Origin of the sequence: Streptomyces sp. NPDC088810, assembly GCF_044750305.1 — a bacterium.
Lineage (GTDB): Bacteria > Actinomycetota > Actinomycetes > Streptomycetales > Streptomycetaceae > Streptomyces.
The window spans coordinates 285,647-341,188 of the sequence record NZ_JBIVJQ010000008.1 but is presented as its reverse complement, the minus strand read 5'-3'; the positions used below and the strand labels follow the sequence as shown (position 1 = coordinate 341,188).

The 55,542-nt window shown below is 72.4% G+C and carries 54 protein-coding genes and 1 riboswitch (2 of these 55 only partly in view); of the genes, 11 read left to right on the top strand and 43 right to left on the bottom strand.

Translation table 11 applies throughout. The annotated features are described in order from the left end of the window. Positions 1-226, bottom strand: the 5' portion of a protein-coding gene (locus ACIP4Y_RS25900) for an amidohydrolase (protein ID WP_401397774.1). Its footprint begins 1,382 nt before the window's first position; 226 of the gene's 1,608 nt are visible here — the first part of the coding sequence; the start codon lies at positions 224-226; the stop codon falls past the left edge of the window. Positions 227-303: 77 nt separating this feature from the next. Next, entirely contained in the window at positions 304-744 is a 441-nt protein-coding gene (locus ACIP4Y_RS25895) for an Lrp/AsnC family transcriptional regulator (protein WP_014671472.1), read from the bottom strand. 234 nt (positions 745-978) lie between these two features. Between ACIP4Y_RS25895 and ACIP4Y_RS25890 the strand changes: the two genes are divergently transcribed. Continuing rightward, positions 979-1,413, top strand: a complete 435-nt coding sequence (locus ACIP4Y_RS25890) for a hypothetical protein (protein WP_358646524.1) — start codon at positions 979-981, stop codon at positions 1,411-1,413. A gap of 6 nt (positions 1,414-1,419) precedes the next feature. On the opposite strand, the gene ACIP4Y_RS25885 is transcribed toward ACIP4Y_RS25890, so the two are convergent. The 3 genes from ACIP4Y_RS25885 to ACIP4Y_RS25875 form a co-directional block, all read right to left on the bottom strand. Continuing rightward, positions 1,420-2,517, bottom strand: a complete 1,098-nt coding sequence (locus ACIP4Y_RS25885) for a phosphotransferase family protein (RefSeq protein WP_401397770.1) — start codon at positions 2,515-2,517, stop codon at positions 1,420-1,422. Positions 2,518-2,530: 13 nt separating this feature from the next. Then, positions 2,531-3,631, bottom strand: a complete 1,101-nt coding sequence (locus ACIP4Y_RS25880; RefSeq protein ID WP_401397767.1) for a hypothetical protein — start codon at positions 3,629-3,631, stop codon at positions 2,531-2,533. A gap of 343 nt (positions 3,632-3,974) precedes the next feature. Continuing rightward, a complete protein-coding gene (locus ACIP4Y_RS25875) occupies positions 3,975-5,147 on the bottom strand; it encodes an acyl-CoA dehydrogenase family protein (protein ID WP_401397764.1) in 1,173 nt (390 codons plus the stop codon). Between the two features lie 330 nt (positions 5,148-5,477). Here ACIP4Y_RS25875 and ACIP4Y_RS25870 point away from each other — a divergent pair, with 330 nt between their 5' ends. Next, positions 5,478-6,710 (top strand): glycoside hydrolase family 18 protein, encoded by a 1,233-nt coding sequence (locus ACIP4Y_RS25870; protein WP_401397761.1) that lies wholly within the window; start codon positions 5,478-5,480, stop codon positions 6,708-6,710. Between the two features lie 19 nt (positions 6,711-6,729). Here ACIP4Y_RS25870 and ACIP4Y_RS25865 read toward each other — a convergent pair whose 3' ends face one another. The 5 genes from ACIP4Y_RS25865 to ACIP4Y_RS25845 all read right to left on the bottom strand — a co-directional run bounded on the left by ACIP4Y_RS25865 (position 6,730) and on the right by ACIP4Y_RS25845 (position 11,845). After that, positions 6,730-7,377, bottom strand: coding sequence for a TetR/AcrR family transcriptional regulator (locus ACIP4Y_RS25865; RefSeq protein WP_401397758.1), 648 nt, complete (start codon positions 7,375-7,377; stop codon positions 6,730-6,732). 78 nt (positions 7,378-7,455) lie between these two features. Then, positions 7,456-7,596: an SCO1431 family membrane protein gene (locus ACIP4Y_RS25860; RefSeq protein ID WP_401397755.1), complete on the bottom strand. Its 141-nt coding sequence runs from the start codon at positions 7,594-7,596 to the stop codon at positions 7,456-7,458. Positions 7,597-7,715: 119 nt separating this feature from the next. Beyond that, a complete protein-coding gene (locus ACIP4Y_RS25855; protein ID WP_401397752.1) occupies positions 7,716-9,086 on the bottom strand; it encodes a peptidase C39 family protein in 1,371 nt (456 codons plus the stop codon). A 223-nt stretch (positions 9,087-9,309) separates the two neighbouring features. Next, positions 9,310-10,836 (bottom strand): amino acid permease, encoded by a 1,527-nt coding sequence (locus ACIP4Y_RS25850; RefSeq protein WP_401397749.1) that lies wholly within the window; start codon positions 10,834-10,836, stop codon positions 9,310-9,312. Positions 10,837-10,888: 52 nt separating this feature from the next. Then, positions 10,889-11,845 (bottom strand): hypothetical protein, encoded by a 957-nt coding sequence (locus ACIP4Y_RS25845; protein ID WP_401397746.1) that lies wholly within the window; start codon positions 11,843-11,845, stop codon positions 10,889-10,891. A gap of 282 nt (positions 11,846-12,127) precedes the next feature. On the opposite strand from ACIP4Y_RS25845, the gene ACIP4Y_RS25840 reads away from it, so the two are divergent. Beyond that, entirely contained in the window at positions 12,128-12,748 is a 621-nt protein-coding gene (locus ACIP4Y_RS25840) for a uridine kinase (protein ID WP_401397880.1), read from the top strand. 429 nt (positions 12,749-13,177) lie between these two features. After that, complete coding sequence (locus ACIP4Y_RS25835) at positions 13,178-15,052, top strand: AAA family ATPase (protein WP_401397743.1); 1,875 nt, start codon at positions 13,178-13,180, stop codon at positions 15,050-15,052. Here the strand turns inward: ACIP4Y_RS25835 and ACIP4Y_RS25830 are convergent. From ACIP4Y_RS25830 to ACIP4Y_RS25790, 9 genes are all read right to left on the bottom strand, one after another. Beyond that, the gene (locus tag ACIP4Y_RS25830) at positions 15,049-16,140 is read right to left on the bottom strand and encodes a hemolysin family protein (protein WP_401397740.1); all 1,092 of its coding nucleotides are present in this window, start codon (positions 16,138-16,140) and stop codon (positions 15,049-15,051) included. The two genes, ACIP4Y_RS25835 and ACIP4Y_RS25830, sit on opposite strands and share 4 nt — an antisense overlap. Further along, entirely contained in the window at positions 16,137-17,471 is a 1,335-nt protein-coding gene (locus ACIP4Y_RS25825) for a hemolysin family protein (RefSeq protein WP_358646547.1), read from the bottom strand. Before ACIP4Y_RS25825 ends, ACIP4Y_RS25830 begins: the two co-directional genes overlap by 4 nt. Before the next feature lie 164 nt (positions 17,472-17,635). After that, positions 17,636-18,106: a PH domain-containing protein gene (locus tag ACIP4Y_RS25820; protein ID WP_358646549.1), complete on the bottom strand. Its 471-nt coding sequence runs from the start codon at positions 18,104-18,106 to the stop codon at positions 17,636-17,638. 15 nt (positions 18,107-18,121) lie between these two features. Continuing rightward, entirely contained in the window at positions 18,122-18,970 is an 849-nt protein-coding gene (hisG, locus tag ACIP4Y_RS25815; RefSeq protein WP_401397735.1) for an ATP phosphoribosyltransferase, read from the bottom strand. Between the two features lie 50 nt (positions 18,971-19,020). Next, a complete protein-coding gene (locus tag ACIP4Y_RS25810; RefSeq protein WP_007491392.1) occupies positions 19,021-19,293 on the bottom strand; it encodes a phosphoribosyl-ATP diphosphatase in 273 nt (90 codons plus the stop codon). 34 nt (positions 19,294-19,327) lie between these two features. After that, positions 19,328-19,813: a 6,7-dimethyl-8-ribityllumazine synthase gene (ribH, locus tag ACIP4Y_RS25805; protein WP_358646555.1), complete on the bottom strand. Its 486-nt coding sequence runs from the start codon at positions 19,811-19,813 to the stop codon at positions 19,328-19,330. 23 nt (positions 19,814-19,836) lie between these two features. Then, a complete protein-coding gene (locus ACIP4Y_RS25800) occupies positions 19,837-21,126 on the bottom strand; it encodes a bifunctional 3,4-dihydroxy-2-butanone-4-phosphate synthase/GTP cyclohydrolase II (protein WP_401397730.1) in 1,290 nt (429 codons plus the stop codon). Then, on the bottom strand, positions 21,123-21,764 hold the full coding sequence (locus tag ACIP4Y_RS25795; RefSeq protein WP_358646559.1) for a nicotinamide mononucleotide transporter family protein: 642 nt from the start codon (positions 21,762-21,764) through the stop codon (positions 21,123-21,125). The genes ACIP4Y_RS25800 and ACIP4Y_RS25795 overlap by 4 nt, the downstream gene beginning before the upstream one ends. Continuing rightward, positions 21,761-22,369, bottom strand: coding sequence for a riboflavin synthase (locus tag ACIP4Y_RS25790; RefSeq protein WP_401397727.1), 609 nt, complete (start codon positions 22,367-22,369; stop codon positions 21,761-21,763). The genes ACIP4Y_RS25795 and ACIP4Y_RS25790 overlap by 4 nt, the downstream gene beginning before the upstream one ends. 162 nt (positions 22,370-22,531) lie before the next feature. After that, positions 22,532-22,662: riboswitch (FMN riboswitch) on the bottom strand. Positions 22,663-23,006: 344 nt separating this feature from the next. Here ACIP4Y_RS25790 and ACIP4Y_RS25785 point away from each other — a divergent pair. Both ACIP4Y_RS25785 and ACIP4Y_RS25780 read left to right on the top strand, forming a co-directional pair. Further along, positions 23,007-23,771 carry an SDR family oxidoreductase gene (locus tag ACIP4Y_RS25785; protein WP_401397724.1) on the top strand — a complete coding sequence of 255 codons (765 nt, stop codon included), beginning with the start codon at positions 23,007-23,009 and terminating at the stop codon, positions 23,769-23,771. Further along, positions 23,768-24,139, top strand: a complete 372-nt coding sequence (locus ACIP4Y_RS25780; RefSeq protein WP_401397721.1) for a hypothetical protein — start codon at positions 23,768-23,770, stop codon at positions 24,137-24,139. Before ACIP4Y_RS25785 ends, ACIP4Y_RS25780 begins: the two co-directional genes overlap by 4 nt. A 180-nt stretch (positions 24,140-24,319) precedes the next feature. On the opposite strand, the gene ACIP4Y_RS25775 is transcribed toward ACIP4Y_RS25780, so the two are convergent. Continuing rightward, positions 24,320-25,756 carry an ROK family transcriptional regulator gene (locus tag ACIP4Y_RS25775; RefSeq protein ID WP_401397718.1) on the bottom strand — a complete coding sequence of 479 codons (1,437 nt, stop codon included), beginning with the start codon at positions 25,754-25,756 and terminating at the stop codon, positions 24,320-24,322. Positions 25,757-25,875: 119 nt separating this feature from the next. Here ACIP4Y_RS25775 and ACIP4Y_RS25770 point away from each other — a divergent pair, with 119 nt between their 5' ends. Beyond that, on the top strand, positions 25,876-27,090 hold the full coding sequence (locus ACIP4Y_RS25770; protein WP_401397715.1) for an MFS transporter: 1,215 nt from the start codon (positions 25,876-25,878) through the stop codon (positions 27,088-27,090). Here ACIP4Y_RS25770 and ACIP4Y_RS25765 read toward each other — a convergent pair. Next, entirely contained in the window at positions 27,050-27,508 is a 459-nt protein-coding gene (locus ACIP4Y_RS25765) for an acyl-CoA thioesterase (protein WP_401397712.1), read from the bottom strand. The two genes, ACIP4Y_RS25770 and ACIP4Y_RS25765, sit on opposite strands and share 41 nt — an antisense overlap. Positions 27,509-27,680: 172 nt before the next feature. On the opposite strand from ACIP4Y_RS25765, the gene ACIP4Y_RS25760 reads away from it, so the two are divergent. Further along, entirely contained in the window at positions 27,681-29,096 is a 1,416-nt protein-coding gene (locus ACIP4Y_RS25760) for a uracil-xanthine permease family protein (RefSeq protein WP_401397710.1), read from the top strand. A gap of 76 nt (positions 29,097-29,172) precedes the next feature. After that, positions 29,173-29,859, top strand: a complete 687-nt coding sequence (locus ACIP4Y_RS25755; protein ID WP_401397707.1) for a DUF5995 family protein — start codon at positions 29,173-29,175, stop codon at positions 29,857-29,859. 76 nt (positions 29,860-29,935) lie between these two features. Here the strand turns inward: ACIP4Y_RS25755 and ACIP4Y_RS25750 are convergent, their stop codons facing one another. From ACIP4Y_RS25750 to fmt, 14 genes are all read right to left on the bottom strand, one after another. Then, positions 29,936-31,633 carry a flavin monoamine oxidase family protein gene (locus tag ACIP4Y_RS25750; protein WP_401397704.1) on the bottom strand — a complete coding sequence of 566 codons (1,698 nt, stop codon included), beginning with the start codon at positions 31,631-31,633 and terminating at the stop codon, positions 29,936-29,938. A 60-nt stretch (positions 31,634-31,693) separates the two neighbouring features. Then, positions 31,694-32,482: a carbon-nitrogen hydrolase family protein gene (locus tag ACIP4Y_RS25745; protein ID WP_401397701.1), complete on the bottom strand. Its 789-nt coding sequence runs from the start codon at positions 32,480-32,482 to the stop codon at positions 31,694-31,696. 236 nt (positions 32,483-32,718) lie between these two features. Then, the gene (locus ACIP4Y_RS25740; RefSeq protein WP_401397698.1) at positions 32,719-33,099 is read right to left on the bottom strand and encodes a DUF742 domain-containing protein; all 381 of its coding nucleotides are present in this window, start codon (positions 33,097-33,099) and stop codon (positions 32,719-32,721) included. Between the two features lie 7 nt (positions 33,100-33,106). Further along, positions 33,107-33,535, bottom strand: coding sequence for a roadblock/LC7 domain-containing protein (locus ACIP4Y_RS25735; RefSeq protein ID WP_401397695.1), 429 nt, complete (start codon positions 33,533-33,535; stop codon positions 33,107-33,109). After that, positions 33,525-36,104, bottom strand: a complete 2,580-nt coding sequence (locus tag ACIP4Y_RS25730; protein ID WP_401397692.1) for a nitrate- and nitrite sensing domain-containing protein — start codon at positions 36,102-36,104, stop codon at positions 33,525-33,527. The genes ACIP4Y_RS25735 and ACIP4Y_RS25730 overlap by 11 nt, the downstream gene beginning before the upstream one ends. A gap of 136 nt (positions 36,105-36,240) precedes the next feature. After that, complete coding sequence (locus ACIP4Y_RS25725; RefSeq protein WP_030343799.1) at positions 36,241-36,693, bottom strand: Lrp/AsnC family transcriptional regulator; 453 nt, start codon at positions 36,691-36,693, stop codon at positions 36,241-36,243. Positions 36,694-36,721: 28 nt separating this feature from the next. Next, positions 36,722-38,209, bottom strand: a complete 1,488-nt coding sequence (locus ACIP4Y_RS25720) for an amino acid permease (protein ID WP_401397687.1) — start codon at positions 38,207-38,209, stop codon at positions 36,722-36,724. Between the two features lie 386 nt (positions 38,210-38,595). Further along, positions 38,596-40,038, bottom strand: a complete 1,443-nt coding sequence (locus tag ACIP4Y_RS25715) for a GuaB1 family IMP dehydrogenase-related protein (RefSeq protein ID WP_401397684.1) — start codon at positions 40,036-40,038, stop codon at positions 38,596-38,598. A gap of 132 nt (positions 40,039-40,170) precedes the next feature. Next, positions 40,171-40,500, bottom strand: coding sequence for a barstar family protein (locus ACIP4Y_RS25710; RefSeq protein ID WP_401397681.1), 330 nt, complete (start codon positions 40,498-40,500; stop codon positions 40,171-40,173). After that, on the bottom strand, positions 40,497-40,907 hold the full coding sequence (locus ACIP4Y_RS25705; protein WP_401397678.1) for a ribonuclease domain-containing protein: 411 nt from the start codon (positions 40,905-40,907) through the stop codon (positions 40,497-40,499). Before ACIP4Y_RS25705 ends, ACIP4Y_RS25710 begins: the two co-directional genes overlap by 4 nt. 40 nt (positions 40,908-40,947) lie before the next feature. Next, positions 40,948-41,991, bottom strand: coding sequence for a sugar-binding transcriptional regulator (locus tag ACIP4Y_RS25700; RefSeq protein ID WP_401397675.1), 1,044 nt, complete (start codon positions 41,989-41,991; stop codon positions 40,948-40,950). 90 nt (positions 41,992-42,081) lie between these two features. Beyond that, the gene (gene rpe, locus ACIP4Y_RS25695) at positions 42,082-42,768 is read right to left on the bottom strand and encodes a ribulose-phosphate 3-epimerase (protein ID WP_401397672.1); all 687 of its coding nucleotides are present in this window, start codon (positions 42,766-42,768) and stop codon (positions 42,082-42,084) included. A gap of 129 nt (positions 42,769-42,897) precedes the next feature. Further along, entirely contained in the window at positions 42,898-44,316 is a 1,419-nt protein-coding gene (locus tag ACIP4Y_RS25690; protein ID WP_401397669.1) for an RsmB/NOP family class I SAM-dependent RNA methyltransferase, read from the bottom strand. A 380-nt stretch (positions 44,317-44,696) separates the two neighbouring features. Further along, positions 44,697-45,629, bottom strand: coding sequence for a methionyl-tRNA formyltransferase (gene fmt / locus ACIP4Y_RS25685; RefSeq protein ID WP_401397667.1), 933 nt, complete (start codon positions 45,627-45,629; stop codon positions 44,697-44,699). A 216-nt stretch (positions 45,630-45,845) separates the two neighbouring features. Here fmt and ACIP4Y_RS25680 point away from each other — a divergent pair, with 216 nt between their 5' ends. Then, positions 45,846-46,376: a hypothetical protein gene (locus ACIP4Y_RS25680; protein ID WP_401397664.1), complete on the top strand. Its 531-nt coding sequence runs from the start codon at positions 45,846-45,848 to the stop codon at positions 46,374-46,376. Positions 46,377-46,455: 79 nt separating this feature from the next. Here the strand turns inward: ACIP4Y_RS25680 and ACIP4Y_RS25675 are convergent, their stop codons facing one another. Further along, positions 46,456-48,615: a primosomal protein N' gene (locus ACIP4Y_RS25675; protein WP_401397661.1), complete on the bottom strand. Its 2,160-nt coding sequence runs from the start codon at positions 48,613-48,615 to the stop codon at positions 46,456-46,458. A gap of 94 nt (positions 48,616-48,709) precedes the next feature. Between ACIP4Y_RS25675 and ACIP4Y_RS25670 the strand changes: the two genes are divergently transcribed. Further along, complete coding sequence (locus tag ACIP4Y_RS25670) at positions 48,710-49,447, top strand: S1 RNA-binding domain-containing protein (RefSeq protein WP_401397658.1); 738 nt, start codon at positions 48,710-48,712, stop codon at positions 49,445-49,447. Positions 49,448-49,513: 66 nt separating this feature from the next. On the opposite strand, the gene metK is transcribed toward ACIP4Y_RS25670, so the two are convergent. The 7 genes from metK to ACIP4Y_RS25635 form a co-directional block, all read right to left on the bottom strand. Next, positions 49,514-50,722, bottom strand: coding sequence for a methionine adenosyltransferase (metK, locus tag ACIP4Y_RS25665; RefSeq protein ID WP_358646192.1), 1,209 nt, complete (start codon positions 50,720-50,722; stop codon positions 49,514-49,516). Positions 50,723-50,972: 250 nt separating this feature from the next. Then, a complete protein-coding gene (gene coaBC, locus ACIP4Y_RS25660; RefSeq protein WP_401397654.1) occupies positions 50,973-52,175 on the bottom strand; it encodes a bifunctional phosphopantothenoylcysteine decarboxylase/phosphopantothenate--cysteine ligase CoaBC in 1,203 nt (400 codons plus the stop codon). A 128-nt stretch (positions 52,176-52,303) separates the two neighbouring features. Beyond that, positions 52,304-52,576 (bottom strand): DNA-directed RNA polymerase subunit omega, encoded by a 273-nt coding sequence (gene rpoZ / locus ACIP4Y_RS25655; protein WP_003982715.1) that lies wholly within the window; start codon positions 52,574-52,576, stop codon positions 52,304-52,306. 53 nt (positions 52,577-52,629) lie between these two features. Then, positions 52,630-53,187, bottom strand: a complete 558-nt coding sequence (gmk, locus tag ACIP4Y_RS25650) for a guanylate kinase (protein WP_401397651.1) — start codon at positions 53,185-53,187, stop codon at positions 52,630-52,632. 60 nt (positions 53,188-53,247) lie between these two features. Then, positions 53,248-53,571 carry an integration host factor gene (locus tag ACIP4Y_RS25645; protein ID WP_003977346.1) on the bottom strand — a complete coding sequence of 108 codons (324 nt, stop codon included), beginning with the start codon at positions 53,569-53,571 and terminating at the stop codon, positions 53,248-53,250. A gap of 267 nt (positions 53,572-53,838) precedes the next feature. Continuing rightward, entirely contained in the window at positions 53,839-54,684 is an 846-nt protein-coding gene (gene pyrF, locus ACIP4Y_RS25640; RefSeq protein WP_401397648.1) for an orotidine-5'-phosphate decarboxylase, read from the bottom strand. Continuing rightward, positions 54,681-55,542, bottom strand: the 3' portion of a protein-coding gene (locus ACIP4Y_RS25635) for a quinone-dependent dihydroorotate dehydrogenase (protein WP_401397645.1). 245 nt of this gene lie beyond the right edge of the window; the window shows 862 of its 1,107 coding nt (coding positions 246-1,107); its start codon lies beyond the right edge, outside the window; the stop codon is at positions 54,681-54,683. The genes pyrF and ACIP4Y_RS25635 overlap by 4 nt, the downstream gene beginning before the upstream one ends.

Genomic DNA, 55,542 nt, shown 5'->3' with positions numbered 1-55,542 from the left:
TGGTGTGCACATGGGCGTCGGTGAAGGCCGGGGTGACCAGGGCGCCGTCGAGGTCGACCACCTCGTCCACGCCGTCGGCGAAGGCGTCGGCGGCACCCTCGGAGCCGACCCAGGCGACCTGGCCGCGCTCCACCACCATCGCGGTGGCGAAGGGGTCCGCGGGGCTGTGCACCTCGCCGCGGCGGAGCAGGACGGTCTTGGGGGGCTCGGCGGTGCGGTTGCTCATGGCCGACAGTTTCTCTCGGCGCCGGGCAGGAGCTGCACCTGGGGCGCCTGAAAGGGCGCCGGGCGGCAGGCCGGCTGTCAGATCTTCGGCGGCCGGGCCTCGTACGGGGTCGAGAGGACCACCGTGGTCCGCGTCGAGACCCCCGCCAGCGAGCGCAGCCGGGCCAGCAGTTCCTCCAGTTCGTGCGGGGTGGAGACGCGCACCTTGAGGATGTAGTTCTCGTCGCCGGCCACGCTGTGGCAGGCCTCGATCTCGGGGACGCCGGCGAGGCGGTCCGCGATGTCGTCGGGGGCGCTGGGGTCGAACGGCTTCACCGAGATGAACGCGGTCAGCGGCAGCCCGACGGCCTCGGGGTCGACCACCGCGGCATAGCCGCGGATGACGCCACGCTGCTCCAGCCGGCGCACCCGCTGGTGCACGGCCGACGTGGACAGGCCCGTGGCCTTGCCCAGGTCTGTGTAGCTCATCCGCCCGTCCTTGACGAGCAGCTGCACGATCTGACGGTCCAGCTCCTCCATGCCGCCACAACCTACAGTGCGCATGATCTCCACGGATACCTCGGAGGCGCAGGTCACTCCCTGTTCGGCAGAAAAACGACCGGGACGGGCACCTGCTCGCGGCATGTGACGAACGCCACACGCCTCGGACGGGCTCCGTGATGTTCTCGTGATTACCGCCGAGACCGGACGGGAAGTGCTTGCTGTGGTCGAGGCCGCAGCGCCTTCTCGGCCCAGCCTTAGGGGGAGAATCCCATGCAGAGTACCCACCGCCCTGGTCGGTCCGCGTCCACGCACCGGCAGCCGGTCGCCGAGCCCGAGCCGGAGGGCGTCGAACCCGACGCCTTCGACGAGGAGCTGGACGCCTACGACACCTTCGAGATGTACCGGGTGATCTGCCCGGACTGCGCGCAGCCGATCGCGCTGCTGGCAGACGAGGAGGTCCTGCCGGAGCACGCGCTGTGCGCCTCGCCGTGGAACCCGTTCGGGCTCACGGTGTGCGCGGGTACGGGCCGTTCGGCGGCCGACGCCCGCCCCGCGGACGAGTCCTTCGAACCGCAGGAGCAGGACACGGCCCTGCTGCTGACGCTCCCCCAGGGTCTGAACTGGCGGACGCAGCCGTTCTCGCACGTCGGCGGCCCGGGCTCGCGCCCGATGCGCATGCCGGCGATGCGCCGCCAGGCCGCCTGAGCCGCCTCACCGCTTCCCGTACGTGCCCTGCACCATGGCGCGCAGGCTGTCGTGGTGCAGGATCAGCGTGTCCGGGTCCGCCGGGACGGCGGCCTCCCCGAAGTGCACCTGGCGGTAGGCGATGCGCAGCATGACGATCGCGTGCCGCAGGGCGGCGTACAGGAGATGGAAGTCCATGTCCCGCGGGGTGTGCCCGGTCAGGCGTGCGTAGCGGGCCTCGACCCGGTCGCGGCGCAGCAGGCCGGGCAGCCCGCGCTGTCCTGAGCCGGTCGTGAGGTCCTGGAAGAACCGGTGCAGGTAGATCGTCCAGCCGAGGTCCACCTCGCGCGGGGCGGGCGCCGCCATCTCCCAGTCCAGTACGGCGACGGGCTCGAAGCCGTCGTAGACGACGTTCCCGATGCGGGCGTCCCCCCAGGTGAGGACGGGTTCGCCGGGCTCGCGCGGCCACAGCTCGGCCAGCCGGTCGAACGCGGCCTCGATGAGGGGTGAGCGGGCGAGACCGTCGACCACCCAGGCGTAGTAGGCGCGTTGGGCCGTCACATGCCGGCGCAGCGCGTCGCCCTGCCCGGACAGGGTGAGGAACGGGGCGGCGGACAGGGGTACTTGGTCGTGCAGCCGGGCCAGCAGCCCGATCGTGGCCGCTTCCAGGTGCTCGCGTTCGGCGTCGCTCGCCGCGTGCAGCCAACTGCCCTCGTAGGTGTACGGCATGACGTCCGGGGGCACGCGCCCGGCCACCCGTTCCATGACGAAGAACGGCGCCCCGAGCGGGGCCGGGTCCTCCTCCAGCCAGAGCACGCGGGGCACGGGCACGTCCGTGTGCTCGGCCACGAGCTCGAGGGTGCGGTACTGGCGGGCCATGTCGTACTCCGGAAAGACGGTGTACGCCGCCGGGTCCGCCGCCATCCGCAGCACGCAGGAGCGCACCGGCGGCCGCGGATGGCCGATGTCGAACAGCAGGGTCTCGCTGGACATGCCGTTGGAGGCCGGGACGGTGACGCCGGTGGCCCTGGCGCCCGGGAGCCGGGTGCCGAGCCAGGCGGTGAGGCGCCGGGTCAGTTCCGCGGAGTCCCGGGTGGTGGTGCGGGGACGAGGTGCCGTGGCCATGGGCGAAGCCCCCTTACGGTGCCGTGGAGGTGAAGTCCGCGAACCCGCTCGGGTCGTGCCGGCCGAACGAGCCGTGCTCGAAGATGCCGTACCCGGTCCGCCCGTCCATGCGGAAGCGCGCGGAGTGGTCGGTGACGCCGTAGGCGGCGAGCGGGTGCGGTGCCGACATGTCGTAGGTACGGCGGTCCACCCAGCCGGCGCCGCGCCAGGTGCCGTGCTGCCAGTCGTCGGCCGGCGGATAGCCCGCACCGACGGCCAGCGGTGAGGAGGCGAGGATCTCCACCTCCAGTTCCTGCGGCGTGCGTGCGTCGCCGAGGTGGACGACGGCCCGCTCGGGGTGCCGGGTGCCGGAGCGGTAGCCGATCTCGGCCTGCGGCCAGCCGAGTTGGCGGTCGCGGTGGCCGGGGCGGACCAGGGTGGCGTCGTTCAGGGAGCGGTGGCCGTCGGCGTCCTCCTGGACGACGACCATCAGGAAGCTGTCTTCGAAGCGGACCGGGCACCAGATCCAGTGGAAGCCCTCGGCGGGGTGGTCGGCGGCGAGCCGGCCGCCGTCCTCACCGGGTATCGGGCGCACGCCCCAGCTGCGGTCCCGGGTGCCGGTCCAGCCCTCCGCCGAGACGGCGAACTCCGCACCGGCCGCCCGGATCACACCCTCGACCTGCCCCGCCTGGACGAAGCGGCGGCCCTCCAGGGTGAGCCGGTCGCCCCGGCGCTGGAGGTGGTGCGGCTCCCACAACGCCGGGAACGCGGCGCTCCAGGTGAGGTCGTACGCCAGCTGGTCGTCGGTGCAGACCAGGCGCAGGCGCTGGAGCGGCCGTACCACCTCGATGCGCAGCGGGCCGACGGCGAGCCGCATCCGGTCCTCGCCGAGGGCGTCGGAGGCGCGCACGGCGTGCAGGGTGTCGCCGGTGCGCAGGGTGGCGTAGGCGTCGGTCACGCCCAGGTTGGGGTAGACGCCGAGGCCGAGGATGAGCAGGGCGCGGCCGGTGTGGTCGAAGACGTGGAAGATGCAGCGGTCGTAGGCGTTCCGGTCGCCGGTGGCCACGTGCTTCATGGAGAGCGGCACCTGGTGCACGGGGTACTCGTCGAGCGGTACGGGACGGTCGTCGGCCACGGGCACCCCCTCGGCGATGGTCCGCTGACGGTACGTCAGCCGACCGCAGAGGGCCAGAGGGGGAACCGGACGGGCCGTGAACTGACGCTCGATTGCGTCGGGCGGTGACCTGTCCGGCCGTCGCCGCGTTGCCCGGGTATGACCCCCACGTACGCGACGGCCGGGCGTCAGCGCCGCATGTTCGTTCCCCGCCCGGCAGAATCGGTTCCGCCGCCTGCGCCGCAGGACCCGCCCATCTACCGCGACCTCATGCGGACCTGGGCCGACCGGGGCCGTACCCTGCCGGGCCGACACGACCCGGAGTGGGTCAGGCTGGCGGCCCCCACGGTCCGCACGGGCCAGTTCAGCGACCTTCTGGCCCCGCCAGGTGACGGGCGATGACCATCCGCTGGATCTGGTTGGTGCCCTCGACGATCTGCAGGACCTTGGCCTCGCGCATATAGCGCTCGGCCGGGAAGTCGGCGGTGTAGCCGTAGCCGCCCAGTATCTGCACCGCGTCCGTGGTGACCTTCATGGCCGCGTCGGTGCAGTGCAGCTTGGCCATGGCGGCCTGCTTGGCGAACGGCCGGCCGGCGTCGCGCAGCCGGGCCGCGGCGAGGTACAGCGCGCGGCCCGCCTCGATCTGGGTGGCCATGTCGGCGAGCATGAAGCGCAGGCCCTGGAAGTCGGCGACGGCCCGGCCGAACTGGCGGCGCTGGGTGGCATAGCGGACCGCCTCGTCCAGCGCGGCCTGGGCGAGGCCGATGGCGCAGGCGGCGATGCCGAGCCGGCCGGAGTCGAGCGCCGCCAGGGCGATGGAGAAACCCTGGCCCTCCTCGCCTATGCGCCGGTCGTCCGGGACGCGGACGCCGTCGAAGTGCACCTGCGCGGTGGGCGAGCCCTTCATGCCCATCTTCTTCTCGGGGGCCGCGCCGCTCAGGCCGGGCGCGTCGCCGGGCACCAGGAAGGCGGTGATCCCGCGCGGGCCGTCCTCGCCGGTGCGGGCCATCACGGTGTAGAAGTCGGCGATCCCGCCGTGCGTGATCCAGGCCTTGGTCCCGTCGATCACCCAGCTGTCGCCGTCCCGGACGGCCTTGGTGCGCAGGGAGGCCGCGTCGGAGCCGGAGGACGGCTCGGACAGGCAGTAGGCGCCGAGCAGGCCGCCGCCCAGCATCGCGGGCAGGTGCTCGACCTGCTGCTGCTTGGTGCCGTAGGTGGCGAGCGCGTAGGACGCGAGTGTGTGGACGCTGACGCCGAGGCCGACGGTGAGCCGGGCCGCGGCCAGCTCCTCGAGGACCTGGAGGTACACCTCGTACGGCTGGTCGCCGCCGCCGTACTCCGAGTCGTACGGCAGGCCCAGCAGGCCGGACTCGGAGAGCAGGGTGAAGATCTCGTGCGGGAAGCGTCCCGCGTCCTCCTCCTCCGCGGCCTTCGGCGCGATCTCGCGCTGGGCGATGTCCCGGACGAGGGCGAGCAGATCCCTCGCCTCCTCCGTGGGCAGTTGACGCTCCACCGGCTGCGGGTCGCGGTCGGACATGGCGTCGGCTCCTCCCTGTTCGGGCACCGGCGGTCCGTCCCGGGGTTGGGGGGCGGCTCCGCCTGATCGTTGCGCTGGGCCGAAAGCACCGGCTCCCGGGTCTCGGAAGCTGCTGACCTGCGGCATGCGCTGTGAGTATGCCCGATCGGCGACCTCCCGTCACCAGTTAACGACCGCTTACTTCAAGAGTCCAGTCAGGGTGGCCCGCGGGGCGGAAATTGGTCCGAACCATTGACCTAGTGGTCTAGTCCTCCTACTGTGCATGACCAACGCTTTACCGCGTTCATGCCAATCGGCGCGCGATCCCCTCCCCCCACGAGGAGACACCCGATGCACACTCCCCACCGCTCCCTCGTCCGGGCACTCGTCTCGGCCGCGTGTACCGCCGCCCTCGGCGCCGGCCTGCTGGCCGGCACGGGCACGGCGACCGCGGCGGCCCCGAGCGCCCCGCAGCTGACGGCCGGCTCCAAGGTCGTCGGCTACTTCACCGAATGGGGCACCTACGACCGCAAGTACTACGTCAAGAACATCGAGACCTCCGGCTCCGGGGCCAGGCTGACCCACATCAACTACGCCTTCGGCAACGTCACCGGCGGCAAGTGCGCCATGGGCGACTCCTACGCGGCCACCGACCGGGCCTACACCGCCGCCGAGTCCGTCGACGGCGTCGCCGACACCTGGGACCAGCCGCTGCGCGGCAACTTCAACCAGCTGCTGAAGCTGAAGAAGAAGCACCCGGGCCTGAAGATCCTGTGGTCCTTCGGCGGCTGGACCTGGTCCGGCGGCTTCGGCGAGGCCGCGAAGAACCCGGCCGCCTTCGCCCAGTCCTGCTACGACCTGGTGAAGAACTCCAAGTGGGCGGGCGTCTTCGACGGCATCGACATCGACTGGGAGTACCCGAACGCCTGCGGCAACACCTGCGACACCAGCGGGCGGGCGGCCTTCAAGAACCTGATGGCCGCCCTGCGCTCGAAGTTCGGCTCCGGCAACCTGGTCACCGCGGCGATCACCGCGGACGCCACCAGCGGCGGCAAGATCGACGCGGCGGACTACGCGGGCGCCGCCCAGTACGTCGACTGGTACAACCCGATGACGTACGACTACTTCGGCGCCTGGGACGCGACCGGCCCGACCGCCCCGCACTCCCCGCTGAACTCCTACTCGGGCATCCCCAAGGCGAACTACTACACGTCGGCGACCATCGCCAAGCTCAAGGGCCTCGGCATCCCGGCCTCCAAGCTGCTGCTCGGCATCGGCTTCTACGGCCGCGGCTGGACCGGCGTCACCCAGGCGGCGCCCGGCGGCACGGCCACCGGCCCGGCGGCGGGCACGTACGAGCAGGGCATCGACGACTACAAGGTGCTCAGGACCAAGTGCCCGGCCACCGGCACCGTGGGCGGCACCGCCTACGCCAAGTGCGGCAGCGACTGGTGGAGCTACGACACCCCGTCGACCATCGCCACGAAGATGACGTACAAGAACCAGCAGGGTCTCGGCGGCACCTTCTTCTGGGAGCTGAGCGGCGACACGGCGAACGGTGAGCTGATCAAGGCGATCAACTAGTCCGGGCGGCCGGCCCCGGTCAGCCGTCCCGGCGGGCCGGCGGCGGGGCCGGGTGGGCGGGGTCCAGCTCCTCGACGGCGCGCAGGACCCCGCCCAGCGTCTTCACCAGCAGCTCGCGCATGGTGTCGCGGGACAGCCGGGGGCGGTTGATCCAGTCCAGGGTGGCGCCCTCCACGCTGCACACCCAGGACAGCAGGCCCATCCGGGCCAGCGGGGAGATGTCCACGCGGCCGTAGGCCCCCTCGGCGATCGCGGCGATGATCGCCTCGCGCACGCCGTCCCGGATCGCGTGCACCTCGGCGTCGAAGCCGACGCCGCCGCTGACGATGGTGCGGTAGGCGGCCTGGTGGTGTTCGGCGTAGCGCAGATAGCCGTCGATCGTGCGGTGCACGCGGTCCACGGCGGGCAGCTGGAGGCTGCCGGCAGCGGAGGTGACCAGGTCGGCGACGGAGTCCCGGATGATCGCCAGGTAGTAGCCGCGCTTGGACCGGAAGTAGTAGTAGATCAGTCCCTTGGCGACCCGGGCGTGGCGGGCGATGTCGTCCATGGACAGCGCGTCGTAGGACGTGTCGGCGAACAACTTCCGCCCGATGGCGATGAGTTCGGCGCGGCGCGCCACGGAGCGCTCGGTGCCGCGCACCGGGGTGGCGGCACGCTGCTGCGGCATGTTCACGATCGACCCCGGACTAGGCGCGGCGGGACACGCGCAGTATGTCAGAACAAGCCGCACGCCTGAGCGGTCGGTTCAGAGCAGGCCGAGCTGGGTCACGAGCATGGCGAACACCGCGACGAGGACCCAGCCCAGGGCGTGTTCGAGGATCTTCGGCCCGTCTTCCCCGGGGCCTCCGGTGACGGCGCGGGTGGCGGTGGCCGGGTGTGCGGTCATGGTGTTACTCGCAGAGGTCGGACGTATACGGCGGAATCCCCCCACCCATGTGTCCACCATGCCACCCGCGTCCGGGTTCGCGGCGATGAGCTTGGTCACAGGCCGCGGGACACCGGCCTTCAGTGCACGCCCACCGCGGCGAGCGCCTTGCGCTGGTGCGGGGTCGGGTGGGCCGGGAAGTACAGGTAGCAGACCCCACCGGTGCCGGAGACGACCTTGCCGGAGGCGTTGTACCGCTTGGTCCGCAGCCAGATGTTCTCCCACTCGCGCCGCTTGTAGACGCGCCGCACCGCCTCGTCGTTCGGCGAGGCCGGGTCGTTGGCGATCACGTCCCCCTCGGCGGTGAAGCCGATGACGGTCATCAGGTGCCCGGAGGTGCCGTAGCCGGCCCCCGTCAGCTCCTCCTTGCGGAACGACTGGGACGTTATGGCCGGGATGCCGGCCGCGATCAGCGTCTCCAGGTCGGTGAGGGAGGCGAGCCGGGTGACGACGCCCTGCAGCCCGTCGAAGGTGGCCGCGTAGGCGGCGTTGAAGGGCCAGTTGCCGCAGCCCTGGTACTGGTGGTCGTAGGTGAACCGGGCCGCGTGGCAGACCTGCGGGTCGGCGTAGGACGGATCGACCCAGGACAGCTGCTCGGGCGTGAGCCGTCCGCCCCAGTACTCGACGATCATCTGCGAGGAGGTGGGGCTGCACCAGGCCTCGCCGCCGTTGTCGTACTCGGGGTACTGACCCTTGTGGATCTCCTGCGAGTAGCGCGGGACGGCCAGTTCCTGGGCGAGGCCGGGGGTGGAGGCCGGGACGGTGAAGCGGTCGGGGATGTCGGAGCCCATCGCGCCGAGCCGCCACACGGTCGGCGTGAGACGCGTGCCGGGCCGGCGGTAGAGGGTCAGGCGCAGCCGGTAGGACGTCAGGCGCAGGCCGGTGCTCGCGTCGTCGACGGCGAACGTGTCGGTCCAGATGGTGCTCTTGCCGTCGGTCTGGTCGTCCACCGAGGTCCGCTTGATGTCCTGGTCGCCGGCCGCCCAGCGGCCCATCACGTACCAGGGCGTCTCGGTGCCGTCGGAGTACGTGCCGTGCAGCTCGACCTGGAGCCAGGTGCCGTCGGGGGTGTCCGCGTTCCAGGAGGCGACGACCTCGGTCGCGGGCACGGTGAGCCGGTGCACCGGGGAGGTCCAGGTGGCGTACTCCCACGTGGCGGTGGTCCCGGTGTGCGGGTCGGTGTAGTCGGTACGGCCGGCGGGGGCGCCGATCACGACGCCGGGACGCCGGCCGGACACCGCCCGGGTGCCCTGGGCGGTGCCGCATCGCCAGTCCCGGTACGTCGTCCAGGCGTGGTAGTCGATCGGGCGGCCCTGCGTCCGGCCGGGGTCGTCGGTGTCGGCGGTGGGGCGCGGTCCGGCGGCGGCAGCGGGGGCCGCCGTGCCGGTCACCGCCGCGGCGACGGCCACTGCCAGAACGGTTCTGCGGGACGGCTGTCGGGCTCTGCTCATGGGCGCGATGACCCCCAGGGTGTCCGAGTCGGGCTGGTCCGGTGCGGTAACTATGAAGGAGGCCGGATGGCGCTGCCAGCACTTCCGCGTATGCCGCGCCATGAATATTGGTCTGGGCCACTGGAAGGAGCTGGGCGGGAGCGCCCGACGGGGCGCGGGGAATCCCAGCCCCCACGCGCCCGTACCACGGCCACGCCCCCGCCACCCGGGCCGGACGGCCCGGTCAGACGAGATCCATCGCGGCGACCTCGTCGGGCCGCCCGTAGCTCACCGGCCCCTGGAAGCGGCGGCGGGCCGTGGCGAACCACCACACCGTGGCCACCAGCAGGACCGCGGCGAGCGCGATCGGCGCGTAGTTGAAGGAGTCGACGGTGATCGGCGAGGCCTGCGGCAGCATGAACAGGACGCTGCTGAGCAGGATCCAGACCACCGCGAGCCAGCCGATCGGCCTGCCCCAGCGGCCCAGGTGCCAGGGCCCCGGCTGGAAGGCGTCACCGAGCCGCAGCCGCAGGAAGATCGGCACGGCGTAGGCCAGGAAGAGCCCGACCACGTTGACGCTGACGATGGCGGTGAACGCCGTGTGCGACCACCAGCCCGGCACCACCAGGGCCAGCGAGCAGGCGACCGCGAGCCACACGGCCTTCACCGGTGTACGGGTGCGCAGCGAGACCGAGTGCCACCAGCGGGAGCCCGGCATGGCGCCGTCCCGGGAGAAGGCGAAGATCTGCCGGGTGTTGCTGGTGAGGTTGGCCAGCCCGCAGAAGAGCATCGCGCCGATGACGATGAGCAGCATCACCTTGGCGGTACGCAGGCCGAGGCCGTCGATGAGGATCCGGACCGGCGGCGCGGACGCACCGGCCACCTCGGCGTAGTCGCCGATGCTGTAGACCAGTGCCAGCATCAGGACCAGGCCGGCGACCGCGGAATAGCCGATGGCGCGGGTGATGCCCTTCGGGGCGCTGACCGTCGCGCGGACCGTTTCCTCGGACATGTGGAAGCTGCCGTCGAACCCGGTGAAGGTCCAGCTGGTCACCAGCAGGCCGAGCATGCCGCCGTAAAGCCCGCTCGTGAAGCCGGTGTTGTTCTCGAAATGCGTCACGAAGGACGCGGACTGGTGATGATCGGGCATCACTATCAGTGCCCCCACGATCACGACGAGTCCGATCAGCAGCCACCACACGGAAATTCGGTTCAGCAGGGCGACCAGCTGGACGGTGTAGGTGTTGGCGAGTCCCTGCAGCACGATGACGAGGGCCGTGATGAGGACCGTCTGGTGCGCGGTCGGCTGGTAGGAGGGCCACTGCAGCTGCACGAACACCTGGATGAAGGTGGCGGCGGCATAGCCGGTGGCGGCGGTGCCGCCGATCTGGCCCACGAAGTTCAGCCAGCCCGTGAACCACGACCAGGCGCCTTTGTGCCGCTTGGCGAGTTTTCCCGCGGAGAAATACAGGGCACCGCTCGTCGGATAGGCGGAGGCGACTTCCGCCATGGCCGCGCCGATGAGCAGCACCATGAGCGAGACGCCGATCCAGCCGAACACGAGAATGCGCGGGCCGCCCGCGTTCATCCCGAATCCGAAGGACGAGAAAATACCCGAGAGAATATTGATGATGGTGAACGAGATCGCGAAGTTGTCGAACGCATGGAAACGCCGGGTGAGTTTTCGCGGATAACCCATCGCGTGCAGGGTGGCGTCGTCGTCGAGCACGACGGGGTCCGCGGCACGGGCCCGCGAGCGGGGAGTCGACATCCGTTCCGACACAGATCGGCCTCTCTCTCGATGGGGGGTGGGGACGAGCGGGTCAGGCGGGTCCCGGGACGGGCAGGCCGCAGGCGCGCCGGGCCCGGGAGAGCTGCTCGGCGGGGTCGCCGAAGGCACTCCAGGGCATGCGGGAGGCGTACGGACCCATCGCCGTGAAGACCGCCCGGGCCTCGAACTCGCGCTGGCCCATGACCAGCGCGTGCGCGAGGTAGGCCAGGTCGAGCACCGGGGTGAAGCGGTAACCGGCCACCGTGGGCAGCCAGTTCTGGTAGACGGCCAGCGCGGTGGCGCGCCACTGGGGCTGCTCCCAGACCCGGTCGGCGAGCAGCTGGGTGGGGTTGTAGCTCTCCACCAGGGCCACCAGGGGCAGCAGCCGGAGGGCGCAGTCGGCGGGCGCCCGCTGACTGAGGAAGGCGGCCACGTCCCAGGCCGCGGTGACCGAGCCGCCGTGGCGCGTGAAGAAGAAGGAGAGGAAGCGGTGGTGGGCCTCGCGGTGCCAGGGGTCGAGGGAGAGGATGTGCGCGAACAGCCGCCAGGGGCCGGGCGGGGCGGTGAGCAGGCCCTGCGGGGCGGGGTCGCGCAGCCGGTGCAGCCGGGCCATGGCGAGCCGGGCGACCCAGGGGGTGGGGTCGGCCGGGTCCGCCTCGGCGGCCCGGTCGCAGGCGGTCAGGGCGATCCGCTCCAGCGCCTCGGCGCGGTCGTCGCGCGCGTCGGCGGCCCGCAGCGCGCGCTGCACCGCGACCCGGGCCCACATCAGCGCGGCCTCGGGCGTCGGCTCCTCGGCGAGCCAGCGTTCCACCAGGTCGGTGCCGGCCGCCTCGGAGGCGAGGACCAGCGAGCGGTGGGCGCGCAGGGCGAAGTCGGTACGCGTCTCGGCGAGCGCCTCGTGGGCGTATCGATAACGGCCGGCGCGCACATCGACGCATACGCTCGCCAGCACGCGGTCGTCGGCCGCCGGGTGCCATACGTAGTGCCCTTCGAATAACTCCGCGGCCATGTCCCCCTGCCCAGTCCCCGTTCGACGCATCACGGTGCGCAGGAGGCACCTTACTCAGCGTCGGCCACACCCGGAACGCCGAATTCGACATATCGGTCAGGGGATTCGGAATGTTTATCGGGTGCCATTGACTGGCCGCCAGCCGATGGTTCAATACGTGACGTTTTCCCGGTCCGGCGGTCCCCCGGTCTGGCCGCTATGTGCCGCTACTAGACTGTTTCACGGAAAACCCACACACCGCACCACAGGCCCCACGCACACCACACGCCCCGGGGAATCGCCATTCACGACCTCGCCGCCCGGCTGCACGGGCTCCCTCCCTCGCTGGGACCGGTCCGGCTGATCGCCGTCGACGGGCACGCCGGCTCCGGGAAGTCCACCTTCGCCGGACGGCTGGCGCACGCGCTGGGCGGGGCTCCGGTGCTCCACCTCGACGACATCGCCAGCCACGAGCAGCTCTTCGCCTGGACCGGCCGGCTCATGACCCAGGTGATCGAGCCCCTCGCCCGCGGCGAGAGCGCGTACTACACCCCCTATGACTGGCGGTCCCGCACCTTCGGCGTCCCGCGCCCGCTGCCGGCCGCACCCGTCGTCCTGATCGAGGGCGTCGGCGCCGGCCGCCGGGCGCTGCGGCCGTATCTGGCCCGGCTGCTGTGGATGGAGCTGCCCCCGGCGGAGTCCTGGGCGCGTGGCCGGCAGCGGGACGGCGCGGAACAGCGGGAGTTCTGGGAGGGCTGGGTCGCGGCGGAGCGAGCGCACTTCGCCGCCGATCCCTCACGCCCCCATGCCGATCTGCTGGTGCTCCAGCTGCAGGAGGGGTACGAGGTGCTGCCGGGGCCGGGGGCGACTCCCGAAGCCGGGCCCGATGTGACGCTGCGTAATGGGCCGTCCCCGATGTGGTGAAGTGGTGAAGAGCCTTGCGGGACAACTTCTCCGAGTGCCTCAACTCTGCTTGACCCGGGGGCCGTACAGGTCTTACGTTCTCAATGTGCGGCTTTAGGAGTCGCTCACCAACGCGAGGCCCCCGGTTGTTCCCCCGTGACCGGGGGCTTCGTTCTGCCCGCGGTACCCGTTTCCGGCCGCCCCGCGCACCGTGCCTCTCACCCTCGGTCACGAAACGCCGTGCGCCCCGTCTGCTCCCACCTCGCCGAACGCCCCGTGCGGCACCCTTCGGCCCGCGCAGGTACCGCGGGTACGATGCCCTCGGTGCGACCTTCGAGCGGCTGCCTCGCACCTTGCAACTCCGGTCCGCGGCACAGCGGTTCGACCGCGGCGGCCGTCGGGCGACTGCCCGGTGGTGAACCACGGGGGCACGGTTTGTGGGGGGACGTGATGGACTTCGGCACGCAGGGCCCCGAGGCCCCGGCCGACCTCGCCTGGCTGCGGGGTGTGGACGCCTACACGATGGGCGCCTACCCGCAGGCGGAGGAGGAGTTCCGCACCGCGGTGCGGATGGACGCGGGCATGGCCGACGCCTGGCTCGGGCTGCACGCGCTCCGGGTCGACACGACCACCGCGCTGCTGCGGATGTTCCGGCACCGCGACCGCTTCGGCGAACAGCGCACCCGGCACCGCCGCGCCCTCAACTCCTGGTACTGGCTGGGCTGGTGGGTGCAGCCGGTGCTGGAGAGTCCGCGCGATCTGCTGCTGGCGCACGCCTCCCACTGGCTGGACGGCCGGCATGTGCCCGAGCTGGACCGCGCCCTCGCCGGACTGCCCCCGGTCGACGCCGACCCGCAGGTCCGCTTTCTGCACGCCTGCCGCGCCTACCTGGTCAAGGACTGGGAGCAGCTGGTCCGGCACACCGACCCGCTGCTGGACGATCCCCTGCTCGGCATCGAGGCCGGCCTGTTCGGCGGCATGGCCCGAGTCCGGCTGGAGATGTACGGCCAGGCCGAGCCGCTGCTGGCGGCGGCGCTGATGCGGTGCCGCAGCGAGCAGCCGCAGCGCAAGGAGCTGCGGTACTGGCTGGCGCGGGCGCACGAGGGAACGGGGCGCTCGGCCGCCGCGCTCCCCCTGTACCGGGCGGTGCACCGGGTCGACCCGGCCTTCATGGACACCTCCGCCCGGCTCGCCGCGATCTCCGAGGGCGACGGGTACGACGAGACGGCCGACCTCGCCGCGATCACGCTGACCGGCGCCGGGCAGGACACGGTGGACGGGGCGGACGGGCTGGATCCGCTGTTCGGCATGGAGGGCCGGGACCTGCGGCTGCCGGAGCCCGAGCTGCCGACCGGGCCGCTGCCGTCGGTGACCGATCCCTCGGTGCGCACGAAGACCGGGGTGTCCGGGGTGACCGGCTCGCCGATCCCGGCCGGCCCGACGGACCCCGCGTTACTCGAGGAGGCGCTCGCCGAACTGGAGCGCATGGTCGGGCTCGAGCCGGTCAAGCGCCAGGTCAAGGCGCTGTCGGCGCAGCTGAACATGGCCCGGCTGCGAGCCGGGCAGGGTCTGCCGGTGCAGCCGCCCAAACGGCACTTCGTCTTCTCCGGGCCGTCCGGCACGGGCAAGACCACGGTCGCGCGGATCCTCGGGCGCGTGTTCTACGCGCTGGGGCTCCTCGGCGGCGACCACCTCGTGGAGGCCCAGCGGGCCGACCTGGTCGGCGAGTACCTGGGCCAGACGGCCGTGAAGGCCAACGAGCTGATCGACTCCGCGATCGGCGGGGTCCTCTTCGTGGACGAGGCGTACGCACTGTCCAACTCCGGGTACGGCAAGGGCGACGCGTACGGCGACGAAGCGCTGCAGGTGCTGCTGAAGCGGGCCGAGGACAACCGCGACCACCTGGTGGTGATCCTGGCCGGCTACCCGGAGGGCATGGACCGCCTGCTCGCCGCCAACCCCGGCCTGTCCTCCCGTTTCACCACCCGGGTCGACTTCCCCTCCTACCGGCCGCTGGAGCTGACCGAGATCGGCAAGGTGCTCGCAGCGGAGAACGGGGACCAGTGGGACGACGAGGCGCTGGACGAGCTGCGCTCCATCGCCGGACACGTGGTCGACCAGGGGTGGATCGACGAGCTGGGGAACGGGCGGTTCCTGCGGACGCTGTACGAGAAGAGCTGTGCGTACCGGGACCTCCGCCTGTCGACGTACGCCGGCTCCCTGTCCAGGGAGGACCTGGCGACCCTGCGGCTGCCCGACCTGATGCAGGCCTACGGGGAGGTGCTGTCGGGCCGGGGGCCGCAGGATCCGTCGTCCTACAGCTAGGCCATCGCTCCGGCCTCCTCCGGTTCCCCGCTCGCCCTCGGCTCGGTCAGCCGCACCTCGGGAGCCTCCCGGTGCGCCGGGTCCCGTACCTCTCCCACCAGCATCTCCAGGACGTCCTCCAGGGCCACCAGGCCCAGGACCTTGCCGGAGGCGTCGGCCACCTGGGCCAGATGGGTGGCCGCGCGGCGCATGACGGTGAGGGCGTCGTCGAGCGGCAGCTCGGCGCGGAGCGTGGCCATCGGGCGCCACACCTGCTGCGGGACGGCCCGCTCGGAGTCCTCCAGGTCGAGGACGTCCTTCACGTGCACGTACCCCATGAAGGGGCCCTTCTCGGTCGCCGCGACCGGGAAGCGGGAGTAGCCCGTGCGGGCGGTCAGCTCCACGATCTCGCCCGGGGTGACCGAGGGCTCCACCGTGACCAGGGACTCCCGGCGCAGCAGGACGTCCGTCACCGGGCGGGAGCCCAGCTCCAGTGCGTCCTCCAGGCGCTCCTGCTCCTCGGGGTCGAGGAGGCCCGCCTGGCCGGAGTCCTCCAGCAGCCGGTTGAGCTGCTCGGTGGTGACGACCGCCTCGACCTCGTCCTTCGGCTCGACCCGGAACAGCCGCAGGATGCCCTGGGCGCAGGCGCCGAGGGCCACCGTGATCGGCTTGCACAGGCGCGCGAAGTACACCAGGCCGGGGCTGAGCCACAGCGCGGCCTTCTCCGGGGCGGCCATCGCGAGGTTCTTCGGGACCATCTCGCCGATCACGAGGTGGAAGAAGACCACCGCGGCCAGCGCGATGACGTAGCCCAGCGGATGGATCACGCCGTGCGGGAGGTGGATCCACTCGAACAGCGGCTCCAGCAGGTTCGCCACCGTCGGTTCGGCGACCGCGCCGAGCGTCAGGGAGCAGACGGTGATGCCGAACTGGGCGGCGGCCATCATCTGGGGCAGGCGTTCGAGGCCGTACAGCACCTGGCGGGCCCGGGCGGTGCCGAGCGGTTCGATCTGGCTGCGGCGGACGGAGACGAGCGCGAACTCGGCGCCGACGAAGAAACCGTTGGCGAGCACGAGCAGGCCCGCGAAGGCCAGTTGGAGGACGCTCATCGGGCGGCCTCCAGCGCGTTCACGGCCGGGACCGTCCTGACCAGGCGGACCCGTTCGGCGCGGTAGTGGCCGACCTGGCGGACGGAGAGCCGCCAGCCGGGCAGTTCGGCCCGGTCGCCGGGGGCCGGGATCCGGCCGAGCAGGTCGGCGACCAGTCCGGCGACGGTCTCGTACGGCCCCTCGGGCACGTCCAGGCCTATGCGCTGCAGGATGTCCACGCGGCAGCTGCCGTCCACGTCCCAGGCGGGCCTGCCGTCCTCGGGCGGGGCCGGGGCCAGCTCGGGTGTGTCCTTGGCGTCGTGCTCGTCGCGGACCTCGCCGACGAGTTCCTCGACGATGTCCTCCAGGGTGACCACGCCGGCCGTACCGCCGTACTCGTCCACGACGACCGCGATGGGCTGCTCGCTGCGCAGCCGGGCGAGCAGGGGCTGGACGGGCAGGGTCTCGGGGACGAGGAGCGCCTTGCGGGCGATCCGGCTGACCGGGGTGCGCAGCCGGTCGTACACGGGGACCGCCAGCGCGTCCTTGAGGTGGGCCATGCCGACGATCTCGTCGATCTTCTCCCGGTAGACGGGGAAGCGCGACAGGCCGGTGGCCCGGGTGAGGTTGACGACGTCCTCGGCGGTGGCGGAGTCCTGCAGCGCGCTCACCTTCACGCGCGGGGTCATGACGTGCTGTGCGGTCAGCTCGCCCAGGGACAGGGTGCGCACGAACAGGTCGGCCGTGTCCTGCTCCAGGGCGCCGGCCCGGGCGGAGTGCCGGGCCAGCGAGACCAGCTCGCCGGGGGTGCGGGCGGAGGCCAGCTCCTCGGCGGGTTCGACGCCGAGGGCGCGGACCAGCCGGTTGGCGACCGTGTTCAGCCCGGAGATCACCGGGCGGAACAGCAGGGCGAAGCGGTGCTGGGGGCCGGCCACGAAGCGCGCGACCTGCAGCGGCCGGGACACCGCCCAGTTCTTGGGCACGAGCTCGCCGATCACCATCTGGATCGCGGAGGCCAGCAGCATGCCGACGACCACGGCGATGCCGGAGGCGGCGCCCTCGGGGATGCCAAGCGCGGCGAACGGGCCGTGCAGCAGCTCGGCCAGGGCCGGTTCGGCGAGCATGCCGACGACCAGGGAGGTGATGGTGATGCCGAGCTGGGTGCCGGAGAGCTGGAAGGACAGCTCCTTCAGCGACTCCACGACCGTACGGGCGCGGGCGTCGCCGTCGGCGGCGGCCCGCTCGGCCTCCGGACGCTCGACCGTCACCAGGCCGAACTCGGCCGCCACGAAGAAGCCGTTGGCGAGGATCAACAGGAACGCAGCTGCGAGGAGCAGCAGGGAGATGGTCACGCTGCCACCGCCTTCCCGCTCTGTCGGGCAGGGGTGGCGCAGGTACTACAGGACGATCCGTCCATCGCTGGAGGGAGTCACTCCTCGGGTAGCAGGAACCCCTGTGCACCGGGCGGCGCGCAGGGGCGGAGGCGCAGCGAGTCGGCCTCCGCCCACCAGATTAATCAAGATCTGGGCTCGTGCGGCAGGGCGGACGGCGCCGAGTGGGCCTCGGCGAGCGCGCGCAGGGTCTTGGCGTCGGCGATGGCCCGCTGTTTGGCGATGCCCGGCTGGATGCCGAGCGCGGGCAGGCTGGTGCCGTCGCTCAGGTCGAGGAACACCCAGGGGTCGCCCGGCCGGAGGTTCACCCGGAGGATCTCCGCCCAGACCAGGCGCCGCTTGCTCGCGATGTTCACCACGGTGACGCCGGAATCGTCGGCGACCACCTTCACCCGGGCGAGCTGGGCCAGCACCCAGAAGATCAGCGCCCCGGTGAGGATGAAGCTGAGCCGCTCCCCCGGGCCGAGCTGCTCCAGCAGCATCGCGATCCCGGAGATCACCAGGAAGATCACGACACCGGCGGTGAGCAGGATCACCCGGGTGCGGCCCGGCCGGAAGGTGACGGGGAGGGCGGGAAGGGGGGTCGGTTCGGTCATCGGTCGGCGTACCCCTTACAGGCGGCAGGCGTGGATGGCCGTGGTCAGGATGGCGCGGGCGCCGATGGCGTAGAGGTCGTCCATGATCCGCTGGGCCTCCTTGGCCGGGACCATGGCGCGGACCGCGACCCAGCCCTCGTTGTGCAGCGGGGAGACGGTCGGGGACTCCAGGCCGGGGGTGAGCGCGACGGCCTTCTCCAGCTGCTCGACCCGGCAGTCGTAGTCCATCATCACGTACGTCCGGGCGACCAGGACGCCCTGGAGGCGGCGCAGGAACTGCTGGACCTTGGGGTCCTCGGCGTCGGCGCCGGTGCGGCGGACGACGATCGCCTCGGACTTCATGATCGGCTCGCCGAAGACCTCCAGGCCCGCGTTGCGCAGGCTGGTGCCGGTCTCCACGACGTCGGCGATGACCTCGGCCACGCCCAGTTCGATCGCGGTCTCGACGGCGCCGTCCAGGTGGACGACGGAGGCGTCGATGCCGCCGTCGGCGAGGTGCTTCTGGACGATGCCCTCGTAGGAGGTGGCGACCGTCCTGCCCTTGAGGTCCGCGAGGCCCTCGGCGGTGCCGGGCTTGGCGGCGAAGCGGAACGTGGAGCGGGCGAAGCCGAGCGGCAGGATCTCCTCGGCGCCGGCGCCGGAGTCGATCAGCAGGTCACGGCCGGTGATGCCGATGTCGAGGCGGCCGGAGGAGACGTAGATCGCGATGTCGCGGGGGCGGAGGTAGAAGAACTCGACCTCGTTCTCCGGGTCGACGATGCGCAGTTCTTTGGACTCGCGGCGCTGCTGGTAGCCGGCCTCATGCAGCATCTCCGCCGCAGGGCCGGACAGTGAACCCTTGTTGGGGACGGCGATGCGCAGCATGAGGTCGGCTTCCTTTGCTCGTTCTCTACGGGAGGGGTGCGGGGCGCGGCTTACAGGTGGGCGTAGACGTCGTCCAGGCTGATGCCGCGGGCGACCATCATCACCTGGACGTGGTACAGCAGCTGCGAGATCTCCTCGGCGGCCGCCTCCTTGCCCTCGTACTCGGCGGCCATCCAGACCTCGGCGGCCTCCTCGACGACCTTCTTGCCGATGGCATGGACGCCCTTGCCGACCAGCTCAGCGGTGCGGGAGGTGGCGGGATCGCCGTGGGCGGCCTTGTGCTGGAGCTCGGTGAAGAGCTCCTCGAACGTCTTCTTGGACATGGTGAGCCCCACCCTAGCCGTTGCGGCGGCTCGCCTAGTGCCAGGGTTCGGATACTGAACGCAGCGTGGCCGCCGTCGACACGGCGGCCGTCACCGCCTCGTGGCCCTTGTCCTCGTTCGAGCCCTCCAGGCCGGCCCGGTCCAGGGCCTGCTCCTCGGTGTCGCAGGTGAGCACGCCGAAGCCGACGGGGACGCCGGTCTCTACGGAGACCTGGGTGAGGCCCTGGGTGACGCCCTGGCACACGTAGTCGAAGTGGGGGGTGCCGCCCCGGATGACGACGCCGAGGGCGACCACCGCGTCGTAGCCGCGGCCCGCGAGGACCTTGGCGGCGACGGGCAGCTCGAAGCTGCCGGGGACCCGGATCAGGGTCGGCTCGTCGATGCCCAGGTCGTGCAGGGCGCGCAGGGCGCCGTTGACCAGACCGTCCATCACCTTCTCGTGCCACTGCGCCGCGATGACGGCGACCCTGAGGTCGCTCACGTTGCGTACGGACAGCTCCGGTGCACCCTTGCCGCTCACGTCTCTCCTAAGTGCTTTCTTGCTTACTGGTTGCCGCAGGTCGACACGGCGGGCGTGTCGAGCCAGGGCAGGTCGTGGCCCATCCGGTCCCGCTTGGTGCGCAGGTAGCGGAGGTTGTGCTCGCCGGCCTGGACCGGCATCGGCTCGCGGCCGGTGACCTTCAGGCCGTGGCTGAGCAGCGCGTCGGTCTTTTCGGGGTTGTTGGTCATCAGCCGGACCCCGCGCACGCCGAGGTCGGCGAGGATCTGCGCGCCGGCGCCGTAGTCGCGGGCGTCGGCGGGCAGGCCGAGTTCCAGGTTGGCGTCCAGGGTGTCGCGGCCCTGCTCCTGCAGCTCGTAGGCGCGCAGCTTGGACAGCAGGCCGATGCCGCGTCCCTCGTGTCCGCGCAGGTAGACGACGACGCCCCGGCCCTCGGCCTGGATGCGTTCCAGGGCGGTGTCCAGCTGGGGGCCGCAGTCGCAGCGCAGGGAGGCGAAGACGTCGCCGGTGAGGCACTCGGAGTGGACGCGGACCAGGACGTCCTCGCCGTCGCCGATCTCGCCGTGGACGAGGGCGACGTGCTCGACGCCGTCGACGGTGGACCGGTAGCCGTAGGCGGTGAAGGTGCCGTGCCGGGTGGGGAGGCGGGTCTCGGCCTCGCGGCGCACGGTGGGCTCGCTGCTGCGGCGGTAGGCGATCAGGTCCTCGATGGAGATGATCGTCAGGCCGTGCTTGCGGGCGAACGGGATCAGCTCGGGCAGGCGCAGCATCCGGCCGTCCTCGCCGGCGATCTCCACGATGGCGCCGGCCGGGCGCAGGCCCGCGAGCCGGGCGAGGTCGACGGCGGCCTCGGTGTGGCCGTTGCGGACCAGGACGCCGCCGGTCCTGGCGCGCAGCGGGAAGACGTGGCCGGGACGGACCAGGTCGGCGGGTTCGGCGGTGCCGCTCGCCAGGAGCTGGAGGGTGGTGGCGCGGTCGGCGGCCGAGATGCCGGTGCTCACGCCGTGCGCGGCGGAGGCGTCCACCGAGACGGTGAAGGCGGTCTTCATGGACTCGGTGTTGTCCTCGACCATCTGCGGCAGCCGGAGCCGGTCCAGCTCCTCGCCCTCCATGGGCGCGCAGATCAGGCCCCGGCACTCGCTCATCATGAAGGCGACGATCTCGGGGGTGGCCTTCTCGGCGGCGATGACGAGGTCGCCCTCGTTCTCCCGGTCCTCGTCGTCCACGACGACCACCGGGCGGCCCGCCGCGATGTCGGCGATGGCCTGCTCGACCGGGTCGAGCGCGAAGTTCTCCTGGTCGTTGCCGTCGTACAGCAGCGGTGCCGAGGTCATGCCGGCGCTCCTTCCAGTGCGGGCTGCGGGCCCCGGCGGGAGCGCAGCCACCAGTCGCGCATGCCCCACAGGACGAGTGCGCCGTAGATGACGTAGACGAAGCCCGAGAAGGCGTAGCCGTTGGCGAAGTTGAGGGGGACGCCGACGAGGTCGACGAGCAGCCAGGCGAACCAGAACTCGACCATGCCCTTGGCCTGGGCGTACATCGCGACGATGGTGCCGACGAAGATGTAGGCGTCGGGCCAGGGGTCCCAGGACAGCTTCGGGTACGCCGTGAAGAGCAGGGCGACGGCGACCGTGCCGGCGGCGGCCGCGGCGAGCATCGCCGCGCGCTCGGGCCAGGTGGCGAACCGGGGGGTGATGTGGCCGTCCGCGGACCGGTCCTTGCTGCGCTGCCACTGCCACCAGCCGTACAGCGCGACGGCCATGACGACGGCCTGCTTGCCGGCGCTGCCGGTCAGGTGGCCGTAGAAGGCGGCGAAGAGGACGAGGCCGGACAGGAACTGGACGGGCCAGGTCCACAGGGAGCGGCGCCAGCCGAGGGCGAGGGTGATGAGGCCCAGGATGTTGCCGATCATGTCCGACCAGATGATGTGCTGGCCGAAGAGGGTGAACGCCTCGGAGTTCGTCCAGTTCACTTGGCGCCCCCCTGGGCACGGTCGCCGAGGAGCCGCTCGACGTACTTGGCGATGACGTCCACCTCGAGGTTGACCGGGTCGCCGGGCTGCTTCACGCCGAGCGTGGTGAGGGCGAGGGTGGTCGGGATGAGGCTGACGGTGAAGTGGTCCGGGCCGGCGTCGACCACGGTGAGGCTGATGCCGTCGACGGTGATGGAGCCCTTCTCCACGACGTACCGGGAGAGTTCCGCGGGGAGCGAGATCTTGACGATCTCCCAGTTCTCGGAGGGCTTGCGCTCCAGGATCTCGCCGGTGCCGTCCACGTGCCCCTGCACGATGTGGCCGCCGAGGCGGGCGCCGACGGCGGTGGGGCGTTCCAGGTTGACGCGGGAGCCGGCGGTGAGCGCGCCGAGGCTGGAGCGCTTCAGGGTCTCGGCCATGACGTCGGCGGTGAACTCGTCGCCCTCGTGCTCCACCACGGTGAGACAGACCCCGTTCACGGCGATGGAGTCGCCGTGCTGCGCACCCTCGGTCACGACGGGGCCGCGGAGCCGGAAGCGGGAGGCGTCGCCGAGGTTCTCGACGGCGGTGACCTCACCCAGCTCTTCGACGATTCCGGTGAACACTTCCCGGGTCCTCCTGCCTCTTCGGGCACGGACTCCGGGGCCTGTCGATGACGACAGAATGTACGGATGAGCACACACCGGGGGCGTCGCCGGAACGGACACGTCCGGACACGGACGAATCCCGATACGGCGGCGCGCACACGGAAAACGCATGCCCGCCCGCCGCGCACTGCCTCCCATCCGGACTTTAACCGTCGGTCCAGGAATTTCACCTGGTCAACCGGCCGCTGGAAGCGACCGGGTCGCGGACTGTAACCGCCGGTTCGGACTTTCACCGACCCCGGAGTGCGCTGCTTCTGGTACGAGGCCAGTGTGCCACGCCCGGTACTCCTCCAGGTGGGTGATCGATGTGGGTTCGCTCACAGTGCGTGCCGCTGGTTTCGCGTGGCGCAACCGTGCCGGTCAACTGGCCGGTACCAGAGGAGCGTTGAGCTTGGTCCGGACCCATTGACCGTACTGGTCTAGTCCTTTTAGGGTGCGGACGGGCCCGGCGGCGGTGACGACGGCCCTTGCCCGCCGCCGGGCCGCCAGGGTTCCTGGCCGGGCTGTGTCACATTTCCGGGGCTCCGGCCTGTCCCAGTCGACGAAGGGCACTCCGCACGGGAGTGCCCCGGTGTCCGAGGGGACGGAGAACGGCATGACCACGATCCTGGTGACCGGCGGAACCGGAACGCTCGGCCGGCTCGTCACGCAGCGGCTGCGGGCGGACGGCCACGAGGTACGGGTGCTCAGCCGGCACACCCGGCCGTACGCCGTCGACCTGCGCACGGGCGGTGCCGGCCTGGACGCGGCGCTGGCCGGGGCGGAGACGGTCGTGCACTGCGCGAGCACGCCCCGGGGAGGCGACGAACAGGCCGCCCGGAATCTGCTCGCGGCGGCCCGCGGGGCCGGGGTGGGCCGGCTGGTGTACATCTCCATCGTCGGCGTGGACCGGGTGCCGTTCGGCTACTACCGGAGCAAGCTCGCCGTGGAACGGCTGGTCGAGGAGTCCGGGCTCGGCTGGACCGTGCTGCGGGCGACCCAGTTCCACGACCTGGTGGTCACCCTGCTCCAGGGCCTGGCCAGGCTGCCGGTGCTGGCGGTCCCGGCGGGGGTGCCGGACCAGCCGGTCGAGGTGGCCGAGGTGGCCGAACGGCTGGCGGAGCTGGCGCTCGGGGCACCGGCCGGGCGGGTGCCGGACCTGGCCGGCCCGCAGGTCCGTACGTTCGACTCGCTGGCCCGCGCGTATCTGCGGGCGACGGGCCGGCGCCGGCCGGTGGTGCGGGTGCCGCTGGCCGGGAAGACGTACCGGGCCTTCCGTGCGGGGTGGCATCTGGCGCCGGAGCGGGCGGTGGGCGAGGTGACCTTCGAGGAGTACCTGGAGCGGCGGTTCGGGCGGGGGCCGGTACAGTCGCCCGCATGACGGCACCGGTGATCCGCGCGATCGAGTGGGACGGGACGGCCTGGGACGACCCCACCGCCGACCAACTCCATGATCTGCTGGCCGACATGAGCCTGACCTGGCGGTTCCTCATCGTGGAGCGGCTCGACCGGGAACCCGCCGACCAGCACTACATGCAGGTGTACCTCGACGACGACCTGAGCTACCGGATGGAGTACCGCGAGGGCGGCCCGGACCTGCATTTCCAGGCCCGGGTGCCGCGCGAGAGCGACACGTTCGCCGTCGAGCCCGTGGCCGAGGTGGTGCAGGCCTGGGCCTTCGGCCGACCGGGCTGGCGGGAGGCACTCCCCTGGGCCCCGTGGCAACCGCAAGACCCGCCACGGCCCTGACCCCACCCGCCGGCCCGCCCGGGCGCCGCGAACGACTCGCCCTGCGCCGGCTCCCGCGGGCGGTAGCGGAAGCGCCACCGCGGCCCTGACGCGCCCGCACGCCTCCGGCGGCGCGACAGCTCGTCCTGTCGCGCCGCCCCCGGGCGGGCGACAGCCGCACGAGCCATCGCAGTCCCGGGGTCACCCGCCCACTCGCTCCGGCGGCCCGAACAGCTCGTCCTGCGCCCGCTCCCGGGCGGTGAGGAGCGCTCCGCGTAGTACGGCCGTCCCACCGAGGCTGCTGGCGCGCACCTCGGTGACCAGGGGCGACATCCGGCGCAACCGTTCCTCCACCAGCCCGGCGAGCACCGCTCCCCCGGCCTGCCCGACCTCGCCGCCGAGCACCACGCAGCCGGGGTCCAGAACGGCCACCACGGAGGCGACACCGACGGCGACCCGATCGGCCAGGGCCCGCAGGAAGCGAGCGGCGGGACCATCCGCGGACAGGGTGCCCGCACCCGGCTCCCCCGAGGCGGCGCGGGCAGCGGCCGGCAGGGTGACAGGGCCCGGTGCGCCGACCGCGGCCCGCACCGCACCGGCCGCCTGCGCCGACGCCCCCTGAGCGACAGAGCCGGGCTGGTCTCCCGCCCGCGCCGACCCGGGCCGACCGGCAGAGCGCGGCGCGCCCACCGCGCCCCGCGCCGCATCCCCGGGCTCCGCCGTCCCGAGCGCCCCCGTCACCTCCGCCACAGCCGCCCGTACCACCTCCGCCGCCCCCGGCCCGTCCGGCGAAGGCGGGGTCGGGAGGTCGTGCCGGGTCGCCAGGGTCGCGATCGCTGCCGCCCCCGTCAGGGAGTGGAAGCCGCCGGCGCAGTCGGTCGCCGCGGGGAGGGCGTCCGTGCCCGGGACCGGGAGGAAGCCGATCTCGCCGGTGCCGCCGGAGGCCCCGCGGCGCAGGGTGCCGTCCAGGACGACCGCGGCGCCGACGCCGTGGCCGAGCCAGAGCAGGACGAAGGTGTCCCGGTCCCGGGCGGCGCCCTCGCGCTGTTCGGCGAGGGCGGCCAGGTTGGTCTCGTTCTCGACGGTGACCCGGGCGCCGGGCAGCCGGTCCTGGAGGGCGGCGGCCAGGCTGCGGTGCCAGGCGGGCAGCCCGGCCGAGTCGCGCAGGTCCCCGGTGGCGGGGTCGATGAGGCCGGGCGCTCCGATGCCGACGGTGTGCAGCCGGTCGGTGCCGGCCTCCTTCAGGGCCCGTTCCACCGCGGCCACCGCCTGCTCCACGGCCGGACCGGTCCCGGTGTCCCCGCCGATCGGCACGGACGCCTCGGCCAGCACCCGCCCGAGCAGGTCGGAGACGAGGACGAGGACGCCCTGGGTGCGGACGTCGAGCGCGGCGAGGTGGGCGCGGTCGGCGACGATGCCGTAGAGCCGGGCGTTGGGCCCCCTGCGCCGGGCGCCGGACTCGCCGACCACCGTGATCAGCCCGGAGGCCGTGAGCCGGTCGACCAGGTCGGCGACCGTCGGCCGGGACAGTCCGGTGAGCTGCTTCAACTGCCCTGCCGTGAGCGGGCCTTCCTGCTGCAACAGCCGCAGGGCCAGCCGGTCGTTGATGGCCCGGGCGGTACTGGGTGATGCGGGCATGACGGGATCCTCCCAGATCACCTGCCCGCTGCGACCGCTATCTATCAGGCAGGGTTCCTGATAGTTTACGGCGCGTTGCAGTGGAGCGGGGACGGGCACTCCCGGGGGAGGACAGCATCGTGAGTGACGTGACGCACGCGCCCGACGAGACAAGGCGCGCCCGGTACGCCGTGGCGGCCGTGTTCGCCGTGCACGGCGCCGTGACCGGCTCGTTCGCGACCCGCGTGCCGTGGGTCCAGGAACATGCCTCGCTCAGCACGGGCCAGCTGGGTTTCGCGCTGGCCTTCACGGCGTTCGGCGCCTCCTGCGCGATGCCGCTGGCGGGCCGGATCAGCCACCGCTTCGGCAGCCGTACGGCGCTGCGCGGGCTGCTCGCACTGTGGACGCTGTCCCTGGTGCTGCCGTCGGTCGCGCCGAACCTCCTCACCCTGTGCCTGGCGATGTTCACCTACGGCGCGTCCGCGGGCATGGCCGACGTCGCGATGAACGCGCTCGGCGTGGAGGTCGAGCGGCGGCTCAACAAGTCGATCATGTCGGGGCTGCACGGCATGTGGAGCGCGGGCGCCCTGACCGGGTCGGCGGCCGGCACCCTCGCCGCGCATCTCGGCTCGGACGCGCGCCTGCACTTCGCGCTCGCGGCGGCCGTCCTCACCGTGCTCGGGTTCGTGGTCTGCGCCTGGGTGCTGGACCTCCAGCCCGCCGAGGACGAGGAGCCGCCGCCGCGGTTCGCGCTGCCCCCGCGCTCGGCGCTGCTGATCGGCGCGATCGGCTTCTGCGCGGTGTTCGCGGAGGGCGCCAGCCTGGACTGGTCGGCGGTGTACCTGCGGGACCGGCTGGACGGTTCGGCCGGGTTGGCGGCGGCCTCCACGACCGGGTTCATGCTGACCATGGCGGTCGCCCGGATCGCCGGGGACGCGGTGGTGAACCGCTTCGGCGCGGTCCGCACCGTACGGGCCGGCGGTGTCCTGGCCGGGCTGGGCGGGCTGCTGGTCGTGCTCGCCGGGCATCCGGCGGTGGCGATGGCCGGGTTCGCGCTGATGGGCCTCGGCATCGCGGTGGTCGTCCCGCTCTGCTTCGCGGCGGCCGGGCACGCCGGGCCCAACCCCAGCCAGGCCATCGCGGGAGTGGCGACCATCACCTACACCTCGGGCCTGATCGCGCCGAGCCTGATCGGCGGGGTGGCCCAGGCGACCAGCCTGGTGGTGTCCTTCGCGGTGGTGACGGTGCTGGCCTGCGGGCTCGCGGTGTTCGCGGGCGTGCTGCGCACCGCCGAGCGCGGGGGCGGCCGGGAGGTCAGTCCGCGGGCCGCAGCAGTTCCCGACCCGCGGCCCTGAAGGTCTCGCTCCAGGGGGCGGGGCGCATGGTCGTCGCGTCCAGGCGGACCAGCACCCGGGTGCCGTGGGCGTAGGTCCGGGTCCCGTCGGCCGAGCAGAACCGGAAGCCGTAGGTGAGCCCGGTGGTGCCGAGCCGTTCCAGCCAGAGGTGGACGGCGTAGGTGCCGGGGCTGGTGACCGGGGCCTCGTAGGTGATGCGCAGTTCCTTGACCGCGTTGCAGGCGTCGCCGGCCGCCGCCCAGTCACCGTCGAAGCGGACGCCGTGCGCCTGCCACAGTTCGGTCCAGGCGCGCTCGACCATCAGGGGGTAGCGGGCGTTGTGCAGCAGCCCGAGCGCGTCGAGGTCGTCGAAGTGGACGGTGACGGGGATCAGCCGGCCGTGGGAGACGGCGGGGGCGGTCGGGGCTTCGGCGGTCACGGGAAGGGCTCCTGGAGCAGCGCTGGCGGGGTGGCGACACCCCCGTACCCGATCATACTAAGCGACCGCTCAGCAGCCCGGCCCGGCGGTGGCACAGGCGGAGCGTGAAGCCGCCCGGTACCCCTGACAATGGTTCGGACCTCTTCACGTACAGAGAAAGCGAAACCCCACCATGGACCTCGGCGTGCGCTGGAAGCTGCACGGTGACGGGCGCACGCCCGCACCCGGAGCGGTGGTACGCCCCGACGAACGGCTCTCCTGGCCCCGCACCGTGGGCCTGGGCGCCCAGCACGTGGTCGCGATGTTCGGCGCCTCCTTCGTGGCCCCGGTACTCATGGGCCTCGACCCGAACCTGGCGATCATGATGTCGGGCGTGGCGACCATGATCTTCCTGCTCGCCACCCGCGGCCGGGTGCCGAGCTACCTGGGCTGCTCCCTGTCGTTCGTGGGCGTGGCCGCCGTCATCCGCGCCCAGGGCGGCACCAGCGCCACCGTCACCGGCGCGGTCCTCGTCGTCGGCGTGGTGCTGTTCCTGGTGGGCCTCGCCGTGCAGCGCTTCGGCGCGCGGATCATCCATGCCGCCATGCCGCCGATCGTCACCGGCGCGGTCGTCATGCTGATCGGCTTCAACCTGGCCCCGGTGACCGCGTCCACCTACTGGCCGCAGGACCAGTGGACGGCCCTGCTCGTCATGCTCTTCACGGGCCTGGCGGTGGTCTGTCTGCGCGGATTCTGGTCCCGGATCGCGATCTTCCTGGGCCTGGTCTTCGGGTACGGCATCTCCTGGGCGTCCGACCGCGTCTTCGGCCGCATCCACTCGACGAGCCCGAGCGGCAAGGTCACCGACCACTGGCGGCTGGACCTCTCCGGCGTCTCCAAGGCCGACTGGATCGGCCTGCCGCACTTCCACGGACCGTCCTTCCAGTGGTCGGCGATCCTGGTCGCGCTGCCGGTGGTCATCGCCCTGGTCGCCGAGAACGCGGGCCACGTCAAGGCGGTCGGCGAGATGACCGGCGACCCGCTGGACGACAAGCTCGGTACGGCGATCTCGGCGGACGGCTTCGCCTCGGTGCTGTCGACGGCCGTCGGCGGACCGCCGAACACCACCTACTCGGAGAACATCGGCGTGATGGCCGCGACCCGCGTCTACTCCACCGCCGCCTACTGGGCCGCCGCCGGCTTCGCGCTCCTCTTCGGCGTCTGCCCGAAGTTCGGCGCGGTCGTCGCCGCGATCCCTGGCGGTGTCCTCGGCGGCATCACCGTGATCCTCTACGGCATGATCGGCCTGCTCGGCGCGCAGATCTGGCTGCACGCCAAGGTGGACCTGCGCAACCCGCTGAACCTGGTGCCGGCCGCCGCGGGCATCATCATCGGCGTCGGCAACGTCACCATGAAGTTCACCGACACCTTCTCGCTCAGCGGCATCGCCCTCGGCACCCTGGTCGTCATCACCGGCTACCACGCGCTGCGCGCCTTCGCACCGGCCCATCTCAAGCAGCAGGAACCGCTGCTGGACGAAGGCACCTCCGCCTACGGCAGGGAGGCGGACGGGGAGCCGGGCACACGGACGCCGCGCGCCGAGCCGTGACCCGGGGTTCCCCCGTTCCGGCGAAGCACCGGGCCGGTCGGCACGCCGGCCGGCCCCGGGCTGGGACCCTTCCCCCATGGCCCAGTTGGAACACCTCACCGCCCCCGTCGACGCCGTCGTCGCGCGGATGCGCGCGCTCGACGCGGCCCTGCCCGCACGGGACGGTGTCGCCGTGTTCAACCGCGTCTACCTCGCCGTCACCGAGGAGATCGACCGCCGCCTGGACGCCGGGCGGTTCCCGGACCCGCGCGCGGCGACCGCCCTGGACGTACGGTTCGCCGAGCGGTACCTGGCCGCGGTCGAGGCGGCGGCCGCGGACCGCCGCCCGCCCGCCTGCTGGCGACCGCTGTTCCAGCTCCGCCGCCATCCCGGGGTACGGCCGCTGCAGTTCGCGCTGGCCGGTATCAACGCCCACATCGGGCACGACCTGGCGCTGGCCGTGATCGACGCCTGCCGGACGCTCGGCTGCGAACCGGCCGATCTGGAGGACGAGTTCGACCGCGTGGGCGATCTCCTCGTGTCACTGGAGGAGCGCATCCGCGAGGATCTGATGCCGGGCCCCGACCTGCTCCAGATCGCCGACCCGCTCACCCATCTGCTGGGCTCCTGGAGCCTGGAGCGGGCGCGGGACGCCACCTGGGCCGCGGCCCGGGCGCTGTGGGCGCTGCGGCACTGCGCCGACGTGGCCGAGGAGTTCGCCGAACGGCTGGACGCGGCGGTCGGGTTCGCGGGCCGGATGCTGCTGACACCGCTGGCCGACTGAGACTCCACGGGCGTGAAAAAGGCGCGGGCGGCCGGAGTCTGTGGCCGGCCGCCCGCGCCTTGGTCGATCTCCCGGGTCAGTCCTCGGGAAGCTCCACCGGCGCGATCTCGTCGTAGACGTCACCCGGGCCCGGGTTCGCCGCGTCGGTCGTGCCGCCGAAGTGGTGCATGACGCCCCACACCGCGTTCAGCGCCGTCTGGACGGCACCCTCGGCCCAGCCGGCCGTCCAGGAGATGTCGTCGCCGGCGAGGAAGATGCCCCGCTTGTCCTCGGGCAGCCGGTCCTGCATGAAGTGCGTGAACAGGCGCCGCTGGTAGCGGTAGTGACCGGGCAGGTTGGCCTTGAACGCCCCCATGAAGTAGGGCTCGTTCTCCCAGGAGACCGTCACCGGGTTGCCGATGATGTGCTTCCTGATGTCGACCTTCGGGTAGATCTCGCCGAGCGACTTCAGCATGACCTCCATCCGCTCGTTCGCGGACAGCGGCAGCCACTTCAGGCTGTCGTCGCACCAGGTGTAGGACAGGCAGATCACGGCGGGCTTGTCCGGGCCGTCGTCCAGCAGGTAGGTGCCTCGGGTCATGCGGTCGGTGAGCGTCATCGACATGACGTCCCGGCCCGTCTCCTCGTCCTTGTCCAGCCAGAACGGCCGGTCCACGGGCACGAAGAGCTTGCTGGACTCCATGTAGTGGGTGCGCTCGATCGCGGTCCAGTGGTCGATCGGGAACAGCGAGTCGTCACAGGCGATCTTGGACAGCAGCATCCAGGACTGGGCGGTGAAGATCGCCGCCTGGTAGGTGCGGATGTCGCCGTTGGCGTCGGTCACGGTGATCCGGTTGCCGGCGGTGCGGTGCAGCCGGGTCACGGCCGGCAGCGGCTTGCCGCCCTCGTGCAGCGTGGCGAGCGAGGTGCCGTACGGCCAGTGGACGATCTTCTCCGGCTCACGCTCCCACAGGCGCAGCGGCAGCTGCTGCGAGCCGCCGACGATGCCGCGGTGGTGGTCGTCGGCCTCGGTGTAGACGACGCGGAGGATCTCCAGGATGGAGTTCGGGAAGTCGGTGTCCCAGCCGCCGGTGCCGAAGCCGACCTGGCCGAAGATCTCGCGGTGCCGGAAGGACTTGAAGGCCTCCGAGTCGCAGAGGAAGCCGTAGAAGGTCTGGTTGTCGAGCTTCTCGACCAGCTTCGCCCAGATCTCACGGATGCGCGGCACGTCCCGCTCGCGCATCGCGCGGTTCATGTCGGAGAAGTCGGCGCCCTCCTCCAGGCACTTGTTCCAGGCCTCGGCGACGTCCCGGTACACCTGGGGCAGGTCGTCGATCGTCTCGGCGTAGTGCGACTCGCCCTTGAGGTCGACCACGGTCGACGGGGTCGCCTCGGCCAGCGGGTTCGGGAACGGCCTGGTCTCCAGGCCGACCAGGTCGATGTAGTGCTGGAGCGCGGTGGACGACGGCGGGAAGCGCATCGCGCCCATCTCGGCGGTCAGCGAGTCGTCGCAGCCCTCGAAACCGACCGTGCGCAGCCGGCCGCCGATCTGGTCGGCCTCGTAGACGACGGGCTTGAGGCCCATCTTCATCAGCTCGTAGGCGGCCACGATGCCGGACAGGCCGCCGCCGATGATCGCGACCTCGGTTCCGTGCTCGGTCGCCGGGATCTGACCGAGGCCCGCCGGGTGCGCGAGGAAGTCGTCGTAGGCGTACGGGAAGTCCGGGCCGAACATGGTGATCGGCGGCTGCTGCTCGTCGGTGTGCTCGACGGCGTTGGGCACCGTGGACGTCATGGGGTACGGACTCCTTGCACGAAAGAACTCGGGGGAAGTTCGGGGGGAAGCTCAGGGGTTTCAGACGAGGGACCCGTACAGACCGGGGCGGCGGTCCTTCAGGTACGGGTTGGCCTCACGGGAGGCGGCGAGGAAGGCGGGGTCGACGTCGGCGACGATGAGCTCCTCGCCACGGCCGGCGCGGCTGCGGGCGATCCCGTCGGGCCCGGCGAGGGCGGAGAGCCCGAAGAACTCGAACTCGCCCTCCGGGCCGACCCGGTTGACGTACGCGACGTACATCTGGTTCTCCCAGGCACGCACCGGCACCATGGCCTCGGCGACGAACTGGAACGGGTGCATGTTCGCCGTCGGCACGACGAGCAGGTCGGTGCCGGCCAGGGCGTGGGCGCGGGCGTTCTCCGGGAACTCGACGTCGTAGCAGATCATGAGGCCGACGGTCAGGCCGCCCAGCCGGGCCTGGACGAGCGACTGCTCGCCCGGGGTGAAGTGGTCACGCTCGGCGCAGCCGAAGAGGTGGGTCTTGCGGTAGTTCGCAAGCCGGGTGCCGTCGGCGGAGACCATCTGGGCGGAGTTGTAGACGGTCTCACCGTCCCGCTCCGGGTAGCCGTAGACGACGGCCAGACCGTGCCGGGAGGCGATCTCGGCGATCGCGTCGGCGGAGCGGCCGTCGGCGGGCTCGGCGAGGCGGGCGATGTCGTCGCCGATCGCGTACCCGGTGAGGAACATCTCCGGCGCGGCCAGCAGCCCGGCACCCGCGGCGGCGGCCCGGCCCGCGGCCTCGTCGAGGACCCGGAGGTTCTCGGCGACGGAACCGGGGCGGCCGGAGCTCTGGAGCAGGGCGGTGCGCATGGGGCATCCTCACCGGAACGGGAAGTTTGGGGGTCAGAAAGAAGGTACGGTCGGCGCGCTCGGCCGGACAAGCAGGAGCCGTTGCGCGCCGGTGCGCGGTTCGTTGCGTGCGGCGGGGGTCGGACGGCGATTCGTTGCGTCCCCACGGCCGACGGCTGGGCCCGCCTCGGGGACGCCCCGCGCCGACGGCCCGTCCGCTCCTCCTGGAACACACGCCTGACCTGCGGTTCGACCGGCTACAGCTCCCGCAGCCGCTGCACGATCTCGCGCAGCAGCCCCGGGTCGGCGCCCGGCCCGGCGACCGGGAGGCGGCGGGGCGCGTCGACACGGATCAGACCGGCGTCGGCCAGGTCGCCGAGGAGGACGCGGACGACGGTCAGGGGCAGGTCGGCGTCCGCGGCCAGCTCGGCCACGGAACGGGGGCCGCGGCGGATCAGGGCCAGCAGGGCGGCCGGGGCGTGGTCGAGGGCGGCGACCGGTTCGCCGGTGTCCAGCGCGGTGACCCGGGACATCAGGTCCAGCGTGTGCCGGCCCTCGGGCCGGGTACGGCCCCGGGTCACCGTGTAGGGGCGCACCATCGGCCCGGTCTCGTCCTCGTACCAGTGCTCGTCGCTCACCGCGGGGTCACGGGGTGGTGCGGGTGGCGGCGTCCAGGTGGCGGCCGAGGCGGCGGACCAGCAGGGCCATCTCGTGGGCGAGCTGGCCGACGTCGGTGCCGGCCTCGCTCAGCACGGCGAGCCGGCTGCCGTGCCCGGCCGGGGTGATGAAGAGGTAGGCGTCGTCCAGCATCACCATGGTCTGCCGCACCTCCCCCGCGGCGAACCGCTCCCCCGCGGACCGGGCCAGCCCGTGGAAGCCGGAGCAGACGGCGGCCAGATGCTCGATGTCCCGCCGGCGCATGCCCTCCGAACTGCTGAGCGGGAGGCCGTCGGCGGTCAGCAGCACGGCCTGGCGGACGTGGCCGGTGCGGTCCACGAGGTCGTCCAGCAGCCAGCCGAGATCCGTACCGGGCACCCCGGCGAGCTGCTCCCTGTTCTGCTCGTCACCGTGCATCGTCGGTGTCCGTCCCTTCGTCTGCGGGGTGGGTCGCGGTCTCCACGTCGTCCTGGGTGTCACGGGACAGGGGCAGGCCCTTGCGCCCCCGGTCCAGGCCGCGCTGAAAAGCCCCGAAGATCGCCCGCATCTCCTCGGCACCCACCTCACGCCCCACCGCCCCAGCGCCCCGAACCGGCTCCTCCCGCAACTCGGCGACGAGCGAGGCCTGCCGGGTGCGGGTGGGGAGGGCGGGGGCAGGGTGGGCCGTGGGGGTGGGGGTGGCGCTGGCCGAGGGCGCCGGCAAGGCCCCGGGCTCGGTCTGGGACCGGTCGGCCTCCCCCGCATCGCCTGCGAACCGGGGCTCGGCACCCGCCGCCGGGTCGGATCCAGCGGGCTGGGGCCCGGCAGGCGTCTTGGGGCGGGGCCCTGCAGGCGCGTCCGACGCGGTCCCCGGCTCGACGGCCGCAGCCCCCGCGGACCGGGATTCGGCAGGCCCTTGCGTCGCCGAGGCAGGCGCCGACGCGCGATGGCCCCCCGTCGGCGACACCTCTTCACCCGGTACCGACCGAAGCGGCGGCTTCTCCTGGGGCGCAGGCACCGGCTCCGTCCGTCGCCGCGTCGGCAGTTGCCGCACGACGCCCCCGGGGGTTTCGGCCGGCCCCGACCGGTGCTGCCGTACCCCGTCGGCCAGTACCGTCGCCGGCAGGCGGACCACCGCCGTCGTACCCCCGTAGGGGGAGTCCTGGAGGGTGACCTCGATGGCGTGGCGGGCGGCGAGGCGGGCGACGACGTAGAGGCCGAGGCGGTCGTGCCGGGTGGGGTCGAAGGCGTCGGGGTCGCAGAGGGTCCGCTGGGCGGCGGCGCGCGCGGCGGCGTCGAGGCCGAGCCCGCGGTCGTCGATCTCCACCACGAACTCGGTGCCGGCCCGCCCGGTGCGCAGGGTCACCTGGGTGTGCGGCGGCGAGAACACCGTGGCGTTCTCCAGCAGCTCGGCGATCAGATGGACGACGTCGGCAACCGCGTCGGCAGCCACGCCCACCTCGGGCATCGGCGGCACGACCACGCGCGCGTAGGCCTCGATCTCGCTGACGGCGGAGGCGACGACGTCCGCGAGCGGCACGGGCCGGCGCCAGCGGCGGCCGGGAGCGGCCCCGGAGAGGATGATCAGGCTCTCGGCGTGCCGGCGCATGCGGGTGGTCAGATGGTCGATGCGGAACAGCTCGCGCAGCACGTCCGGGTCGTCGGTGCGCCGCTCCAGCGTGTCGACGAGTTTCAGCTGCCGGTGCACCAGCGCCTGGTTGCGGCGCGCGATGGTGAGCAGCACCGCGAACTGCCCGCGGCGCAGGGTGGCCTGCTGGACGGCCGCCTCCATGGCGGCCAGCCGCGCGGTGTTGAAGGACCGGCCGACCTGCCCGATCTCGTCGTCGCGGACCTCGTCGGCGGCGAGCGGCGGCGCCTCGGCGACCGCGTCCACCTCCTCGCCGGCGCTCAACCGCCGCATGACATCCGGCAGTTGCCGCGTGGTCAGCAGGTCGGCGGCGTCCCGCAGGGTCTCCAGCCGACGGGAGATCCGCCGCGCCCCGCGCACCGCGAACCAGAGCGACAGCCCTACGGCGGCCAGCCCGGCCGCGCCCACGACGGCCGCCTTGGCCAGCTCCCGGTAGGCGAAGGCCCGGCCGCGGGCCGCCGAGTTCTCCGCCGAGCGCGTGCACATCCGCATGTACCGCTGCACGGCGTGGTCGGTGGTCGACCGCCAGGCGTCCGCCGCGACGGCCTTGCCGGCGCCGGCCGCACCGGCCCGCAGCAGCGCGTCCTCGCCGCGCACCAGCGAACGGTGCAGCTCTCCGCGCCGGAACTCGTCGAACAGAGCGCGCGAGTCGGCGGGCAGGTCGGGCACGTAGGTCCGCTCGAAGACGCGCCGGTCCTCGATGGTCGCGGTGAGGGTGTCGTACTGCCGGTCGGTCAGCGTGCCGGCCGCCCGCGCCCCGGCGACCAGGGCGTCCTCCCGGGAGACGAACTCGCGGACCCGGACCAGTTCGATGACGACCTGCGCCTCGCGGGCGAGCTGCCCGGCCTGGAGGGCGGTGAGCGTGGACTGCACGTCGAAGCCGGGCTCCACGAGCGCGCTGTACTCGTCCACGGCCCGGTCCCAGGAGATGCGCCGGGACAGCACGAGCGAGCGGATGTTCTCCAGCCGGTCCGTCGCCGTGACCATGGTGTCGAGGGCCTGCCGCTGCCGCCGGGTGAGCCGGTCCCGGTCGCCGCCCCGGACCGCCTGCCGCATGGCGTCGACGGCCCGGTCGGTACGGCGCTGCTGGCCGAGCAGGTCCCCGGCGGCGGCCCGGTCGGGGCGGGCGCCCAGGTAGGCGGCGGACATCCGGCGCTCGATCTGGATCTGCCCGATCGCGGTGTCCACGGGGGTGCCGAAGTCTTCGTACACGCCCTGGAGCCGGACCAGCGCCCGCAACTCGGCGGTGACGGACACCATGGCGAAGCTCCACAGCGCCATCAGGGCGACGGCCGGGGCGAGCGCGAGCGCCACGATCCGCGCACGGACGGTGGTGGGACGGCCGAGGGGCCAGCGCATGGAGTACCTGCCGGTGTTACCAGTCGGTAGAAAGTGCGGCACAACCTACGGGACCCTCACCCCGCACCGCAATGGTGACCTGCGGTAACCCGGAGTCACTCCGGCATCCCCGGGACGAGCGGGACACCGCCCGGACCTAGCCCGGGGCGCCCGACGAGAAGCGGCGCAGCAGCGGGGACAGCACCAGGACCGACTTGGTCCGCTCCACGAACGGCTCGCCGGCGATCCGCTCCAGCACCCGCTCGAAGTGGCGCATGTCGGAGGCGAAGACCTGGGCGATCGCGTCCGCGTCGCCGGTGACGGTCGACGCGGCCACGACCTCCTGGTAGCGCTCCAGACCCCGCTGGATGGTCTCCGGCGAGGTGTTGCGCCGGCAGTAGATCTCGATGTACCCCTCGGTCTCCCAGCCGAGCGCCGCCGGGTCCACCCGGACGGTGAACCCGGTGATGGCTCCGGTGGCCCGCAGCCGGTCCACGCGCCGCTTCACCGCGGGCGCGGACAGGCCGACCATCTGCCCGATGTCCGCGTAGGAGCGGCGGGCGTCCTCGGCGAGGGCGTGCACGATGCGTTCGTCGAGATCGTTCAGCACAGGGGGTGGTTCACTTCTTCGGTTCGGGTCACTTCTCTGCCGTCACCGCGAGTTCCTCACCGGTCGCGAGACGGGAACGGCGATAGCCGTAGAGGAAGTAGAACACGAGCCCGGCGGCCATCCAGCATCCGAAGACGACCCAGGTGACGGTGTCGAGGCTGGACATGTTGTAGGCGCAGAACAGGAAGCCCAGCACCGGCAGCACCGGCCCGAACGGCACCCGGAACGTGCGCTCCAGACCCGGGCGCTTGTAGCGCAGCACGATCACCGCGATGTTGACCAGGGCGAAGGCGAACAGCGTGCCGATGCTGGTGGCGTCGACGAGCTTGCCGAGCGGGATGAGGGCGGCGAGCACACCGCAGAAGAGCGAGACGATCACCGTGTTGAGACGGGGGGCACCGGTCTTCGGGTGGATCTTGCCGAGCGCCTTCGGCATCAGGCCGTCACGGGCCATCGCGAAGAGGATGCGGGTCTGGCCGTAGAGCACGGTGAGGACCACGCTGGCGATCGAGATGACCGCGCCGAGCGCGAGCAGCGTGCCCCAGAAGGTCTGGCCGCTGACATCGTTCATGATCGCGGCGAGGGTCGCCTCCGAACCGTCGAACTTCTTCCAGTTCCAGGCGCCGACGGCGACGCCCGCGACGAGCACGTACAGCGCGGTCACGATGATCAGCGACAGCATGATCGCCCGCGGCAGGTCCCGCTTGGGGTCCTTCGCCTCCTCACCGGCGGTGGAGGCGGCGTCGAAGCCGATGTACGAGAAGAAGAGCGTGGCGCCGGCGGCGCTGACCCCGGTCATGCCGAGCGGCATGAAGTCGGCGTAGTTGCCGGACTTGAAGCCCATGACACCGATCGCGCAGAACAGCACCAGGGCGGCGATCTTCACACTGACCATGATCGTGTTGGCGCGGGCGGACTCCCGTGCGCCGCCGAGCAGGAACACCATCGCCAGCAGGACGACGATCAGGGCGGGCAGGTTGATGATGCCGCCCTCTCCCGGTGCCGAGGACAGGGCGCTCGGGATGGTGACCCCGATGGTGCCGTCGAGCAGCTCGTTCAGGTACTCGCCCCAGCCGACGGCGACGGCGGCCACCGACACGCCGTACTCCAGCACCAGGCACCAGCCGCAGACCCAGGCGACCAGCTCGCCCAGCGTTGCGTACGCATACGAGTAGGAGGAGCCGGCGACCGGGATGCTGCCCGCCAGTTCGGCGTAGGACAGGGCCGAGAACAGAGCCGTGAGGCCGGCGATCACGAAGGACAGGGTGACCGCGGGACCGGCCTCCGGGACGGCGTCGCCGAGGACGACGAAGATGCCGGTGCCGAGCGTGGCCCCGATGCTGATCATGGTCAGCTGCCACAGCCCGAGGGAACGCCGAAGCTGCCCTCCCTCACCCTGGCCGCCCTCTGCGACCAGGCGTTCCACTGGCTTGCGACGCATCAGGCGCGCGGCGACGCCCGGGGACGCGGGGGCGGCCGATATCGGGTTCTGCGGTGGTGCGCCTTGGTCGAGCACGCGCTGGCTCCTTGTTCGCTGCCGTCGGTTGGGGGGTACGGACCGGCATGGCCGCCGGCCGTCGTGGTGGGGACCGGAGGAGCCTGCGAGGGCAGGAACCGACCGAGCGGGGTCCCCGCCACACACGTACTAGCGCAGCACCCTATGAGGCGGGCCTTCACGGGCGTAATGCAGCAACCTTGCGCATCCCCGCATGATCATTGCGTTCATCCGCCCGGAATGACAAATCGTTGCACACACGCTGTCGACCGTTGCACGACGATCTTCCGGGCCTCCTCGGGAGCGCTCCGGCGAGGAAGACGGAGCCCTTCGGCGCCGGGACGCCGACGGCCCCCGCTCTTCCCGGGCGCGGGAACAGCGGGGGCCGTCAGGACGGGTGCCGGGGGCTAGCTCCAGCTGGCGTGCAGCGGCTTGCCCTCGGCGTAGCCGGCCGCGCTCTGGATGCCGACGATGGCCTTCTCGGCGAACTCCTCCAGGGAGCCGGCGCCCGCGTAGGTGCAGGAGGAGCGGACGCCCGCGATGATCGAGTCGATCAGGTCCTCGACGCCCGGGCGGGCCGGGTCGAGGAACATGCGGGAGGTGGAGATGCCCTCCTCGAACAGCGCCTTGCGGGCCCGGTCGTACGCGGACTCGTCGGACGTGCGGTTGGCCACGGCACGCGCGGAGGCCATGCCGAACGACTCCTTGTACGCACGGCCGTTGGCGTCGTGCTGGAGGTCGCCCGGGGACTCGTAGGTGCCCGCGAACCAGGAGCCGACCATCACGTTGGACGCGCCGGCCGCGAGGGCCATGGCGACGTCGCGCGGGTGGCGGACACCGCCGTCGGCCCACACGTGCTTGCCGTACTTCTTCGCCTCGGCGGCGCACTCCAGGACGGCGGAGAACTGCGGGCGGCCCACGCCGGTCATCATGCGGGTGGTGCACATGGCGCCGGGGCCCACACCGACCTTGATGATGTCCGCGCCGGCGTCGACGAGGTCCTTGACGCCCTCGGCGGAGACGATGTTGCCCGCGACGATCGGCACCTGCGGGTCGAGCGCGCGCACCAGCTTGATGGCGGTGATCATCGACTCCTGGTGGCCGTGCGCGGTGTCGATGACGAGCGTGTCCACGCCCGCGTCGAGCAGCTGCTTGGCCTTGCCCGCCACATCGCCGTTGATGCCGACGGCGGCGGCGATCCGCAGCCTGCCGTTCGCGTCCACGGCGGGCGTGTACAGCGTGGCGCGCAGGGCGCCCTTGCGGGTGAGGATGCCGGCCAGCTTGCCGTCCTTGTCGACGGCCGGGGCGTAGCGGCGGTTGTGCTGGTCGAGGGTGTTGAAGGCCTCACGCGGGTCTATGTCCGCGTCCAGCAGGAGCAGGTCCTTGGACATGACCACTTCGAGCTGCGTGAAGCGGTCGACGCCGGACAGGTCGGCGTCGGTGACGACACCGACGGGCCGCTGGTTCTCGTCCACGACCACGCCGGCGTTGTGCGCCCGCTTGGGCAGCAGCGCGAGCGCGTCGGCGACGGTCTGGTGCGGGGCCAGCACGATCGGGGTGTCCAGCACCAGGTGGCGGCTCTTCACCCAGGAGATCACATCGGTGACGACGTCGATCGGGATGTCCTGCGGGATGACCACGAGGCCGCCCCGGCGGGCCATCGTCTCGGCCATCCGGCGGCCGGCGATGGCGGTCATGTTGGCGACGACGAGCGGGATGGTGGTGCCCGTGCCGTCCGGCGAGCTGAGGTCCACGCCCTGACGCGAGCCGACCGCGGAGCGGCTCGGCACCATGAACACGTCGTCGTACGTCAGGTCGTACGCGGGCTGGATGTCATTGAGGAAACGCACGTGCTGCACATCCCAGTCGATCAGAGGTGACCCCCTGACAGGTGTGCCAGGGGGAAAGAGCACGTACTTCATTCTCCCATGTCGGGGGCCGGGTCACGCCCCGACAGAACATCCAGGGTCGCCGCCGATCACCTAGGAGCTTCCTCCAAGGGCGAGGGCGACGGTGAGCGACGGCATCGCGCGCACGGCATGCGCGAAGACCTCCTGGGCGGTCTCCCACTCCTGCGGCCGCTGCTCGGCGTAGCCCTCCCAGCCGCGTACGACGACCAGGAGCCCCCTGCCCTCGGCCTCCTCCGGCCACACGGACAGGTCGGACAGGGAGTCGGCCAGCGCGTCCCAGTTGCGGCCGAACCAGTCGGGCAGCGACAGAGCCCGGACGGCGCGGTCCATCAGCCCGGCCTTGTCGGTGACGCCGTCGAGGTCGAGCGCGACGACGAAACGGCCGGTCAGGTCTTGGCTCATCTCAGTACCGCCCGGAACGACTCGTAGTGATCATCGGTGTAGTAGACCTCCCGATCCTGCCCGGTGACCAGGCGCCGGGCCCCGCGGTCGCGTGAGCCGGGGGTCGGCACGGTGTACTCGTGGTAGTAGCCGCGCCGGTGCTCCGGCAGACGTCCCTCGAAGTTCCCGAAGACGGTCCCGTCCTTGGCGTAGGGGAAGGGGCCGCCCTGATCGATGAGGACGAGTGTCCTGCGGGCCTCGGCCGGGAGCCGGGACTCCTGGACGGTGGCCATGCCCCGGGCCCAGGGCGGGGTGGAGGTGCTGGTGCCCGGCGAAGCCGGAGCGGAGCCGCCGGCGCACCCCGTCAGGAGGACGGCGAGACAGACCAGCAGGCCGGCGAGAGCGCGGGGGACGAACCGTGGCAGCATGCGGACGATGCTGCCACGGCCGTCCCGGCACGACCCGTTGTCAGACCCCGTCGGGGTCCTGACGGCCGAGCGCCGGCTTCGGCGTCGGGCCCGCCGTCATCAGGTAGTCGGCGGCCGAGGTGTCGGTCACCAGGCTGGTGACCAGCCCGGAGCGCAGCACCGCGTCGATCGCGGAGGCCTTGCGCTGCCCGCCCGCGATCGCCACCACCTCCGGGATACGGCGCAGCTGGTCGGCCTTGACCGTGATGCACCGCTCCCCCAGGTCCCGTCCGATGCGGCGCCCCTCGGCGTCGAAGAGGTGCGCCGACATCTCGGCGGCGACACCGAGCGAGGCGTAGTGCGCGCGCTCCTCGTCGCTGAGCATGTCGTGCACGGTCGAGATGCCCGGCTCCCAGGAGCCGATGGAGACACAGGCGACCGTGACCTTGTCGAAGTACTCGTAGGCCCGGGCGATCCCGGTCTGGTTGCGCAGTGCCGCCGCGGTGGCCGCGTCCGGCAGCAGCATCGGCGCGTAGATGGGGTGGGCGTCGCCGCCGGACACCTGGGCGGCCCGCCGGACCGCCTCCACCGAGCCGCGCTCGGCGGTCCCGGCGTCGTACACGCCCGTCAGCTGCACCACCGTGCACGGCGGCAGCCGGTCGAGCGCCGCCGCCATGTGGATGGTGGACCGGCCCCAGGCCAGCCCGAGGACGTCCCCCTCGTTGACGAGTTCGCCGAGCAGGTCGGCGGCGACCTCGCCGAGGTTCTCGGGGTCGGGGGTTTCCTCGGCCTCGGCCGGGGACTCGACCACGACGGCGTGCCTCAGGCCGTAGCGGGCGCGGAGCGCGTCGGAGCGCTCGGCGTCCAGTTCGGCCGGGACGCGGATCTCGATGCGTACGAGATCCCGTTCGAGGGCCGTCTCCAGGACCCGGGCCACCTTGAAGCGGCTGACGCCGAACTCCTCCGCGATCTGGATCTTGGACTTGCCCTCGAGGTAGAAGCGGCGGGCCATGGCCGCCGCCTGCACCAGCTCAGCGGGTCCCATCCGCATGGCTGACCGGCCCGCCGACATACCCGACACGGCGATCTCCTCACTGCTGTTCACACTCTGGATTCGCCGTTCATCCTTGCAGATCCGGCGCTGCTGATCCGCCCTGATGGGCGGCGTTCACTCAAGCGTTCACTTGGCCGTGGCTCAGTGGTCGCATGCCCAGGACGCCTTGGCGGTGGCCGCTTCCGCCTGCGTGCGCAGGGCGCGTACGGCCTCTGCCGGGTCGTTCGCCCCGTAGACGGCCGAGCCGGCGACGAACACGTCCGCTCCCGCGTCCGCGCACTGCTCGATCGTCGAGGCCGAGACACCTCCGTCCACCTGCAGCCACAGCTGCAGACCGTGCTTCTTGATCAGCTCACGGGTGCGGCGGATCTTCGGCAGCATGATGTCGAGGAAGGCCTGGCCGCCGAAGCCCGGCTCCACCGTCATGACGAGCAGCATGTCGAGTTCCGGGAGCAGGTCCTCGTACGGCTCGATCGGCGTGGCGGGCTTGAGCGCCATGGAGGCGCGGGCGCCCTTGGCGCGGATCTCCCGGGCGAGCCGCACGGGTGCGGCGGCCGCCTCCACGTGGAAGGTGACGGAGGAGGCCCCCGCCTCGACGTACTGGGGCGCCCACCGGTCGGGGTTCTCGATCATGAGGTGGCAGTCCAGCGGGGTGTCCGTCGCACGCGCCAAGGACTCCACCACCGGCACGCCGAGCGTGAGGTTCGGGACGAAGTGGTTGTCCATGACGTCGACATGGAGCCAGTCGGCGCCTTGGACCGCCTTGGCCTCCTCCGCGAGGCGGGCGAAGTCGGCGGACAGGATGCTGGGGTTGATCTGCACGGCCATGACCCAAGCCTGCCATGCCGCTGCGCTGGGCTGTAGCGGCGGTCCACGGGTTGAGTCCCGGCCGGCGGGCCGGTGGGCGCTGGTCGTGCAGTTCCCCGCGCCCCTTTCGGGGCGCTGCCCTCAGTGGCGTCAAGCCGTTCTCCGGATCAGGGACAGGTACATCGCGTCCGTGCCGTGGAGGTGGGGCCAGAGCTGGATGTCGGGGCCGTCGCCCAGGTGGGGTACGCCGGGGAGGAGGGGGCGGGCGTCGATCAGTTCGGTGTCCGGGTACTGCTTGAGGACGTCGGCCATGACCGCGCGGGTCTCGGCGAGGTGCGGGGAGCAGGTGGCGTAGCCGACGACTCCGCCGACGCGCACGGAGTCGAGGGCGGTGCGCAGCAGTCCGCGCTGGAGCGGGGCGAAGGAGTCCAGGTCCTCGGGGCGGCGGCGCCAGCGGGCCTCGGGGCGGCGGCGGAGGGCGCCCAGACCGGTGCAGGGGACGTCGACCAGCACCCGGTCGAAGGTGCCGGGGCGCCAGGGCGGACGGGTGCCGTCGGCGGCGATGACCTGGTACGGGCCGGGGTTGCCGTGCAGCGCCTTGGCGACCAGCCCCGCCCGGTGCGGCTGCTTCTCCGAGGCGAGCAGCGTGGCCCCGCGCGCGGCGGCGAGGGCGCCCAGCAGCGCGGCCTTGCCGCCCGGGCCGGCGCACCCGTCGAGCCACTTCTCGTCGGGCCCGTCGAGCGGGGCATTGGCCAGCGCGAGCGCGACCAGCTGGCTGCCCTCGTCCTGCACGCCGGCGCGTCCCTCGCGGACGGCCTCGACCGCGCCGGGCTCACCGCCCTCGGCGAGCCGCACGGCGTACGGCGACCAGCGCCCGGGCACGGCGGCGTCCTCGCGCAGCAGCTCCTCGGTGGTGGCCCGACCCGGCCGGGCGACCAGCGTCACCTCGGGCCGCTCGTTGTCGGCCGCGAGCAGCTCCTCGATGCCGGCCCGGCCGCCGCCGAGGGAGTCCCACAGCGCGGAGACGACCCAGCGGGGGTGCGAGTGCACGACGGCGAGGTGGTCCTCGGGATCGTCGTCGTAGGGCGGCGCGACCTTCTCGATCCACTCGTCGAGATCGTTCTGGGCCACCTTCCGCAGCACGGCGTTGACGAACTTGGCCCGCCCGTCCCCGAGCACCACCCGGGCCAGCTCGACGGCGGAGGAGACGGCGGCGTGCGTGGGGATCCGCGTGCCGAGCAGCTGGTGCGTGCCCAGGCTCAGCACGTCCAGCACCGGTGGGTCGACCTCGCGCAGGGGCCGGTCGACACAGGCGGCGATGACGGCGTCGTACGTGCCCTGCCGGCGCAGCGTGCCGTACACCAGCTCGGTGGTGAGGGCGGCGTCCCGGGTGTCGAAGTCGCCCTTCTCGCGGGCCTTCCTGAGCAGCGGCGGCAGCACGAGGTTGGCGTACGCGTCCCGCTCGTCCACCGCGCGCAGCGCCTCGAAGGCGAGGATGCGGACGGGGTCCTTCTGGGGACGGCGGTAGGGCTTGGCGGGCTTGCTCGGCCGCCGGGACTGCTCGCTCACGAAAAAGGTGCTCCGGGTGTGAAGAAGAGGATGCGCCTCCAGCCTACGTCGCACCACCCTCCACCTGACCGCCCGGGCTCACCCCTCCGCGGTTACGGGTTCGTTCGGCCGCCCGGGCCGTACCCGCGGCGAACGGGCTCGTCCCGGCCCCTGGTCGCGTGCCGGCCGTCCGGCCACGACCCGGCAGTCCAGGCTTCTCCCCGCCCGGACTCGGCCCAGCCCTCCGGCCACCACCCGCGCCGTCCGGGCTCGACCTGGCAGTCCGGGCTCGACTGGGCATCCCGGTTCGCCTACGCCGTCGGCAATTGTCCCAGCACCGGCCCGGCGTCCAGGTTGTCCCCGGCGTCCAGGCTCCCCCGCCGTCCCGGTGGTCCCGGGCGTCAGCTGCCGATCGTCTCGCCCTCCGTGATGCGTACCCCGCGTGCCCAGTCGGCCGCGCGCATCGGCTTCTTGCCCTGGGCCTGGACCCAGAGCAGTTCGACGGCGTACGAACCGGTGCCCACGTGCACGCTGTTCTTGCCCACCGCGAGCCGGCCCGGTGCGAGGTCGGTGCGCTCGGGCACGGGCGTGACCTGGATGAGCTTGAGCCGCTCGCCGCGGAAGACGGTCCACGCACCGGGCGCCGGGGTGCAGCCGCGCACCACCCGGTCGACGCGCAGCGCGGGCGCCGCCCAGTCCACCTGGGCGTCCTCGACGGTGATCTTCGGCGCGAGGGTGATGCCCTCGGCGGGCTGCGGTACGGCCTTCAGCGTGCCGTCCTCGATGCCGTCCATGGTCGCGGCGAGCAGCCCCGCGCCCGCGAAGGCGAGCCGGGTGAGCAGGTCGCCGCTGGTGTCGGTGGGACGGATCTCCTCGGTCACGGTGCCGTAGACGGGCCCGGAGTCCAGGCCCTCCTCGATGAGGAAGGTGGACGCCCCGGTGATCTCGTCGCCCGCCATGATGGCGTGCTGCACCGGCGCCGCGCCGCGCCAGGCGGGCAGCAGCGAGAAGTGCAGGTTGACCCAGCCGTGCGCGGGGATGTCGAGGGCGGCCTTCGGCAGCAGGGCGCCGTAGGCGACGACCGGGCAGCAGTCCGGCGCGATCGCCTTCAGCCGCTCAAGGAACTCCGGGTCCCGCGGCTTCAGCGGCTTCAGCACCTCGATCCCGGCCTCCTCCGCGCGCTCGGCCACGGGCGACGCGACCAGTCGGCGCCCGCGCCCGGCCGGTGCGTCGGGCCGCGTGACGACGGCGGCCACCTCGTGCCGCCCGGAGGCGAGCAGAGCGTCCAGAGCGGGAACGGCGACCTCGGGGGTACCGGCGAAGACGAGCTTCATGGGCGGGATCGGGCCTCTCGGGCGGGGGTCGGGCGGGCAGCGCACCAGTCTATGACCATGAACGGCGCACGAGCGGATGGGCGGGCGTACGCATATGCCCGTACGCCCCCACCCCGTGACCAGCGGAGCGTAAGCGCGTTGGTCAAGAAAGAGTTGACCACATCGGGCCGCTTTCGCGGCCCAATTCCTTTCAACGCCGGTTCGAGAGGCTTGTTCATGGCCGACCACGCAACCCACGACGCCCAGGCCCGGGCCAGCCTGCACTTGCTGGTGCGGGACATCGAGCGGGTCCGCCGGCAGGTGGACGCGCTGCGTACCCTCACCGCCCAGTTGGGCAACGTCTACCGCCCGCGCCGCACCGGCCCGTCCACGGGCTTCGTCGTCTACGGACGCGCCCCCGCACCGACGGTCCGCCTCGCCCAGGAACTCCGGGACAGTGTCGAGACCCTGGTCACGGCCGCCGTGGACTTCGACCGCTCGCTCGGCTTCTCGTGGGACGCGGTGGGCTCGGCGCTCGGGGTCACCAAGCAGGCGGTGCACCGCCGCTACGGCGCCCGCCGCGCCGCGGCGCAGGCGGCGGCCGAGGCGGAGCGGCCGGAGCCGTCCGGCACCCGCACGCTCAGCGTGAACACTGGTCTGCCGACGGTCCCCGCGGCCCGCTCCATGCCCACCCAGCCGACCGCGGGCAGCCCGACGCTCCGCGACGACGCCCGCCCGACGGCCTTCCCCGGCCCCCGCAACGGCTGAACGCCCCCACCCCGCCCTCCCGGACCGCCCCCGGGAGGGCAGCCGCGCGCCGGGCCTCCCGACGGGACCGCCCCACGCCTCAGCCGATGTCCGGCGGATCGATCCGTACCCGTACCGCCTCCCCGCTGCCCCGCGCCATCCGCGCGGCCTGGGCCGTCTTCAGGGCGGTGGCCAACGCGGCCCCGCTGCCCGGCGGTACGCGGACGAGGGCCCGCTCCCAGTGCTCGCCTGCCGGCGGTGCGCCGGGCCGGCGTGGCAGGCCGGGCGGCGGGGGCGGCAGCGGTACCGGCCCCAGCACCTCGGCGTCCGGCGGCAGGTCGACCGCCGCCAGGAACTCGGCGAGGGCCGCGGGCGGACCGGACACGGCCGCCATCCGGGACACCGGCGGGAAGCCCAGCTCGGCCCGCTCGGCCAGCTCCCGCACGGCATGCCCGACCGGGTCCCAGCGCACCAGCGCCTGCACGGGCCGCAGGGTCGGCTCGGCCACCACGACCACGGTGCCCCCCTCGCTCTGGGGCCGCACCAGCGCGCCGGCCGCGATCCACCGGCGCAGCGCGTCCTCCCCGGCCCGCAGGTCGGGCCGGACGAGCATGGCCCAGCCGTCCAGCAGCAGGGCCGCCGCGTAGCCGCCCTCGGCGACCGGTTCGGCGCCCGGTGTGCTGACGACCAGCGCGGGCGTGCCCGGGACGGTGTCCAGCACGTGTTCGCGCCCCGAGGTGCGTACCGGTACGGCGGGGAAGGCCCGCCCCAGTTCCTCGGCGGTGCGGCGCGCCCCCACGACCTGGGCGCGGAGCCGGAAGCCGCCGCACTCCGGGCAGTGCCAGGCGCCCTCCTCGCGCCCGCACCAGCCGCACCGCAGCACGCCGGCGTCCTGCCCCTGGAGCGGTCCGGAACAGTGCCGGCACCGGGCGGTCGCCCGGCACTGCGCACAGGCCATGCGGGGCGCGTAACCGCGCCGGGGCACCTGCACCAGTACCGGCCCGTGCCGCAGGCCCTCGCGGGCCGCCTGCCAGGCGAGGGTGGGCAGCCGGGCGGCCCGGGCGGCCTCGTCGCGCGCGAGGTCGTCGTCGCCGACCGTGCGGACCAGGGGCGCGGTACGGCGCACCTGCTCCCGACCAGCGACCAGCGGCCGGGCCCAGCCGCTCTCGACGAGCTGGGCGGCCTCCACCGTGCAGCTCCAACTCCCCAGCAGGAAGGCGCACTTGTCCAGCGCGGCACGGAGCAGGAGCACATCGCGGGCGTGCGGCTGCGGGGCGTGCAGCTCGCTGTGGCTGTCGTCCCCGTCGTCCCAGACGGCGACGAGCCCCAGGTCCCGCACCGGCGCGAACATCGCCGCCCGGGTCCCTACGACGGCCCGCACGGAACCGCGCCGCACCGCGAGCCACTGCGCATACCGCTTCTCGGGGCCGGCGTCGGCGGTGAGCAGCGCATGCCGGCCCGTGCCGAGCAGCGCGGTCAGCGCGGCGTCCACGCGCGCGGCGGCCCGCCCGTCGGGTACGACGACGAGGGCGCCGCGCCCGGAGGCGAGGGTGGCGGCGACGGCCCGGGCCAGCTCCTCGCTCCACCGCGGTCCCGGCAGCGCGTTCCACACGGCCCTGGGCGCCCCGCCGGAGGCCAGCGCGTCCAGGAAGGCTCCCCCGTGCTCGTAGCGCGTCCAGGAGCCGGTGTCCGGTGCCTTCGGCGGGGGCAGCGGGTCGGGCGACGGCCGCTGCTCGGCGCGGGCGTTGCGCGGCGGCACGGCCAGCTGGAGGACGTCGGCGAGGCTGCCCGCGTACCGGTCGGCGACGGCGCGGGCGAGGCCGAGCAGTTCCTCGCCCAGCACCGGCTCCGGCGACACCACCTGGGCGAGCGCGGCCAGCGGTCCGGAGTAGTCGGATTCGGCGCGTCGCTCGATGAGGAAGCCGTCGATGAGGCCGCCGCCCTCCCGGCGGCCCTCCCGCACCCGGTGCCGCCCGGCCCCGAACCGCACCCGCACCCGCACGCCGGGCTGTGCCTCCGCGTCCATCTCCTCGGGCACGGCGTAGTCGAAGTACCGGTCGAGATGGAGCACGCCCTTGTCGACCAGCACCCGCGCGACGGGCAGTTCCTTGGCGAGCGCGGCCCCCCGCCAGGTCCGCGGCTTGGCGCGGGGCGCCTTGGCCCGGCGGACGCTCTCCCGGATGAGCGCGAGCTGTTCCGGCGGCGCCCCCTCGGCCCCGCCGTCCCCGTCCGCCCGGGACGCCCCGTTCTCGCTGCTCACGCTTGCATTCTTACCAAACGGCACCGACAACGGCGCCGGACGCCCGATCCCCGCCCGTCTCTCGGCCGAGCCGTCCGGGCCTGGGCTCGGCGCCATGACCGAGGTGGCGCACGGCACGGTGACGGGGTTCGAGGGCGGCGAGGTCGTCGTCCGCCTCGACGGGGACGATCCCGCGGAGCCGGCCGGCCGGATCCCCCGGCATCTGCTGTCCTGGGCTACGTTCGAGGACCCGGCGCAGGTGGTGGCGGCCGGCCGGCGCATCAGGGCCCAGGTGCAGGGGGTCGACGCGCGCAGCGGCCGGGTCGTGCTCTCCGCCGAGGCGTGCGAGGACGAGGCGCTGTACCGCCATCTGCTGCGGGCACGGCCCGGGGACGTCGTCACGGGGGCGGTGGCCGCCGTGCACCACTTCGGGGTCTTCGTGCGCCTCGACGGGGAACCGGCGCATCCCGTGTATCCGGGCACGGGTTCCGTCCGGGTGCCGGATCTGACCTGGTCGCGCATCGATCACCCGGCGGACGTGGTGCGGCCCGGGCAGCGGGTGACCGGCGAGGTGATCGCCGCCGACTCGTACCAGGGCGAGGTGGTCATCTCGCTGAAGGCCCTGCAGGAGGATCCGTGGGATTCGCTCGGCCTGGCGGTGGGCGAGGTGGTGGCGGGCCCGGTGACCAAGGTCGTCCCGTTCGGCGCGTTCGTCCGGGTCCGTCCGGCCGCCGAGGGCCTGGTCCACGTATCCGGCCTGGGCGGACGGCTGGTCGCCGAGGGGCAGGAGCTGACCGTCCGGGTCCTGGAGGTCGACCGGGTCCGGCGCCGCATCCGTCTGGCGGCGGGCTGATCCGGAAACGCGCCGGGGCCCGGCCCCCGAAGGGAAGCCGGGCCCCGGCGAACGGGCGCGTGCGGGTTACAGGCCCGCGGCGGCGCGCAGGGCGTCCACGCGGTCCGTGCGCTCCCAGGTGAAGTCGGGCAGCTCGCGGCCGAAGTGGCCGTAGGCAGCCGTCTGGGAGTAGATCGGGCGGAGCAGGTCGAGGTCACGGATGATCGCGGCCGGACGGAGGTCGAAGACCTCGTCGATCGCCTTCTCGATCTTCTCGGTGTCGATCTTGTGGGTGCCGAAGGTCTCCACGAAGAGACCGACGGGCTCGGCCTTGCCGATCGCGTAGGCGACCTGGACCTCGCAGCGGGAGGCCAGGCCGGCCGCCACGACGTTCTTGGCCACCCAGCGCATGGCGTAGGCCGCCGAGCGGTCGACCTTGGACGGGTCCTTGCCGGAGAAGGCGCCGCCGCCGTGGCGGGCCATGCCGCCGTAGGTGTCGATGATGATCTTGCGACCGGTGAGGCCGGCGTCGCCCATCGGGCCGCCGATCTCGAAACGGCCGGTCGGGTTGACCAGCAGGCGGTAGCCCTCGGTGTCCAGCTTGATGCCCTCGTCCAGGAGCGCCTTCAGCTCCGGCTCCACGACGAACTCGCGGATGTCGGGGGCGAGCAGCGACTCCAGGTCGATGTCGGAGGCGTGCTGGGAGGAGACGACCACCGTGTCGAGGCGCACGGCCTTGTCGCCGTCGTACTCGATGGTGACCTGCGTCTTGCCGTCGGGGCGCAGGTAGGGGATGGTGCCGTTCTTGCGGACCTCGGAGAGGCGCTTGGACAGGCGGTGCGCCAGGAAGATCGGCAGCGGCATCAGGGTGGGCGTCTCGTCGGACGCGTAGCCGAACATCAGGCCCTGGTCGCCCGCGCCCTGCTTGTCCAGTTCGTCGTCGTCGCCCTCGACCCGGGCCTCGTACGCCGCGTCGACACCCTGCGCGATGTCCGGGGACTGCGCACCGATGGACACGGAGACACCGCAGGAGGCGCCGTCGAAGCCCTTCTTGGAGGAGTCGTAGCCGATCTCCAGGATCTTGCTGCGGACGAGGGTCGCGATGTCCGCGTAGGCCTTGGTCGTCACCTCGCCGGCCACGTGCACCAGGCCGGTGGTGATCAGCGTCTCCACGGCGACCCGGGAGGTCGGGTCCTCGCGCAGAAGCGCGTCGAGAATGGTGTCGCTGATCTGGTCAGCGATCTTGTCGGGGTGACCCTCGGTCACGGACTCCGAGGTGAACAGGCGACGGGACACAACGCTCCCTGTGGTTGCAGCGGCTGCTGGCTGATCATTTGCGGTCGACGCGGGGCTGCGCCTGGCGTCGACCGTGAACAGTTTATCGGGCGCACTCGGTCGGCTGGCCACCGTCTCGCCTCTCGGGAGTGCTGTGACCTGCGGCACGGGCATTCTGCACAATGGCGAGCGGCCTTGGCCAGGGCCGCCACACCCGATTCGGGAGTGGCGTGAACCCGTTGCAGAGTTCCCCCGTTCGCCCGCGGAAGGGTTAGCCCAGTCGTCGTACGACCAGGTCCCAGACGGTGTCGGCGAGGGCTTCCTTGGGGCCGTGCGGCACCGGGGTCTCGCTGCCGTCGGCGCCCAGGACGACGGCCTCGTTCTCCTCGGCGCCGAAGGTCTTGCGCTCCCCCACCTCGTTGACCACGAGGAGGTCGCAGCCCTTGCGGGCGAGCTTGGTGCGGCCGTTGGCGAGGACGTCGTCGGTCTCGGCGGCGAAGCCGACGATCACCTGTCCGGGGCGGGCACGGTCGGCGGAGATCTCCGCGAGGATGTCCGGATTCCGCACCAGGACGATCGGGTCGGGGTCCTGCCCGTCCTTCTTCTTGATCTTCCCGGCGGCGTAGGCGGCCGGGCGGAAGTCGGCGACGGCGGCGGCCATGACCACGGCGTCCGCGTCCGCGGCGGCCTTCAGGACGGCCTCACGCAGCTGGACGGCGGTGCCGACGCGGACGACGTCCACCCCCGCCGGGTCGGCCAGGCCGGTGTTGGCCGAGATCAATGTCACCCGGGCGCCGCGGGCGGCGGCGGTGCGGGCGAGCGCGTAGCCCTGCTTGCCGGAGGAGCGGTTGCCGAGGAAGCGGACCGGGTCGAGGGGTTCGCGGGTGCCTCCGGCGGAGACGACGACGTGCCGGCCCGCGAGGTCGGGCGCGGCGACGCCCCGGGCCAGCACCCGGCGGCACACCTCGAAGATCTCCGCCGGGTCGGGCAGCCGGCCCTTGCCGGTGTCGACGCCGGTGAGGCGGCCGACGGCGGGCTCCACGACGACGGCGCCGCGGCGGCGCAGTGTGGCCACGTTCTCCTGGGTGGCCGGGTGCTCCCACATCTCGGTGTGCATCGCCGGGGCGAAGACGACCGGGCAGCGGGCGGTGAGCAGGGTGTTGGTCAGCAGGTCGTCGGCGAGGCCGTGGGCGGCCTTGGCGAGCATGTCGGCGGTGGCCGGGGCCACGACCACCAGGTCGGCGTGCTGGCCGATGCGGACGTGCGGGACCTCGTGGACGTCGTCCCAGACGTCGGTCGAGACCGGGTTGCCGGAGAGGGCGGACCAGGTGGCGGCGCCGACGAAGTGCAACGCGGAGGCCGTGGGCACCACGCGGACGTCATGGCCCGACTCCGTGAACCTTCTCAGCAGCTCACAGGCCTTGTAGGCGGCGATGCCGCCGCTGACCCCCAGCACGACCTTCGGCTTGTCCACGATGGCTCCTCGCCTTCGAGAATCTGCAACACCCATGACACCACCCCCATGACACACCACAGGCCCGGCAGCATGACTGCCGGGCCTGTGGATAAGTCGATCGCAATCTGAAAATAGGACTGCGAGTACTACTGCGCCGGGCCCTCGACGGCCTCGGAGGTCAGCAGACCGGCGTTGATCTCGCGCAGGGCGATCGACAGCGGCTTCTCGTGGACGTGGGTGTCGACGAGCGGACCGACGTACTCAAGGAGGCCCTCACCGAGCTGCGAGTAGTACGCGTTGATCTGGCGGGCACGCTTGGCCGCGTAGATCACGAGGCTGTACTTCGAGTCGGTCGCCTCAAGAAGCTCGTCGATCGGCGGGTTGATGATGCCCTCGGGCGCGGTGATGGAAGAGGACACGCTCTACCTTCCGATGGATGGAAAAGAATCAGACATCGTGATCACAATCACGATCACACAACGTCCATCAAGGCTAGCAGCTCGCGGGCCACGTCCTCGACGGAGGTGTTGACCAGGGTCACATCGAACTCCGGCTCGGCCGCCAGCTCGGTCCTCGCGGCCGCCAGGCGGCGCTCGATGACCTCCGGCGGCTCGGTCCCCCGGCCGGTCAGCCTGCGCACGAGCTCCTCCCAGGAGGGCGGAGCCAGGAACACCAGCTGGGCGTCGGCCAGGGACTCGCGGACCTGCCGGGCGCCCTGGAGGTCGATCTCCAGCAGGACGGGTTCGCCGTTCTCCAGCCGCTCCTGCACGGCCGCGCGGGGCGTGCCGTAGCGGTTGCCGGCGAACTCGGCCCATTCCAGCAGCTCGCCGTTGGCGATCAGCTTGTCCATCTCCTCGTCGGTGACGAAGAAGTAGTGGACTCCGTGCTGCTCGCCGGGGCGCGGCTTGCGGGTGGTCGCCGACACCGAGAGCCAGACCTCGGGGTGTTCCTTGCGCATATGGGCGACGACCGTGCTCTTGCCGACCCCCGAGGGGCCGGAGAGCACGGTCAGCCGCGGACGTTCACTCATGCAGCGATTATTCCAGCAATCCCGGAGTGCCCGGGACTCCCTGCCCGCCGGGAGGCGGACTCAGGAGCCGGTGCTGCCGAACTCACGCTCCAGGGAAGCGATCTGGTTCGAACCGAGACCGCGCACGCGGCGGCTCTCGGAGATACCCAGACGTTCCATGATCTGCTTGGCGCGGACCTTGCCCACGCCCGGCAGCGACTCAAGAAGGGCGGAGACCTTCATCTTGCCGATGACGTCGTTTTCCTGGCCCTGCTTGATGACCTCGTGCAGGGAGGCGCCGGAGTGCTTGAGTCGATTCTTGACCTCGGCCCGCTCCCGGCGAGCCGCGGCGGCCTTTTCGAGCGCGGCTGCGCGCTGTTCAGGGGTAAGGGGCGGAAGAGCCACGCCTACGTCACCTCGGATGTCGAACTGTCGGATACGGACCGGTGAGGAACCTAGTCGCCCCACACCTGGGGAGCTACGAGCAACACGCTTCGCCCGTTCACTCTGCTCGGAGACTAGCGGGCAAGTCCGCCAGAGTCAGCGAGAACAGCGGAAAAGTCCTGGTCAGCCTCCGTCAGGTCGGACATTTCAGACATAATGCCCTCGATTTGAGGATGTATTCACACTCAAGTCGGCGGGATCCCGCTCAGCCGAGCACCCAGCCGGGGCTCAGACCCCGGCGACGGCCGCCCGGATCTCGCTCGCGAACCGCTCGGCCGCCCCGCGCAGTGCGCTGACGTCGGGACCGTGACGCAGAACACCCCGGCTGACGTTCGGCACGACGTTCCGGACGGCCTGCCCGAAGACCCCGGGAAGGTCGGCCGGCGTCGCGCCCTGCGCCCCGATGCCGGGGGCGAGGAGCGGCCCGTTGATGTCCAGGTCGTACGTGGAAAGGTCGCCGAGCGTGGCGCCGACGACCGCACCGAAGGAGCCCAGCGGCTCCTCCCCCGCGTTCTCGGCCGCCAGGTGGGCCAGCATGGTCGCCCCGACGCTGCGGCCGTCGGCGCGCACGGCGTGCTGCACCTCGCCGCCCTCCGGGTTCGAGGTCAGCGCCAGCACGAACAGGCCGGCACCGCTCTCCCGGGCCAGCGCGACGGCCGGGCTGAGCGAGCCGTAGCCGAGGTACGGCGAGACGGTCAGGGCGTCGGAGAACAGCGGGGCGTCCGGGTGCAGGAACGACTCGGCGTAGGCGGCCATGGTCGAGCCGATGTCGCCGCGCTTGGCGTCCATCACGACCAGGGCGCCGGCCGCCCGCGCCTCCCGGACCGACTTCTCCAGGACGGCGAGGCCACGCGAGCCGAACCGCTCGAAGAAGGCGCTCTGCGGCTTCAGGACCGCCACCCGGTCGGCCACGGCCTCGACGACCGTGCGGCTGAACCGCTCCAGGCCGGCCACGTCGTCGTCCAGGCCCCACTCGGCGAGCAGGGAGGCGTGCGGGTCGATGCCCACGCACAGCGGGCCGCGCTCGTCCATGGCGCGGCGCAGCCGGGCGCCGAAGGGCTCCAACGGGCTCATGCGGGCTTCCTCACGTCGGCGCCGACCGCATCGGCGAGGGTGGCGTACGGGCTGGTGCGCAGGCGGGCGGCGAGGCCCTTGTGGACGGCCCGGCACCAGAAGGGGCCCTCGTAGATGAAGGCGCTGTAGCCCTGGACCAGCGTCGCACCGGCCAGGATGCGCTGCCAGGCGTCCTCGGCGGTCTCGATGCCGCCGACGCCCACCAGGGTGATCCGGTCTCCCACGCGCGCGTAGAGGCGGCGCAGGACCTCCAGGGAGCGCGCCTTGAGCGGGGCCCCGGACAGTCCGCCGGTCTGCTGCACCAGCGCCGGCGCGGAGCGCAGGCCGAGGCCCTCGCGCGCGATGGTGGTGTTGGTGGCGATGATGCCGTCCAGACCCAGCTCCACGGCGAGGTCGGCGACGGCGTCGATGTCCTCGTCGGCGAGGTCGGGGGCGATCTTCACCAGCAGCGGGACGCGGCGGTTGGCGACCGTGCGGTCGGCGGCCTCGCGCACGGCGGTCAGCAGCGGACGCAGGTGGTCCACCGCCTGGAGGCTGCGCAGGCCGGGCGTGTTCGGGGAGGAGACGTTGACGACCAGGTAGTCGGCGTACGGCGCGAGGCGCTCGGCGGACTTCACGTAGTCGGCGACGGCCTCCGCCTCCGGGACGACCTTGGTCTTGCCGATGTTGACGCCGACCACGGTCCTGAAGACCGGCCGGCGGGTGGCCAGGCGGGCCGCCACGGTCAGGGAGCCGTCGTTGTTGAAGCCCATGCGGTTGATCAGCGCACGGTCCGCGACCAGCCGGAACAGCCGCTTCTTGGGGTTGCCGGGCTGCGGCTCGCCGGTCACCGTGCCGATCTCGACGTGGTCGAAGCCC

Excerpts from the sequence above, each read along its gene's own strand:
- ACIP4Y_RS25895 (WP_014671472.1), bottom strand. The coding sequence starts at position 744 with ATGGAGGAGCTGGACCGTCAGATCGTGCAGCTGCTCGTCAAGGACGGG.
- ACIP4Y_RS25890 (WP_358646524.1), top strand. The coding sequence starts at position 979 with ATGCAGAGTACCCACCGCCCTGGTCGGTCCGCGTCCACGCACCGGCAG.
- ACIP4Y_RS25885 (WP_401397770.1), bottom strand. The coding sequence starts at position 2,517 with ATGGCCACGGCACCTCGTCCCCGCACCACCACCCGGGACTCCGCGGAA.
- ACIP4Y_RS25875 (WP_401397764.1), bottom strand. The coding sequence starts at position 5,147 with ATGTCCGACCGCGACCCGCAGCCGGTGGAGCGTCAACTGCCCACGGAG.
- ACIP4Y_RS25870 (WP_401397761.1), top strand. The coding sequence starts at position 5,478 with ATGCACACTCCCCACCGCTCCCTCGTCCGGGCACTCGTCTCGGCCGCG.
- ACIP4Y_RS25865 (WP_401397758.1), bottom strand. The coding sequence starts at position 7,377 with ATGCCGCAGCAGCGTGCCGCCACCCCGGTGCGCGGCACCGAGCGCTCC.
- ACIP4Y_RS25860 (WP_401397755.1), bottom strand. The coding sequence starts at position 7,596 with ATGACCGCACACCCGGCCACCGCCACCCGCGCCGTCACCGGAGGCCCC.
- ACIP4Y_RS25855 (WP_401397752.1), bottom strand. The coding sequence starts at position 9,086 with ATGAGCAGAGCCCGACAGCCGTCCCGCAGAACCGTTCTGGCAGTGGCC.
- ACIP4Y_RS25850 (WP_401397749.1), bottom strand. The coding sequence starts at position 10,836 with ATGTCGACTCCCCGCTCGCGGGCCCGTGCCGCGGACCCCGTCGTGCTC.
- ACIP4Y_RS25845 (WP_401397746.1), bottom strand. The coding sequence starts at position 11,845 with ATGGCCGCGGAGTTATTCGAAGGGCACTACGTATGGCACCCGGCGGCC.
- ACIP4Y_RS25835 (WP_401397743.1), top strand. The coding sequence starts at position 13,178 with ATGGACTTCGGCACGCAGGGCCCCGAGGCCCCGGCCGACCTCGCCTGG.
- ACIP4Y_RS25830 (WP_401397740.1), bottom strand. The coding sequence starts at position 16,140 with ATGAGCGTCCTCCAACTGGCCTTCGCGGGCCTGCTCGTGCTCGCCAAC.
- ACIP4Y_RS25820 (WP_358646549.1), bottom strand. The coding sequence starts at position 18,106 with ATGACCGAACCGACCCCCCTTCCCGCCCTCCCCGTCACCTTCCGGCCG.
- hisG (WP_401397735.1), bottom strand. The coding sequence starts at position 18,970 with ATGCTGCGCATCGCCGTCCCCAACAAGGGTTCACTGTCCGGCCCTGCG.
- ACIP4Y_RS25810 (WP_007491392.1), bottom strand. The coding sequence starts at position 19,293 with ATGTCCAAGAAGACGTTCGAGGAGCTCTTCACCGAGCTCCAGCACAAG.
- ACIP4Y_RS25800 (WP_401397730.1), bottom strand. The coding sequence starts at position 21,126 with ATGACCTCGGCACCGCTGCTGTACGACGGCAACGACCAGGAGAACTTC.
- ACIP4Y_RS25785 (WP_401397724.1), top strand. The coding sequence starts at position 23,007 with ATGACCACGATCCTGGTGACCGGCGGAACCGGAACGCTCGGCCGGCTC.
- ACIP4Y_RS25780 (WP_401397721.1), top strand. The coding sequence starts at position 23,768 with ATGACGGCACCGGTGATCCGCGCGATCGAGTGGGACGGGACGGCCTGG.
- ACIP4Y_RS25775 (WP_401397718.1), bottom strand. The coding sequence starts at position 25,756 with ATGCCCGCATCACCCAGTACCGCCCGGGCCATCAACGACCGGCTGGCC.
- ACIP4Y_RS25760 (WP_401397710.1), top strand. The coding sequence starts at position 27,681 with ATGGACCTCGGCGTGCGCTGGAAGCTGCACGGTGACGGGCGCACGCCC.
- ACIP4Y_RS25755 (WP_401397707.1), top strand. The coding sequence starts at position 29,173 with ATGGCCCAGTTGGAACACCTCACCGCCCCCGTCGACGCCGTCGTCGCG.
- ACIP4Y_RS25750 (WP_401397704.1), bottom strand. The coding sequence starts at position 31,633 with ATGACGTCCACGGTGCCCAACGCCGTCGAGCACACCGACGAGCAGCAG.
- ACIP4Y_RS25745 (WP_401397701.1), bottom strand. The coding sequence starts at position 32,482 with ATGCGCACCGCCCTGCTCCAGAGCTCCGGCCGCCCCGGTTCCGTCGCC.
- ACIP4Y_RS25735 (WP_401397695.1), bottom strand. The coding sequence starts at position 33,535 with ATGCACGGTGACGAGCAGAACAGGGAGCAGCTCGCCGGGGTGCCCGGT.
- ACIP4Y_RS25730 (WP_401397692.1), bottom strand. The coding sequence starts at position 36,104 with ATGCGCTGGCCCCTCGGCCGTCCCACCACCGTCCGTGCGCGGATCGTG.
- ACIP4Y_RS25710 (WP_401397681.1), bottom strand. The coding sequence starts at position 40,500 with ATGAGCCAAGACCTGACCGGCCGTTTCGTCGTCGCGCTCGACCTCGAC.
- ACIP4Y_RS25705 (WP_401397678.1), bottom strand. The coding sequence starts at position 40,907 with ATGCTGCCACGGTTCGTCCCCCGCGCTCTCGCCGGCCTGCTGGTCTGT.
- rpe (WP_401397672.1), bottom strand. The coding sequence starts at position 42,768 with ATGGCCGTGCAGATCAACCCCAGCATCCTGTCCGCCGACTTCGCCCGC.
- fmt (WP_401397667.1), bottom strand. The coding sequence starts at position 45,629 with ATGAAGCTCGTCTTCGCCGGTACCCCCGAGGTCGCCGTTCCCGCTCTG.
- ACIP4Y_RS25680 (WP_401397664.1), top strand. The coding sequence starts at position 45,846 with ATGGCCGACCACGCAACCCACGACGCCCAGGCCCGGGCCAGCCTGCAC.
- ACIP4Y_RS25670 (WP_401397658.1), top strand. The coding sequence starts at position 48,710 with ATGACCGAGGTGGCGCACGGCACGGTGACGGGGTTCGAGGGCGGCGAG.
- gmk (WP_401397651.1), bottom strand. The coding sequence starts at position 53,187 with ATGAGTGAACGTCCGCGGCTGACCGTGCTCTCCGGCCCCTCGGGGGTC.
- pyrF (WP_401397648.1), bottom strand. The coding sequence starts at position 54,684 with ATGAGCCCGTTGGAGCCCTTCGGCGCCCGGCTGCGCCGCGCCATGGAC.